General features: G+C 43.7%; 48 protein-coding genes, 1 tRNA gene and 2 pseudogenes. 32 read left to right on the forward strand and 19 right to left on the reverse strand.

Annotated features, from left to right (window positions below):
* Positions 1-84: 84 nt before the first annotated feature.
* The 5 genes from F6K63_RS21500 to F6K63_RS21520 all read right to left on the reverse strand — a co-directional run bounded on the left by F6K63_RS21500 (position 85) and on the right by F6K63_RS21520 (position 6,057).
* Positions 85-333, reverse strand: a complete 249-nt coding sequence (locus F6K63_RS21500) for a hypothetical protein (RefSeq protein ID WP_287313082.1) — start codon at positions 331-333, stop codon at positions 85-87.
* A 75-nt stretch (positions 334-408) separates the two neighbouring features.
* Positions 409-2,913: an Hsp70 family protein gene (locus F6K63_RS21505; protein ID WP_287313083.1), complete on the reverse strand. Its 2,505-nt coding sequence runs from the start codon at positions 2,911-2,913 to the stop codon at positions 409-411.
* A 77-nt stretch (positions 2,914-2,990) separates the two neighbouring features.
* Complete coding sequence (locus tag F6K63_RS21510) at positions 2,991-3,473, reverse strand: hypothetical protein (RefSeq protein WP_287313084.1); 483 nt, start codon at positions 3,471-3,473, stop codon at positions 2,991-2,993.
* Between the two features lie 56 nt (positions 3,474-3,529).
* Positions 3,530-5,554 carry a hypothetical protein gene (locus F6K63_RS21515; protein ID WP_287313085.1) on the reverse strand — a complete coding sequence of 675 codons (2,025 nt, stop codon included), beginning with the start codon at positions 5,552-5,554 and terminating at the stop codon, positions 3,530-3,532.
* Positions 5,555-5,910: 356 nt separating this feature from the next.
* On the reverse strand, positions 5,911-6,057 hold the full coding sequence (locus F6K63_RS21520) for a hypothetical protein (RefSeq protein ID WP_154659877.1): 147 nt from the start codon (positions 6,055-6,057) through the stop codon (positions 5,911-5,913).
* Between the two features lie 533 nt (positions 6,058-6,590).
* Here F6K63_RS21520 and F6K63_RS37945 point away from each other — a divergent pair.
* Together F6K63_RS37945 and F6K63_RS21530 are read left to right on the forward strand one after the other, a co-directional pair.
* Positions 6,591-6,674: pseudogene (locus F6K63_RS37945) on the forward strand (IS607 family transposase); the annotation flags it as partial.
* Positions 6,664-8,274 (forward strand): RNA-guided endonuclease InsQ/TnpB family protein, encoded by a 1,611-nt coding sequence (locus tag F6K63_RS21530; RefSeq protein WP_502708335.1) that lies wholly within the window; start codon positions 6,664-6,666, stop codon positions 8,272-8,274. The pseudogene F6K63_RS37945 and the gene F6K63_RS21530, both read left to right, overlap by 11 nt.
* Before the next feature lie 21 nt (positions 8,275-8,295).
* Here F6K63_RS21530 and F6K63_RS21535 read toward each other — a convergent pair whose 3' ends face one another.
* The gene (locus tag F6K63_RS21535) at positions 8,296-9,024 is read right to left on the reverse strand and encodes a tetratricopeptide repeat protein (RefSeq protein ID WP_009148809.1); all 729 of its coding nucleotides are present in this window, start codon (positions 9,022-9,024) and stop codon (positions 8,296-8,298) included.
* 268 nt (positions 9,025-9,292) lie between these two features.
* Here F6K63_RS21535 and F6K63_RS21540 point away from each other — a divergent pair, with 268 nt between their 5' ends.
* From F6K63_RS21540 to F6K63_RS21555, 4 genes are all read left to right on the forward strand, one after another.
* Positions 9,293-10,423, forward strand: coding sequence for an amidohydrolase family protein (locus tag F6K63_RS21540; RefSeq protein ID WP_009148806.1), 1,131 nt, complete (start codon positions 9,293-9,295; stop codon positions 10,421-10,423).
* 496 nt (positions 10,424-10,919) lie between these two features.
* Complete coding sequence (locus tag F6K63_RS21545) at positions 10,920-12,404, forward strand: anhydro-N-acetylmuramic acid kinase (protein ID WP_009148802.1); 1,485 nt, start codon at positions 10,920-10,922, stop codon at positions 12,402-12,404.
* Positions 12,405-12,714: 310 nt separating this feature from the next.
* Positions 12,715-13,161: a hypothetical protein gene (locus F6K63_RS21550; RefSeq protein ID WP_287313087.1), complete on the forward strand. Its 447-nt coding sequence runs from the start codon at positions 12,715-12,717 to the stop codon at positions 13,159-13,161.
* A 236-nt stretch (positions 13,162-13,397) separates the two neighbouring features.
* Complete coding sequence (locus F6K63_RS21555; protein WP_287313088.1) at positions 13,398-14,930, forward strand: serine/threonine-protein kinase; 1,533 nt, start codon at positions 13,398-13,400, stop codon at positions 14,928-14,930.
* A gap of 84 nt (positions 14,931-15,014) precedes the next feature.
* Here the strand turns inward: F6K63_RS21555 and F6K63_RS21560 are convergent, their stop codons facing one another.
* The 3 genes from F6K63_RS21560 to pntA all read right to left on the reverse strand — a co-directional run bounded on the left by F6K63_RS21560 (position 15,015) and on the right by pntA (position 19,623).
* Positions 15,015-15,833 (reverse strand): tetratricopeptide repeat protein, encoded by an 819-nt coding sequence (locus tag F6K63_RS21560; protein WP_287313089.1) that lies wholly within the window; start codon positions 15,831-15,833, stop codon positions 15,015-15,017.
* A 218-nt stretch (positions 15,834-16,051) separates the two neighbouring features.
* On the reverse strand, positions 16,052-17,515 hold the full coding sequence (pntB, locus tag F6K63_RS21565) for a Re/Si-specific NAD(P)(+) transhydrogenase subunit beta (protein WP_287313090.1): 1,464 nt from the start codon (positions 17,513-17,515) through the stop codon (positions 16,052-16,054).
* Between the two features lie 482 nt (positions 17,516-17,997).
* Complete coding sequence (gene pntA / locus F6K63_RS21570) at positions 17,998-19,623, reverse strand: Re/Si-specific NAD(P)(+) transhydrogenase subunit alpha (RefSeq protein ID WP_009148791.1); 1,626 nt, start codon at positions 19,621-19,623, stop codon at positions 17,998-18,000.
* Positions 19,624-20,752: 1,129 nt separating this feature from the next.
* Here pntA and F6K63_RS21575 point away from each other — a divergent pair.
* Positions 20,753-21,286 carry a DUF2808 domain-containing protein gene (locus tag F6K63_RS21575; protein ID WP_287313091.1) on the forward strand — a complete coding sequence of 178 codons (534 nt, stop codon included), beginning with the start codon at positions 20,753-20,755 and terminating at the stop codon, positions 21,284-21,286.
* 259 nt (positions 21,287-21,545) lie between these two features.
* Here F6K63_RS21575 and F6K63_RS21580 read toward each other — a convergent pair whose 3' ends face one another.
* Complete coding sequence (locus tag F6K63_RS21580) at positions 21,546-21,761, reverse strand: hypothetical protein (protein ID WP_287252073.1); 216 nt, start codon at positions 21,759-21,761, stop codon at positions 21,546-21,548.
* Positions 21,762-22,201: 440 nt separating this feature from the next.
* On the opposite strand from F6K63_RS21580, the gene F6K63_RS21585 reads away from it, so the two are divergent.
* The 11 genes from F6K63_RS21585 (at position 22,202) to F6K63_RS21635 (ending at position 30,757) form a co-directional block, all read left to right on the forward strand.
* Positions 22,202-22,873 (forward strand): sigma-70 family RNA polymerase sigma factor, encoded by a 672-nt coding sequence (locus tag F6K63_RS21585; protein ID WP_009148782.1) that lies wholly within the window; start codon positions 22,202-22,204, stop codon positions 22,871-22,873.
* Positions 22,874-23,064: 191 nt separating this feature from the next.
* Positions 23,065-23,328, forward strand: a complete 264-nt coding sequence (locus F6K63_RS21590) for a hypothetical protein (protein WP_009148780.1) — start codon at positions 23,065-23,067, stop codon at positions 23,326-23,328.
* Positions 23,329-23,674: 346 nt separating this feature from the next.
* Positions 23,675-23,812: a 50S ribosomal protein L34 gene (gene rpmH, locus F6K63_RS21595; protein WP_044494288.1), complete on the forward strand. Its 138-nt coding sequence runs from the start codon at positions 23,675-23,677 to the stop codon at positions 23,810-23,812.
* 127 nt (positions 23,813-23,939) lie between these two features.
* A complete protein-coding gene (gene rnpA / locus F6K63_RS21600; RefSeq protein ID WP_009148776.1) occupies positions 23,940-24,347 on the forward strand; it encodes a ribonuclease P protein component in 408 nt (135 codons plus the stop codon).
* Entirely contained in the window at positions 24,337-24,732 is a 396-nt protein-coding gene (locus F6K63_RS21605; RefSeq protein WP_009148774.1) for a PH domain-containing protein, read from the forward strand. The genes rnpA and F6K63_RS21605 overlap by 11 nt, the downstream gene beginning before the upstream one ends.
* 208 nt (positions 24,733-24,940) lie before the next feature.
* Positions 24,941-26,110 carry a membrane protein insertase YidC gene (yidC, locus tag F6K63_RS21610; protein WP_009148772.1) on the forward strand — a complete coding sequence of 390 codons (1,170 nt, stop codon included), beginning with the start codon at positions 24,941-24,943 and terminating at the stop codon, positions 26,108-26,110.
* Positions 26,111-26,122: 12 nt separating this feature from the next.
* Positions 26,123-26,617 carry a Jag family protein gene (locus tag F6K63_RS21615; protein ID WP_009148770.1) on the forward strand — a complete coding sequence of 165 codons (495 nt, stop codon included), beginning with the start codon at positions 26,123-26,125 and terminating at the stop codon, positions 26,615-26,617.
* 316 nt (positions 26,618-26,933) lie between these two features.
* Positions 26,934-27,449 (forward strand): YceD family protein, encoded by a 516-nt coding sequence (locus F6K63_RS21620; RefSeq protein ID WP_287313092.1) that lies wholly within the window; start codon positions 26,934-26,936, stop codon positions 27,447-27,449.
* Between the two features lie 447 nt (positions 27,450-27,896).
* Positions 27,897-29,411 (forward strand): Ycf46 family AAA ATPase, encoded by a 1,515-nt coding sequence (locus F6K63_RS21625; protein ID WP_287249883.1) that lies wholly within the window; start codon positions 27,897-27,899, stop codon positions 29,409-29,411.
* 501 nt (positions 29,412-29,912) lie between these two features.
* Complete coding sequence (locus F6K63_RS21630) at positions 29,913-30,380, forward strand: SH3 domain-containing protein (RefSeq protein WP_287313093.1); 468 nt, start codon at positions 29,913-29,915, stop codon at positions 30,378-30,380.
* A gap of 200 nt (positions 30,381-30,580) precedes the next feature.
* Positions 30,581-30,757, forward strand: a complete 177-nt coding sequence (locus F6K63_RS21635; RefSeq protein ID WP_009148761.1) for a hypothetical protein — start codon at positions 30,581-30,583, stop codon at positions 30,755-30,757.
* A 56-nt stretch (positions 30,758-30,813) separates the two neighbouring features.
* Here the strand turns inward: F6K63_RS21635 and F6K63_RS21640 are convergent, their stop codons facing one another.
* Entirely contained in the window at positions 30,814-31,695 is an 882-nt protein-coding gene (locus F6K63_RS21640) for an SH3 domain-containing protein (protein ID WP_071105383.1), read from the reverse strand.
* Between the two features lie 183 nt (positions 31,696-31,878).
* Between F6K63_RS21640 and F6K63_RS21645 the strand changes: the two genes are divergently transcribed.
* Positions 31,879-33,060: a peptidoglycan-binding domain-containing protein gene (locus tag F6K63_RS21645; RefSeq protein ID WP_287313094.1), complete on the forward strand. Its 1,182-nt coding sequence runs from the start codon at positions 31,879-31,881 to the stop codon at positions 33,058-33,060.
* Between the two features lie 213 nt (positions 33,061-33,273).
* Here the strand turns inward: F6K63_RS21645 and sigC are convergent, their stop codons facing one another.
* Positions 33,274-34,527, reverse strand: a complete 1,254-nt coding sequence (gene sigC, locus F6K63_RS21650) for an RNA polymerase sigma factor SigC (RefSeq protein WP_009148755.1) — start codon at positions 34,525-34,527, stop codon at positions 33,274-33,276.
* 729 nt (positions 34,528-35,256) lie between these two features.
* On the opposite strand from sigC, the gene F6K63_RS21655 reads away from it, so the two are divergent.
* Entirely contained in the window at positions 35,257-35,472 is a 216-nt protein-coding gene (locus F6K63_RS21655; RefSeq protein WP_287313095.1) for a hypothetical protein, read from the forward strand.
* Here F6K63_RS21655 and F6K63_RS21660 read toward each other — a convergent pair.
* Together F6K63_RS21660 and lipA are read right to left on the reverse strand one after the other, a co-directional pair.
* A complete protein-coding gene (locus F6K63_RS21660; protein WP_009148753.1) occupies positions 35,449-36,360 on the reverse strand; it encodes an NAD(P)H-dependent glycerol-3-phosphate dehydrogenase in 912 nt (303 codons plus the stop codon). The genes F6K63_RS21655 and F6K63_RS21660 overlap by 24 nt on opposite strands.
* Before the next feature lie 48 nt (positions 36,361-36,408).
* Entirely contained in the window at positions 36,409-37,278 is an 870-nt protein-coding gene (lipA, locus tag F6K63_RS21665; RefSeq protein WP_287313096.1) for a lipoyl synthase, read from the reverse strand.
* 131 nt (positions 37,279-37,409) lie between these two features.
* Between lipA and F6K63_RS21670 the strand changes: the two genes are divergently transcribed.
* Positions 37,410-37,483: transfer RNA gene (locus F6K63_RS21670), tRNA-Pro, on the forward strand.
* 182 nt (positions 37,484-37,665) lie between these two features.
* Here F6K63_RS21670 and tsaD read toward each other — a convergent pair.
* Positions 37,666-38,727 carry a tRNA (adenosine(37)-N6)-threonylcarbamoyltransferase complex transferase subunit TsaD gene (gene tsaD, locus F6K63_RS21675; protein WP_009148750.1) on the reverse strand — a complete coding sequence of 354 codons (1,062 nt, stop codon included), beginning with the start codon at positions 38,725-38,727 and terminating at the stop codon, positions 37,666-37,668.
* 151 nt (positions 38,728-38,878) lie between these two features.
* Between tsaD and F6K63_RS21680 the strand changes: the two genes are divergently transcribed.
* The 4 genes from F6K63_RS21680 (at position 38,879) to F6K63_RS21695 (ending at position 43,413) form a co-directional block, all read left to right on the forward strand.
* Positions 38,879-39,373: a photosystem I reaction centre subunit III gene (locus tag F6K63_RS21680; RefSeq protein WP_009148748.1), complete on the forward strand. Its 495-nt coding sequence runs from the start codon at positions 38,879-38,881 to the stop codon at positions 39,371-39,373.
* A gap of 162 nt (positions 39,374-39,535) precedes the next feature.
* On the forward strand, positions 39,536-39,661 hold the full coding sequence (psaJ, locus tag F6K63_RS21685; protein ID WP_009148746.1) for a photosystem I reaction center subunit IX: 126 nt from the start codon (positions 39,536-39,538) through the stop codon (positions 39,659-39,661).
* A gap of 1,184 nt (positions 39,662-40,845) precedes the next feature.
* Complete coding sequence (gene purH, locus F6K63_RS21690; protein ID WP_287313115.1) at positions 40,846-42,387, forward strand: bifunctional phosphoribosylaminoimidazolecarboxamide formyltransferase/IMP cyclohydrolase; 1,542 nt, start codon at positions 40,846-40,848, stop codon at positions 42,385-42,387.
* 207 nt (positions 42,388-42,594) lie between these two features.
* Entirely contained in the window at positions 42,595-43,413 is an 819-nt protein-coding gene (locus F6K63_RS21695; RefSeq protein ID WP_009148740.1) for a squalene/phytoene synthase family protein, read from the forward strand.
* A gap of 243 nt (positions 43,414-43,656) precedes the next feature.
* Here F6K63_RS21695 and F6K63_RS21700 read toward each other — a convergent pair whose 3' ends face one another.
* Entirely contained in the window at positions 43,657-43,803 is a 147-nt protein-coding gene (locus tag F6K63_RS21700) for a CAB/ELIP/HLIP family chlorophyll-binding protein (protein ID WP_287249872.1), read from the reverse strand.
* A 76-nt stretch (positions 43,804-43,879) separates the two neighbouring features.
* On the reverse strand, positions 43,880-44,116 hold the full coding sequence (locus F6K63_RS21705; RefSeq protein WP_287313097.1) for a hypothetical protein: 237 nt from the start codon (positions 44,114-44,116) through the stop codon (positions 43,880-43,882).
* Between the two features lie 156 nt (positions 44,117-44,272).
* Here F6K63_RS21705 and F6K63_RS21710 point away from each other — a divergent pair, with 156 nt between their 5' ends.
* Positions 44,273-45,649, forward strand: a complete 1,377-nt coding sequence (locus F6K63_RS21710; protein WP_287267791.1) for a PQQ-dependent sugar dehydrogenase — start codon at positions 44,273-44,275, stop codon at positions 45,647-45,649.
* Between the two features lie 276 nt (positions 45,650-45,925).
* Entirely contained in the window at positions 45,926-47,707 is a 1,782-nt protein-coding gene (gene pyk / locus F6K63_RS21715; RefSeq protein ID WP_008184687.1) for a pyruvate kinase, read from the forward strand.
* A gap of 420 nt (positions 47,708-48,127) precedes the next feature.
* Here the strand turns inward: pyk and F6K63_RS21720 are convergent, their stop codons facing one another.
* On the reverse strand, positions 48,128-48,793 hold the full coding sequence (locus F6K63_RS21720) for a hypothetical protein (RefSeq protein WP_008184689.1): 666 nt from the start codon (positions 48,791-48,793) through the stop codon (positions 48,128-48,130).
* A gap of 1,054 nt (positions 48,794-49,847) precedes the next feature.
* Between F6K63_RS21720 and F6K63_RS21725 the strand changes: the two are divergent.
* From F6K63_RS21725 to tkt, 4 genes and pseudogenes are all read left to right on the forward strand, one after another.
* Positions 49,848-50,670: pseudogene (locus F6K63_RS21725) on the forward strand (IS5 family transposase).
* A 362-nt stretch (positions 50,671-51,032) separates the two neighbouring features.
* On the forward strand, positions 51,033-51,290 hold the full coding sequence (gene acpP / locus F6K63_RS21730; protein ID WP_287313098.1) for an acyl carrier protein: 258 nt from the start codon (positions 51,033-51,035) through the stop codon (positions 51,288-51,290).
* 63 nt (positions 51,291-51,353) lie between these two features.
* Positions 51,354-52,604 carry a beta-ketoacyl-ACP synthase II gene (fabF, locus tag F6K63_RS21735; RefSeq protein WP_287313116.1) on the forward strand — a complete coding sequence of 417 codons (1,251 nt, stop codon included), beginning with the start codon at positions 51,354-51,356 and terminating at the stop codon, positions 52,602-52,604.
* 379 nt (positions 52,605-52,983) lie between these two features.
* Positions 52,984-54,990, forward strand: a complete 2,007-nt coding sequence (gene tkt / locus F6K63_RS21740; protein WP_287313099.1) for a transketolase — start codon at positions 52,984-52,986, stop codon at positions 54,988-54,990.
* A gap of 464 nt (positions 54,991-55,454) precedes the next feature.
* On the opposite strand, the gene F6K63_RS21745 is transcribed toward tkt, so the two are convergent.
* Entirely contained in the window at positions 55,455-55,682 is a 228-nt protein-coding gene (locus F6K63_RS21745; RefSeq protein ID WP_131827124.1) for a hypothetical protein, read from the reverse strand.
* 601 nt (positions 55,683-56,283) lie between these two features.
* On the opposite strand from F6K63_RS21745, the gene sds reads away from it, so the two are divergent.
* Complete coding sequence (gene sds / locus F6K63_RS21750) at positions 56,284-57,255, forward strand: solanesyl diphosphate synthase (protein WP_008184698.1); 972 nt, start codon at positions 56,284-56,286, stop codon at positions 57,253-57,255.
* Positions 57,256-57,671: the final 416 nt, after the last annotated feature.

Below are 57,671 nucleotides of genomic sequence, written 5' to 3' on the forward strand. Positions count from 1 at the left end.
TTGATATAATTCTTGTATCATTCTCGATTGGTAGGTCGTATTGACAATTTATGACCTATCTTTTTTTACCATAATTCGCTCAATTTAATATATATCAAGGGTTACAGGCCGCTTGTCGCCCCCCCAGTTTGCAAAGGCCTTAGTGCTATCCCACCTTTGGTGTGCTTTTTCAGGGTTAAAATACCATCCACCAGTTAAATACCATGAAGTACCTAATAAATCCGTCGTCAAATCATATGTTCCAATCACCCCTTCAATCGCACCATTTCCTGCTCCCTTAACAAAGCCCCAAAGCTGATCGACAAAGCTGAACTCTTCTTTATTTTCACTCATGTTTTAATTCTACCTAGCTTGATAACATTGTTAATTAATAATTTAGAATTGTCATTTTAATACTCAAACAATTATCTATTGTGACTTCCGAATATTTGTACCTCCACTCATTCCAGTTACTTTACTCTTCTTATCAGGAGGCAGAAGATTGAGCAATGCCAAGTTAACCTGCTCCAACTTCTCAACATTACGACTCTCAAAATACTTAGCTCCCAAATTCAACAGTTTTATAGCCTCAGCAGGATCAACAAAATCTTCTGTCTGATCTACTAAGTGTGCAAACAGACTAAGATGGAATGTCGGGCTTTTCATCTGTGCCGTCACACCCAGTTGATTCAATTGCTCAGTCGTAGCATTAATCCTAGATACACTCCCAGACTTCAGCACCCCTTCCTCTTGTTGCAGCAGTTGATTCAAGGTTCGTTTATCAGCCTCAGAGCCACTGTCCTCAATAGTACGGCAGCAAAATCTCTTTGCCTCCTGATACTTCTGAATTGCAGCAGAAATATACTTATCACGAGTCAAGCTATCCACCTCTTGGGCTACCTTTCGCTTGTCATCTTCTAACTGATAGCGTATATCCGTCACATCGTCCGCCTTGACGGTTAGCAGCTTAGCGCTAATTTCATCAACCTGCTCCCGTTTTTCCTTGAGTTCTTGCACCACAACCTGTTCATTCCTTTGTTGAGCCTCCACAATTTCACTGGAAATTTTAGAGGACAAATTCTGCACCTCGGACTTCAGTTGGTTTAAGGACACACTACGCTGCTTCGGCTCAAACACTTCCTTAAATTCCTGATCAACCAAGGGAATATAAACAGATAGCTTTAAGGTCCGAGACTCAGACATTTCAATTGTGATCTCAATCGTAGTTCCTGCTGGAATATCCCTGGTAAACCGAGTGCCCTTTAAGACTAAATAGCCAATGGTCTGATTGGCTTGAGGTAATGCATCTTCTGGTCCCTCTAGGATATTGATTCGGATTTCATCATCTGTGCCATGGCGCACCAACCTGGACACTTGCACCTCATAGTCCTGTTTTTGGGGAAGAGTGCTATTTTCCCTGAGAATAGCTTGACAGCGTGTCTGTTTAGAATTCTCATCCTCAATCTCAATACAAATGTCATGGGGTAGGGTTTGTCCCCTAACAGTGGTTATCCCTTGATAAATTTGAATTGTGTTGTTATCAATGGGAACTGCATTACCATGACTATCAAAAATCTTGAATTCAAAGATATTCTGCTCTTGCTCAACCAGAGGTAAATCTTCTTCAATCTCTCGTTGTAGGGGTTTCAGCCCGGAATCAAAACCTCCATCGGCTCTCAAAATCCGGTAGTAAAGACCCTCTAAAGCCCCTTCTACTCTTGCTTCAAGAAACTCCTCCAAATCACGAGACACATGGGGGTATTCCATCCTTAGTGTTAATCCACTGGGAGAAGGCTTTGATGAATTTTCCTCTATCTTTCTCGGTTTAGTTGCAGCAAACAATGCAGCTCCCTCTGCTACAACCGTTGTAGGATCAACATCCAAATTTACCGGTATCTGTAATGATTCTTCTAGGCGTTGACGCACATAGGGTATGTAAGTAGATCCCCCCACCATCAATACAAACTTGAGATCCGATGAACTGAGAGATTTGCTCTGTAGCAATGATTTAATTAAAGCAATGGTCTCATCAATATAAGGCTGGATTAACTCTTCAAACTGAGAGCGTGTAATCGTTACTTCCAGATCATGCTCTTCACCATCATCGTCTTCAATTTCCTCAATCTCTAGGTCGTAAGATTCCATGGAAGAGAGGGCAATCTTAGCTTCTTCCGCTTTGAGCAAAAGTTTGAAGTAAAGAGAATTATACTTACTGCTTTTGCTCTTTACTTCACCTAATAAACCACTGATACCCAACTGCTTTTCTATAGAAGGAATTAAAATGTAATCAACAATAATGTTGTCAAAATCAGCTCCCCCTAAAAAGTTATTACCTTTGTTACCAAGAACTATCATTTCTTCATCACCAACCTCCAGAAGGGCAACATCAAAGGTTCCACCCCCCAAGTCATAAACTAGCCATTTTTGCTCATCAAACTCTACTCCTTTCTCCTGATTGGCATAGGCTATGCTGGCAGCAATAGGTTCCTGAAGCAAAAACACTTGCTGAATTCCAGCCTGATGAGCAGCATTCTCTGTAGCCTGAGACTGATTGGTATCAAAAGAAGCCGGTACAGTAATCACTGCTGCATCAACCACTTCTCCAGTTCTGACAAACGTCTTTAATTCCTTTAGAACTTCAGCAGATAGATCGACGGGTGTTTTAGACCCTTGGAGAGCCTCAATTAGAAACTCTTCATCAGTTCCCATCTTACGTTTGAAGAAAGCAACTACATTCTCAGGATATTTTTTCCAATACTCTTTTGCCTTATCTCCAACAAATATTTTATTTTTCTTGAATCCCACAACGGATGGTAGTGTTCTCTTTCCGTGAACTGTGGGATTATAAAATACATCTACTTTTCCTTTAGAGAACTTAGCAATTGCAGAATTTGTCGTTCCCAGGTCAATCCCAATATTGATTGTTTGTGCCATCCGGTTATCTCCTTGAATTTGTGAATAATACCTAACTATGAAATAGTGATTTGCATTGATATACAAATCCTCTAAAATTATTTAGAGCTGACATTATTGCCTGTAAATCTTAACTTAAGACGAGAAAACTGTTCTTTAATAAATTTACAAATATTCATATTTGAGGGAATCATGCTAGGTTTTTCGCTAATTTTTTCGCTAGCTTCTTCTTGGATCCCTTTAGATTCCACAATAACAGTTGCTCGACGAACAATACGTGATGGAGAGGATTCATTCTCCCGGTATCGAATCGTTGGCTTGATCACCTCAGAAATTACCAATTCTTCAGGGGAATCACTAGAGATATGAGCATCACAATCAGTCCGGGTTTCATTATAGGTTCCTTTGGGAATTTCATAAAACCATCCCAAGGATTGAAAGTAGTCTTTGAGCTTGTCTACATTTCTATGAATTGTATGTTCTGTAGTCAGTTTTTTCAGCTTTTTCTCGATTTCAAATACTTGATACAAGGCTGAAGAAAAATCGGGCTGTAGTTGTTCGGTAATTAATTTATTTTCCATGGTAGACTGCAGTAGACTGCAATAGTTTATTGAATCATTTTAATTTTTAGTAAAACTTATCTTGACATCTTTCCAGTAATCATCAATTCCTGAAACCTCAACACATCCCTAATCAGTACACCATTCCATTCCTTCTCAGTATCGATTAATGCTCCTCTATCTCTAAGACTAATTACTCCCGATTTGATTCTAGATAAAATATAAGGATCTATTCTTTTTTTATACTGTTCTATACTTAGTTCTTTATCCCTAAACTTGTTATCATACTTGATATAATTTTCAAAATTTTCCTTGTTTTCTAAAAATATATTTATATACTTTTTGTTTGTTGTGACAAGTACTAAATTAGGATAATCATCTGAACTAATTAGCTTGAAATCGTTGTAACTACAGGAAAAGGTGGAGTCTTTAGAAGAGATTTTTTGACTAGACAAACAACAATTACCAATTTCTACAACTGTTCCTGTATAAATTTTTATCCGAATTTTTGCTTTAAGATTAGCCATAATCGTTCTTAACGAAAGATCTAGTTCTTTTCTTAATTCATCTTCATAGTTTAGATCATCCATCATCGGTGTAAAGGAAATCTGTTGTCCCTGATTATTCAAAAAAGAACAAGTACGAAGTTGCGAGTTGTATCCAAAAGGAACTAACTTAATAGCTTCAATACTTTCTAGAACCCAGACTGTTATTCCATATCTAATGTAATCATCTGTAATTTCAAGTGGATGAGAAGCATTTAAATAAAGATTTAAATTTAGCTTACGGTCTTTACTTTTGCCTTTATCCTCAATAATCTTATCTTTAATCTCTTTTACCCTCTTGCTGGTATTTTCCGAGACCTTTAATTGAGATGCTAAGTCAATAACTTTCAGAGAAGAGTCCACCAAAAATTCATATTCAATATGCTCATATGTTGGCAAGTGAAATAGTTCGACTCCTATTTTAATAAGACATTGAGATATCCGATCTTTAGCTATCAAAAAGAAGGGATGATTAATTGAATTCACTAACTCAATATCCAGAACTTCTTGGATCTTCGCCAAAAGCTCTTTTTCATCAAAGTGTTTAGCATCTATACCAAAATCAGCAATCTCCTTCAGAGCATTACAGCAGCTTTCTAAAAATTCATAGGATCGACCAAAACAGATTTGATAATGCTCTGGAAGAACTAAGAGTTCTATTGAGAACAAACTCTTAATGGAACCTAAATCCTTAAAGCGTATCGCTTCATCAAGTTTATTCCCATACTGTCGAGCAAAGTATTTTCCAATGAATCCCCGGAATTCTTCATCCTGGTAATCAGGTTTAGGAACATATTGCTCAAAAAATTGAAAATCTCCGAAAGTTATAAAGTCATGTAGCTTTTTGTCCTTAAATATAATAAAGTGGAATTTTTTATTCTGCTCATCTCGAAGATCTTCCAAATATGCTTCTGCCTGCTTGATCTTAAAGCCTTCTTTCAATTCAAACTGATTGTCGTTAATTTTTAGCTTTGCTAAAAACCTTTTCTTCTTTGAGCGAATTGTATTAGTAGCAGATATATCTTCTACAGTATTGTATTTTTCAGGATCTAAGCCAAGTAGTGTAAAGGGATTAACATATACAACAACTGTGTCTCGCCTTGATGCGGTTAAAATTTTTTCGCCAAACTCCTTAGATATCCTTCCAAGCTGCCAATCCCCAATCTCACCAAAGCTAATCATGCGCTGAGCAACTTCAATGTTTCCTTGAGGTGCTTTCATAAGGCGACGACAAAACTTGCGTAGCCACGACTGAAATGTAGACTGATCAATACTTACTGGCTGTTTAGCAAAAAAATCTTCAATCTCAGCTTTCTGCCATCCAGTGGATACACCTTCTAAGAGGCTTAGAAAGATTGACTCATATTCAGCATCTTCCAGAATCTGTTCCGGTTCCGGTAACTTTCCCAAGTCACTTTTCACAAATTCTATTAAGGAAGGTAGCTTTCCTTTTTTAATGTATGACCATTTCTCCTGGCGAGAAAGTCCTTTCCACCATTGCTCATATTTTCTCTGGAAGAATATCTTGCTACCCAGGGCTATGGTGACAAGCAGCATTAGTAAAAGTGGTAGAGTTATCAGCATCCTTTAAGCACTTGAACCTAGTACTTTACCATAGACGTTTTGACAAGTAATTTATATCTAAACTGACTCGTATTATCTAAGGGTTATAGAAATAATTAACCTGTCATACTTGTTGTAGTAAACTACTAGGCTGAATTACAAATAAACGATATAGCTGGAGTTGAATTAAATTCAACTCCTATCCAACAAACAAGGGAGGATGTCAAATTCGCAGAACAAATGTACTAAAATAACTCATCACTGCTACTGAAGCCCCGAAAACACTGTACTTCAAGTGTTCTTACAAAATTGACCTGCTCCCACAAACAATGCCATTTAGTCAAAAAAATTCAGGGCAAACCCATCTTTTTAGAAGCCTTACTCAGAAGCAATGCAGTGGTGTCATGGGGGTTTTCCCCATGAGCAACTGCATCAAGAGGTGCTACCCGTGGCGAATTAAATTCGCCAACAGAAAGCGCACCTAACAGATATTTCAAAACTAATAAGTATAAAAACTTATCGCTTGAATATCATATCCAGTAGGCATTTGAAAATAAGATGCGTTTACCCTGAAAAAGATTTTAGCTTATATTTTTTCAAGCTCATTGGCAATATAGCATACAATATAATTTCTAGTCAATATCATTTCTACTTAATTCATTTACCCCATCCTTGGAGTAGAACTAGACACAGGATATTAAGTAATGTTACAAACTCCTCCTTGTGTCACATTCACTAGTTCCAACCCTTGGAGGGTTAGGCTACCCGATGTCGGATAACCCAAGCGTGATTAATTAATTGATTAATTAGGCAATTGTCTGCTCATCTAGCTCTGTTTAAACAAATGCCTCAACACAGCATAATATACTACAAAATGTAAATTTTGTAATAGAGAAAGCTTGTTATTCGGGTAGAACAGTCCTGGCCCAATCTATGAAATAATGACTTTCTAGAAGGAGGCTCGTGACAGTTAACCAAAATGCACACATAATATCTTACAATATCTACCAAAATATGCCAAGATAAAAACATGGCACTAATACCACTCCGTAAGGCGGTCGAACTTACGGGACTCTCCAAGAACACATTGAGGAAATACGCGGATGATGGAACGATCAGGTGCGAAAAAACTCCAGGAGGAACAAGACTCTTTGATCCCGAAAGCTTGCTCACTTTCGGACGTAGATCTACAGATGATAGAACTGTTCGGGTTGCAAGCACAATTTGCTACTGCCGAGTCAGCTCCAGCAAGCAAAAAGACGACCTTGTCCGACAAATCGCCTATATGCATTCCCTTTTCCCACAAGCCGAAATCATCAAAGACATCGGCTCAGGTCTCAACTACAAAAGGAAGGGACTTAAGACCATACTGGAGCGGCTTATGCGAGGAGATCAGCTCACGATTGTTGTTGCCTGTAGAGACAGACTTACCCGATTCGGGTTTGAACTCTTTGAGCACCTGGTCAGTATCAACGGTGGAAAAATCTTGGTTCTCGACCAACCTAAAAGTTGTCTTTGATCAGAACTTACAGCAGATCTTCTCTCCATCATTCACCTCTTCTATTGTCGCGTCCACGGGCTCAGAAAATACGGGGCAAAAATCAAAAAAGATTCGGATATTCCTCAATGCTGAACAGCGGTCTATTGTTCGTCAATGGTTCGGAGTGTCCCGCTATGTTTTCAATAAGACCGTCAAAATACTCCAGAATGGAGAAGTTAAAGCCAACTGGAAGGCTATTAAAACAGGGATATTAAATGACCTTCCAGAGTGGTGCAAGGCAGTACCTTATCAAATTAAATCGATAGCGATTAAGGATGCCTGCACCGCTGTCAGGGAAGCTAAAAAAAAGTACAAAAAGACTAAGCAAATTAACCGAGTTCGATTTAGATCTCGAAAGAATCCTGTCCAGTCTTGCTATATTCCTAAATCAGCAGTTTCAGACAAGGGGATCTATCATACAAAACTAGGGGAATTAACCTTTGCCGAGAGCCTGCCTGATAATATCTGTGACTGTCGATTGACCAGTACTAATGGGGACTACTACCTTGTAGTCCCCCACAAAGTGACTAACGTTAAAGCCGAAAACCAAGGTAGAGTAGTTGCTTTGGATCCTGGAGTTAGGACTTTCTTGACATTCTTTAGTGAAACTTCTGTCGGAAAAATTGGCAATGGTGATTTTTCTCAAATTCAACGCTTATGTCAACACCTGGATAATCTGATTTCAAAAATAAGCAAAGCCAAAGGTGGCCAGAAGCGTCGAATGAGAAAAGCTTCCAGGCGGATGGTGATCAGGATTCAAAACTTAGTGAACGAGATCCATCACAAAGCTGCCAGATTTATAGTTGACAATTTTGATGTAATTTTGCTTCCCACCTTTGAGACTTCTCAGATGTCGAGAAAAAGTGATCGCAAACTTAGATCAAAAACAGTTCGCAATATGCTCTCTTTCGCTCATTACCGTTTCAAAGAATTTCTCAAGCACAAAGCCCAAGAGTCAGGAAAGATGGTGATAGACGTCTGCGAAGCCTATACGAGTAAAACTGTCAGCTGGACTGGGGAGTTGGTCAACATCGGCGGAAGTAAAATTATTAAATCAAAAATTGATGGTCGATCTATGGATCGAGACATCAATGGCGCTCGTGGTATATTTCTGCGAGCCTTGGGAGATACCCCCTGGCTGAGAAATCAGCTTGCATTAGTGAGCCAGGATTGACTTTTTGGAAGATTTTGGCAGCTAAAAAGTATCGGCAAATCCTCGCTGTTTCCAAGCCAAAGAGTTTTGAGCATCAAGTTGAATCGCCTTGTCAAAATCGGTGATTGCTTTTTGATATCGACCGAGTTGATAAAAAGCTGTGCCTCGGTCAATCCAAATTGAAGCAGCTTTGGCATCCACTTCCAGTACTTGGTTGTAGAATGCGATCGCCTCAGAATACCGTTTCAAATCATAAAGCAGCACACTGGCAATTTTTTTGGGAATAATTGTCTGTACCAACTGCTGTTCAAATTCTGATGTGGCTTGAATTGAAACTGCTTGCTTCCAGGCCGTAATCACCGCATCGTATCGTTTTAGTTTATGGTTTGCCTTGCCTTTCTCAAACCACGCTAAAAGGTAATTGGGCTTAATTTTAATCGCTTGATCATAGGAAGCGATCGCGGCTTCGTACTGGCCCAAGCTACTCAACGTATCCCCTCGCCAATACCAAGCTAAGAAAGAGTCTGGCTGAAGTTTTACAATCTGCGACCGTATCGTTATCTCTTCACTATACTTACCAATTCCTCGTAACTGACTGGCTTGTTGCCACAACTCATTGATCATTCTCCCTTGTGCAGCAACTTTCTCTGTCGAGGCGTTACGGTGGTCAAAATCCATCTGAGCAACGACAGTTTGAGCATTAGCACTAGCCATACTTGTCGTGATCAAAGTAGCTAGGGATACTACTACTTGAAACGGTAAATTTTTCATGTTTGGTGGTTAAGCAGTATTCTAGTTGACTTAAAATCAGGGATTACAGTCATAATATTACCAGCAATCTTAGCAAAGACACAGTTACCAAATACACAGTTAGAGGTATCACCATCCAAATGGTTTACCCCACCAACAACTAAAGCGATCGCTACCAATCCTCCAAACAGACCCTAGGCGTCTTCGGGTACTTCCTGCCTTCGTAGTTCAATAAACTTTTTTTTACGTTAACTACCAGACAATTATCTCTAGCATCTAATCATCTGAAATGATTAACCTGTGGACTATCAACGCTATTGACCAACACGCTCACAACCTGCTAACTCCTGAAGCTGCTGCTAATTATCCCTATCCTGCCTTCTTCAGTGAAGCCTATGACCCTGAGATGATTAATCATCATGCCCGTCACAGCCTTTTCTACAAACGAAGCCTTCGGGATATTTCCCAACTCTTAGAGTGTGAACCAGAGGAAGAGGCAATTCTTGAACGTCGCCAGCAATTGGGATTAAAAAAACTAACCCAGCAGTGTTTTAAATCATCTCAACTAGAAGCAATTTTCTTAGATGATGGTTTTCTGCCAAATAAGATTCTTCCTAGAGAATGGCATGAACAATTTCTGCCAGTAAAGCACATCCTTCGTTTGGAATATCTAGCAGAAAATCTCATCCGTGAGATAGATGACTTTGCTACCTTCCTAGACCATTTCCGCTACAACATTGACCCACCACCACCAGGAGTGGTAGGCTTCAAGAGTATTGCTGCCTATCGTACAGGTTTGGATATCCAACAGATACCACAGGAGGTAGCTAAGGAATGTTTTGATTCCTTCAAGCAAGAGGTCTTGAGGGGAAAACCCCTGCGGCTGGTAGATAAGCCTTTAATTGATTTTTTGATTACCCAAGCGCTAGAGATGGCGGCTAAACATGGACTACCTGTGCAGTTTCATACAGGGTTTGGTGACCCAGATTTAGACTTGCCGCTGGCTAATCCAGTTTATATGCGTTCGCTTTTGGAAGACCAACGCTTCCGTAACGCTCCGATTGTCCTGCTGCATGGGTCTTATCCCTATACCCAAGAAGCTGGTTATCTAGCAGCGGTCTATCCTCAGGTGTATTTAGATTTCGGGTTAGCGGTGCCTTTTTTAAGTGTAGCTGGGATGCGTAACGTAGTGCAGCAGTTATTGGAATTTGTGCCAACCAGTAAACTGATGTATTCTTCTGATGCTCACAATATCCCGGAATTATATTACTTGGGAGCCAAGTGGGCACGGATAGTATTGGCACAGGTTTTGGAGGGAGCGATTCACGATGGGGATTTGACTGCTAAGGAGGCGGAGTCGGTTGCTATGGGGATTTTGTGTGATAATGCTCGTGTGCTTTATGGGGCTAATGGTTCTTGATGAAACCGCAAAAGCCCATAGACGCGCTAGCGCTTCGGTGCAGGGTAAGACGGGAAGAGGAAAAGGAGGATTCGAGTTTCTGTTTTCCGGAGACAGTGGCAGGAATGGTGGAGTTAAAAGAAGTAGATGAAATTTAATTACCACCCTGAGCCGTTCCTTCGGGCTTAGGGTTTTTTTGCTGCACTTTCTGCCAACATTCAACAATTACCCAAATCTTAAGATAGCTCAGCTAAAGTTATTAGCAAGTTATTTTGATTCCTGCGCTTAAAGTCTTAGGGGTTTTGTTATTGTTAGGTGGTAATATTAGAAATAAACAATAAATAGTTAACGATAGACTAACTAAACATTAATTACTAGTCAGTAGCTAACATAAGGCGAAAAATAAACCTGTTTTTATGTTCCCTCTCCTCCTATCCGTTACATCCATTACCCATAAGTTGCAGTATCTCTCCTATATTGGTATTTTTAGCTTACCTTAACCCAACACAATTTTAAGATGACCCGTGTAATTGGCTTAATGAGCGGTACATCTGTAGATGGCATCGATGCTGCACTAGTAGAAATTTCTGGCTCAGACTTAGATTTAAAGATTGAGCTACTGGCTGGTGCTACCTATGGCTACCCCACTGAACTCAGGGAAAAAATTCTAGCTGTCTGTGCTGGAAGTCCCCTATCCATGGCAGCATTGGCAGCATTGGATGATGCGATCGCATTTCAATTTGCCCAAGCAGCATTGGCAATTGGGAGTGGTCATCCCCCCGCTGAGTTAATTGGCTCCCATGGTCAAACAGTATACCATCGACCATTAGGGGTTAATGTTGTTCGGGTAGCGTGGCCTATTGGCCAAGGTTCATCCGAGTTGAAAGTTGACAGGTTGAAAGTTGAAAGTTTTCCAGACAACCTGCAACCTGCTAACCTACCCTACTCGAACGCCAAAGGCGAACAACCTGATAACCTTCAACCTGCTAACCTTCAACCTGCTAACCTTCAACCTGCTAACCTTCAACCTACTAACCTTCAACCTGCTAACCTTCAACCTGCTAACCTTCAACCTACTAACCTTCAACCTGCTAACCTTCAACCTGCTAACCTTCAACCTGCTAACCTTGGCCAAAAGGCCACGCTACCCGAACAACCTGTAACGACTCTGGGATATAGCCTTCAACTAGGACGGGGAGAGGTGATTGCTGAGATTACCGGTATCAAGACCATCAGCAATTTCCGTGTGGCTGACATTGCTGCTGGGGGAGAAGGTGCGCCTCTGGTTCCTAAGATAGATGCTTGTTTGCTCCGCTCATCCACCCATAACCGATGTATCCAAAATATTGGTGGTATTAGTAATGTTACTTACTTGCCAGTTAGTGAAGGGAACTGGTTGGAACAGGTATATGGCTGGGATACTGGTCCGGGGAATGCCCTGTTAGATCTGGCTGTCGAGTATTTTACCAACGGTAGAAAAACCTATGATTACAATGGAGAGTGGGCAGCGAGTGGCACTCCCTGTGAGGCTCTGGTCGAACAGTGGCTTGCTCAAGAGTTCTTCAAGATACCGCCACCAAAATCTACCGGACGGGAGTTGTTTAGTCGAGATTATCTCAAGCAGTGTTTGGTAGAAAGTGAAGCCTATAACCTTGCTCCTGCTGATTTCCTGGCAACACTCACAGAACTAACTGTTGCCTCTATTGTTGAGAGCTATCGCAACTTCTTGCCTCAAATGCCAGACCAAGTACTATTGTGTGGTGGAGGGGCAAGCAATTTATACTTGAAGCAACGGCTGCAAATTAGACTAGATTCGGTGCCAGTATTAACCACTGACCAGGTTGGGTTAAGTCGGGATTTTAAAGAAGCGATCGCATTTGCTGTTTTGGCTCATTGGCGTAACCTGGGTATTCCCGGCAATCTACCTCAAGTAACCGGTGCTTCAGAGGCTGTATGTTTAGGAAACCTCTATTCTCCGAGATCGCAACACCAGTCATCCTAAAACTCAGTATTTTAGCGATGCAGCGCGGTCTTGGGGGTCCCCCCCATGAGCGACTGCATCAAGACAGGGATCGTAAGCGTTGTGAAATGCAGTTAATCAGCTGCTCTTGCCATATCAGCTTAGAATCCCCCGTGGGTGAGTCTGGGGGAGAGTTTAACTAGTTTGTCTGTTGATCCGTAGGAGTTGGGCTACTCCCGGAAGTTTGCCAATGGGATAACCTGAGGGGGTAAACCCCACAACCTTAGGTATAGCAGCTAGAATGAGTGGGGAATGAGAGGGTAATATTCAGTAACAGATAAAGAGTAACACTGTGGCTCACACCTTTTTATTGGAGGAAGGACGCTGGACACTTCGGGGCAATTGGCTGGAAAGCAATGGAAAATTAATTGTAGTCAGAGGTGGGACTATGGTTACCTGGAGTCGGGAAAACTGGTTTACTATGGTCACAAGACTGGTTTTTCCCAATAGTGAATGGGAGGATATCTATTGCCAGTATCTGGGGCGTCTCGATACTGGCGAGCCCAAGTATACCTTTGTCTTACAGCACAGCCTCCTAGGTCGTGTCGAGGGAGAAGGATGGGTGGCTCCAGAATCCATTGTGCAACGGTATTGGGTATTAGGGGATCGCCAACGACGCAGTGGTTTTGAAACCCGGTATCAACGTAATGAAAATATATACTACCTCTCCAGTAGCATTATGGCAGGTCATTATCTCAATAGCACAATGGAAGCAACTTTGGAACGTCAGCCACAATAGAAGTATTCTGGAATTAAGGAAGTTTTAAAAGCAGTACGCCTGTGACCGTTGCTATTGAGTTCATCTTCCTTAGTCCTTAGTCAGTTTTGTCCTTAGTCAGTTTTGTCCTTAGTCCTTTGTGATCCACATTAAGTCTCCTGGTATTAACAAAAGACCAATGACCAATGACCAATTAGCGATGACTAGAGACTAATGATTCATGAACAGGTTAGTTTCCAGACCTCACCAAAGAACTTATGATCACAGACCCTAACAAAGGTCGTCTACTCGCCAATCGCTATCAACTGGTCAAGTTGATCGGCAAAGGTGCTATGGGTCAAGTGTATCAAGCCAAAGATATGCTCCTCGGAGGTGTAACGGTTGCCGTCAAGTTTCTCTCCCATACATTATTGAACCAAAAAATGCGCGATCGCTTTGAGCGGGAAGCAACGATTTGCGCTTTGCTTGGTGAGAAAAGCAATCACATCGTGCGAGTTAGGGACTATGGCATAGATGAAAACGATATTTCCTTCTACGTCATGGAATACTTGGCAGGGGGAAATTTAAGCGAAATAATTCACACTAAAACCCTATCCTTACCCCGATTTTTGCATATTACCCGCCAAATTTGTCTGGGATTACAATGTGCTCACCAAGGCATTGTATTTAAAGGCACACTCACTCCAATTGTGCATCGTGATATTAAACCCAGTAACATTCTCGTTGTCGAAGATTCCTCCTTCGGTGAACTGATCAAAATCCTTGACTTTGGCATTGCTAAGCTTCTTCAGTTTGATGGTTCTCAAACCCATTCTTTTATGGGTACTCTAGCCTATTGTTCACCGGAACAAATGGAGGGAAAGGAACTAGATAAACGCTCTGATATCTATAGTCTCGGGGTGATGATGTTTGAGATGTTAACTGGTCACATGCCCATTCTTCCAGAAGATCATTCCTTTGGTAGTTGGTACAAAGCTCATCACTTCAGCCCACCTAAATCCTTTGGATCGATTAACCCCAAGCTAAAGCTGCCGAAGTCCCTAGAGAACCTAATCATGACCTGTATAGCGAAAGAGGTATCTGATCGTCCTCAAAATGTCGGGATGATCCTACGAGCATTGGATTCATTAAACGAAGGTCATGATCGCGGTCGCTATCTGGGTAATCGGATTCAAACAATACTATCCGAGAAGCCTCTGAGTAAGGCAACAGAAATACTTCCCGTATCAGGGAATGATGTTTCTCGGCGAACCTCCTGGCCCGATGACAAGCCTAAAGCATCTATTGTCTTTCCTAAGATAATTCGTACCACTAGCACAACCTTTCCTACCCTCTGGGTGATGCTTACTAAAGAAGAGATTGAGAACCGTCAGGTTAGTACACGCTACAACCAATTCTTGTATGTGATGGTACCTCATCCAATGGTGCTATGGATTACCGCAGTGCATAATCGCTACCACGGTGCTTGTTGGTTTCCTTGCTACTTAGACCTCAAAACAAATCAGGGTCAAAACATAATCAGACTTTTGGGAGATACTGGATATTACCGTATTTTGTTTTTTGCCAAATCAGAACCAGAACACTGTGCTAATGTAATGACCTCAACCATTGCTCCTGCCCAACGCCAGCTATTCATCGATTGGGCGAATAAGTCTAAGACAATAAACTTAACTAATCAACCAGTGTTGAGCAAACGCATACTTAAGCAAGAGTTTGAAAAGCTGAAGCCGAAGATTTTGATGAAGTTAGAAGCTGCTCATACAGATTACCCTACTGATATTTCAGGATAAAACTTGTTACTAGCAACTTGTTACTTGAAAAGATATTTATTTTTTTTCTATTTTCGATTTTACCTATTAAACCGTCAGCCAAAACTAATATAGGGATAGCATCAACTCCCGCTGATACTTTTTCGTCAGGGGATGGTCATTACCGAGCACATCAAACACCACAATCATGGATTTTCTTGCACCATCATCTCTATAGTTACGATGTTTACTGACAATTTCTAAAAATATTTTCAGAGCTGGTTCATAATCTCCCTCTACGACTAACCGAGATGCCTGAGCAAATAACTGATCTAATTCACTTTCCCCAATAGGATTCGCCTGCTGCTTAAATTGAATCAATGCTCTAACTGCCTGAGCTCTGGGGAAGTATTCTCGATCATTGTATTCAATGGTTTCTAACAGTGTGGTTGCCTCTTCTTCCTGATTAATATGAACCAAAAAATTGGCAGCTTCAATGACTAAACGTTGATTCTCTGGATACTTGGCAATTAGCTGCTCAAACAGCTGTTTGGCTCGGGATATATCCTCAGTTGCCATGGCAACCCGAGCTTCTTCTAGTCCAATGTCTAGCTCAGACTTCAGATTTAACCTAGCCAACATTTCCCGCAACTGAATCTCTGGTAAAACCCCCACAAAACCAGGAATCATATCACCATTGGTGACAATTCTGACATCGGGTACTCCCTCAATTTTAAAGTTGTTCGCTAAGTCTTGGTTGCGGTCAATATCAACTTTTGCTAAAACAAAGTCATATTCTTTAGCTAGTTTCTCTAAAGTTGGTTTGAGCAGTTGACAGGGGCCACACCATGTAGCAAAGAAGTCTACTAATACAGGCTTATCAAAAGACTTTTCTAAAACTTCAGTGGCGTAGTTGCTGCTAGTAACGTCTACAGAAAAACCCATATCAATTATTTCCGTTATCCTGTGAAATGAAAGATAAAATGTAAGTATTTAGCTCATGCTTACAAAGATAGGCAAGAGTAAGAAGAAGGAGGGGAGAATAGCAGGGAATTTTTACCAGAAAATATCCCCTCTCTTCCCACACTCCTACCTTCCGCCACACTCGACATCAAGTCAAGGTTTGAGCCTTAACGAGGGTGTCATTCCCCTCTAACCCTTACTCAGCCCGCAGAGGATGTAGCTAAGACTTTTCCTGAGCTGGATGCTGCACTGTCCCGGCTAGATTCTACGAGCTTGCCTAGGATAGCGCTAACGTTAGTCTTGGCATCACCGAAGAGCATATTGGTGTTTTCTTTGAAGAACAGGGGATTGCCAACGCCAGCATAGCCACTGGACATTCCCCGTTTCATCACCACCACGGTACCAGCTTTCCAAACCTCTAAGACTGGCATGCCAGCAATTGGGCTACTGGGGTCTTCCATGGCACTAGGGTTAACGGTATCATTAGCGCCAATCACTAGTACTACATCGGTTTCTGGGAAGTCCTCGTTAATCTCATCCATTTCTAGAACGATATCATAAGGCACATTTGCTTCAGCCAGCAGCACGTTCATGTGTCCTGGTAATCGTCCAGCGACTGGATGAATGCCAAAGCGAACATTGATACCGGCATTCCTCAAAATCTTGGTAATATCGGACACGGGATGCTGAGCCTGAGCTACTGCCATACCGTAACCGGGAACAATGATAACACTCTTGGCCCCTTGTAGCAGCTCTACGGTATCTTCTACTGTGGTCTCGGTGACTTGACCTTCGGGCTGATCACCACCTTTAGCTTTAGCTGTAGTTCCTGCACCTTCGCCGAAGCCTCCTAAAATCACGCTGAAGAAGGAACGGTTCATGGCTCGGCACATGATGTAGCTGAGGATAGCACCACTACTACCTACTAGGGCACCAGTGATAATTAACAGGTCATTGGACAGCATAAAGCCTGCTGCTGCAGCGGCCCATCCGGAATAACTATTGAGCATGGAGATGACCACTGGCATATCAGCACCCCCAATAGCAGCTACTAAGTGGATGCCTAAAACTGATGCGATCGCAGACATAATCAACAGGGGTTGCAGACCAGCCGTCCCCTCAGCTGTCATGAACTGGTAACCCAGCCCGATCACAGCCCCAAGCATAGCCAGATTGAGTAGGTGGCGTGCTGGTAACATTAGGGGTTTGCTGCTGATGATAGCTCGTAGTTTCCCAAAGGCTATCACTGAACCGGTGAAGGTAATTGCCGCAATGAACACACCAATATAAATTTCTAACTGGTGAATAGTTACTTCTGCACCCGTTAGGGATTCCTCCCCTTGCAGGTAATTGGCAATACCCACCAGTACAGCTGCAAGACCGACAAAACTATGGAGAATTGCTACCAGTTCTGGCATGGAGGTCATGGCTACCCGAGATGCCACGATCGCACCAATTATCACTCCTGGTAGAATCATCCCTCCCAGAGTGAGGTATGCCGTTACATCGCTACTTAGGGCAGTGGCAACAAAGGCAATCAGCATCCCAAGAATGCCGTAAATATTGCCTTTACGGGCGCTTTCCTGGTTAGACAATCCCCCCAGGCTGAGAATGAACAAAGCGCTAGCTGCAATATAGGCAACTGTCAACAGATTATTTGACATAGTCTCCTTAGTTTTATGGTGTTCAACTTGAATGTTGTTCGCCCTTGGCGTTCCCGAAGGTTAGTTGGTTGAAGGTTGAAGGTTAGTTGGTTGAAGGTTGAAGGTTAGTTGGTTGAAGGTTAGTTGGTTGAAGGTTAGTTGGTTGAAGGTTAGTTGGTTGAAGGTTAGTTGGTTGAAGGTTGAAGGTTAGTTGGTTGAATGTTGTTCACCTTTGGCGTTCGGTGTAGGGTAGGTGGTTTGGTTGTTGGCCTTTGGCCTTCCGGAAGGGTAGGTTCAGAAGATAACCTGTAACCTTCAACCTGTAACCTGTAACCTGTAACCTGTAACCTGTAACCTGTAACCTTCAAACCTTCAAACCTTCAACCTTCAACCTTCAAACCTTCAAACCTTCAACCTTCAACCTTCAAACCTTCAACCTTCAAACCTTCAACCTTCAAACCTTCAACCTGTAACCTTTAACCTGTAACCTTTAACCGGCTAACCTATTTCTGAAACATCTTGAGCATGCGTTGGGTTACTAGGAAGCCACCGGAGATGTTGATGGTTCCAACTAAAATTGCGATCGCACCCAGAATAGTAGTAGGTGAGGTGGCTGCGCCAGAAATTTGCAGCATTCCACCAATGATGATGATGCCGCTAATGGCATTAGTAACACTCATCAAGGGGGTGTGCAGGGCTGGTTTTACGTTCCAGATCACTTGCCAGCCTACGAAGCAGGCCAGGATAAATACCGTGAAGTGAGAGAGGAAAGAAGGTGGTGCTCCGATTCCCAAGCCAACTAAGGCGAGTCCCACTAACACTGGCCAGAGCAAGCCCATGATACCCTTTGATTTCTTCGTCTCTGGCACAGACTGCTCTTTAGTTACCGCAGTCTGGGGTTCTGGTGCGGGTTTGGGAGGTGCTGGAGGTGTAGGCCGCTTGGGTGGGGGCCAGGTTACATCCCCAGCGTTTAGGACTAAGGCTCCCCGAACCACTTCATCCTCCATATCGACACGGTAATTTTCACTACCACCCATGTCCTTGAGGAGATGACAAAGGTTGGTGCCATAGAGTTGGCTAGATTGAGTAGCCATACGGCTGGGTAGGTCAGTTAATCCAATGATGGTCACACCTTTGTATTTGTAGACCTCATTGGCTTTGCTCACCTCACAGTTGCCCCCTTGCTCAGCTGCCATATCGACAACCACTGAGCCTTCTTTCATACTCGCTACCATTTCCTCGGTGATCAGCAGCGGTGCTTTTTTACCGGGGATCAGGGCAGTGGTGATGATGATGTCCACTTCTTTAGCCTGTGCAGCGAACAATGCCATCTCCGCCTCGATGAACTCTTTACTCATCACCTTGGCATAGCCCCCAGATCCGGTACCGTCTTCTTTGAAGTCCAGTTCCAGAAACTCTCCCCCCATGCTTTCCACTTGTTCCTTAACCACAGGGCGGGTATCGAAGGCGCGCACAACAGCACCCAGACCTTTAGCGGTACCAATAGCAGCTAGTCCAGCTACGCCAGCACCAATCACCAACACTTTAGCTGGGGGAACTTTTCCTGCTGCAGTAATTTGCCCAGTAAAAAAGCGACCAAAGTTATTCGCTGCCTCAATCACAGCCCGGTAACCAGCAATATTGGCCATAGAACTGAGGGCATCCATCTTTTGGGCCCTCGTGATGCGGGGTACCGCATCCATAGCCAACACTGTAGCCTTGCGGCTTGAGAGTTGTTCGAGCAGTTCTTGGTTTTGGCCTGGCCAGATAAAGCTGATTAAAGTGCCATTTTCCGATAGCAACTCAGACTCATGCTTGTTTAGAGTTGGATGCATCTGAGGAGGACGCACTTTTAGAACAATATCTGCCTCTGACCAAAGGCTATTGGCATCAGGGATGATTTGGCATTCTGCTTGTTCGTAAGCATTGTCAGGAAAATTCGCTGTCTCTCCTGCTCCCGATTCAATCAGCACATCAAAGCCAAGTTTCTGGAGCACCTTCGCTGTATCCGGTGTAGCAGCTACCCGGCATTCACCTGGGTAAATTTCTTTGGGGATACCAACCTTCATACGAGTTTTGGTTGGCTGTAAATCTAACGTTTCAGCCTCTTTGGGAATGGCTAGGGTCATTGACTCTCCTTCAGTTGTCTAAATGGAATAACGACGGAAAATTCGTTGATGACTACAGTGGGTCTAGAGGCATCAGGCAAAGGATGTCCAGACCAGCCACTTTCAGGGGCTAAGGCCACCGTATTTCCTAACATAGCTTTTGGTCATGGGTGAAAAATACTCCTTAGGTGAGGACAACAAGAATCAGGAAAACTGGCGATAATAACTGTTTTCCCTAACTATTTTCGGTAAATAGAATCAAGTAACAACTTCTTTTAAAAATGTTGTCCCTTGATGACAATCTATCCTTCTATTTCTTTTGATTTCGAGTGGTTTTTAGCAACTTGTAGCTTCTTCCTGCTGGGGATGTTCACCCTGTTTAGAGGATTCCCAAGTTCAACTAGAACGGGATCAGTTTGCCCCCTGACACCGCCAATGCCCTTAAGGGTTGGTGATTGACTCGCTCTTGAGAGGAAAACCTCCCAGCCTTAATTGTCTGATCAGCTGACTGGCTTCCCATCTGTGCTACTTGTCCTTGTATGCTACTTGTCGTGGTATCCAACACCAGGCATGGCCTCTTGCTGAATTTGAACTGCTGGCATCAATTTCTCTATATAAATTTCCCTGACTGTTCAAATACATGTGTCCCCATAACCGGATCTCTTTTTGGATCCTATGGTGATCTGCCAAAAGAGAGGATTATTTTTAACTTGTTTTAGGAATTGTGCTGTTGCACTCAGTTGTCGTAGGTAATCTTTACTAGTCAGATCGATTCCGTCACTGACTATAGATGATGATGGTAATGGTGTAATAAAGTGTTATAGGTGATTAAAGTGTAGCGATAGTGTTTTGAAATTGGTATGAGGGTAAGCATTCAGCTATCAGCTATCAGCCATCAGCTATCAGCTATCAGCCATTGGCTGTAGGCCAAGCTACTTTGAATCAAATAAGCTGACGGCTGACCACTGACGGCTGACCACTGACCACTGACCGCTGACCGCTGACCGCTGACCGCTGACCGCTGAATGCTTACGTATTAGGGATATATTGCGTATATATATTGCGTATATTTTTGCGTATATATATATAAGTAGTACAGTTAAAAACAAATAACTGTGAACTGTCAGCTCAAGTAAGCAGCATGAGATTTATGCTATCCACACAATCTTCCATCAAACGTCTGATTTCCGCGATCGCATTAGCTGGTTGTGTCTTGACCGGGCTATCGGTTCGGAGCTTAGCCCAGAGTAATCCCGGATTGGTACTCTGGAGTGGTGTTAAGCGGGAAAATATCCTAAGATATCACCTAGATTTTAACGGTGCCCCCAATTACTGGGATCGTTACCGCTTGAGGATTCCCAAGAAGAAACTGGAATTGGGAGTCGCTCAGTTTTCTATTTCTTATCCAGATTACTACGATGGTAAGTTCGACGTGGACAAAATTGAGGTGCGCGTTGACGGTAAATCCCTCCCGGTCTCTGAGGTAGTCTGGGACAAAGAGAATTATAGCATTCAGATTTATATGGAAGAGGCAGTTCCAGCCAATGAAAATGTGGAATTAGTATTTTCCAATGTCAAAAACCCTGATGGGGGTACCTATTACTTCGTTTGTTATGTCTTAGCCCCTGGTGATATTCCACTACCCAGTTATGTCGGTACCTGGATTATGAGTATTGGTCGATAATATAGCAATTCTCAATTCGGTGAAGCGGAGCATGTTAGTTTTGTTAATCCCTGATTCAGATCCCCCGTTGCTCCCCCTTAGTAAGGGGGACTTTTGAATCTAATTCCCCCCTTTTTTAAGGGGGGTTAGGGGGGATCTATATACATAATTACAAGGGTGACATGCTCCCCAGTGAGGTAACTGCCAGACCCCCAAAACTAGTTTCCCCCTTTTGAATAGACCTCGCTGCCAAAGTAGCGAGGTCTATTGATGTCTTGTGCTAATTTAATGTCTCTTTAATTTCCCTTTTGTCTACATCAGTCATTATTTCGAGTCCCTTGGGAGTAGCCTTTAGGTGAAAAAGATAGCGACCGTTGATCATATAGATTGTGGTGATAGCTCCTATAGCAAAGATCAGGACTCCACAGAGCGGTAAGGTAATTTGCCAAACTGGGAAGTTGTACCTAATTAGTTTTTTCTGTTGATTGTGTGACATAGTGATTGAACACTTAGAGACGACTGTTGGAATAGCCACGATTTCCTCTTGAGTGCCTGCCTAGACGCTACAAACTATCGAGCAGGCTTTGAATCAGAGTAGAATTCCTACCCCAAAGAATTTTGGCGCAAAATTAGTACGCATGTTCTTTCAATCGCTACTAGCAGCTTTAGAGTCTGATCACCAGGCTATATATTAATGTGCCTGTTCAAGGATTCTGTGACATTGACTGGCTCATTGCTCTAGAGGTGCTGCTCTTCAAAATTAAAGCACCCTGTTTTTTTGGAAATTTTCCCGAGAGGGTGTCACACTTTCTGACAGTTCTGCACATATATATAGAGGAACATTGATACGGATATCGATTATGCGAATTTACACTCCTATTGCAAAAAATGATCAAAACACTAAACCAGACATAATTATTCGAGGATATATAATAAATGAAGGAAAATTTTGACCAAGCGTTTCAACCTTTATCCAAAAAAAAATCTTTATCAATTTATTATAGGCTGATTGTAAAAAATTCTCAAATTTGCTCTGGGCAAAAACTTTTTGTTTTTTTGATTATAGCCTGCGTAAAGCAAACTTGGGATAATACTTCATTTATCAACGGAATAAAGTCCAAACTACGCCAATTTAATTTACCGGATTACCAAATATACGAGGTGATTACTGAAACCTATTTACGGGGAATAAAACTGCTAGAATCTGGCGAAGAGATTGAAAAACCTAGAGCCTGGATCAGGAGGACTTCATTCAATGTCATCCGTGAAATGAGCAGGAAACAAAAAAATAAACAAAAAAAAGAAAAGTCATGGGATGCTAATTTTAAAGAACATCAAATAGCACTAGAAGACAGCAATAGTCTCGACTCAGAAAACTCTGAGGAGGAAAACTTCAAGCTGTTGGAGCTAGCTCTTCAAAAGTTAGAGCCAAAGGACAACAAGCTAATCGTGTTACGGCACATAAAAGGCTTATCTTGGAAACAAGTAGTAAACCATCTAGCTTCTAAGGGAGAAGATATTACTGAGGCGTCTGCCAGACAGCGAGGTAATCGTGCCCTAAAGCGTTTGCGCAAAATATTTTTTGAGCTTAAGAAGCATAATCAGTAAACAAAATATTATGATTAACTATAGCTAATTATGGTGCGGAAACCGCTTGGGGTAATTCCTTCATTGATTGCCCCAATCTTCCTTTATTAATTAAATAATTAATATATATTTTTTAAAATATTTTTATTTATTAAATAATAAATTACTAATAAATATTTATTTACAAATGGAAAAAAGTTAAGTTGAAAATAATGAGTATAATTAACCAAAAAAATAGTAAGTTATCAGAAGAATATCGCCAGCTAATAGCTCTTCCGTTTTTGTCTGAATTAGATGCAAATCGGATGGCAGAAATCCTAGAGCTAGCTAATCTTGATGAATCCCTTAACTCCTTAATTGAGGAAATTGAAATGACCGACTATTTAAAACTAGAAAAGTGGAATCAAGGTCTTCGGAATTTACTCAACGTGGTTTCCACAGAGGAGCCATCCCCTAATACAGCATTCCAGGACTAAACCATCTGAAGGGGTGTAAGCATTCAGCGGTCAGCTATCAGTTATCAGCCATCAGCCATCAGCCGTCAGCCATCAGTGGTCAGTGGCACAGGCTTCGACGCTGTGATGCTTCGACGCTGTGACGCTTCGACGCTGTGACCTAACTCATAAACTGATAACTGATAGCTGATAGCTGATAGCTGATAGCTGATAGCTGATAGCTGATAGCTGATAGCTGATAGCTGATAACTGATAGCTGATAGCTTGCCTTGATAGATCACCCCTTGACATGGTATGATCAACAATCAGCTATAGTTGGCAATCAATCCTTTATAGTATTCGTACATAGTATTCCTCCAGCAAACCCATGACTCAACGCACTCTAGGCGGGACCAACCGTAAGCAAAAAAGAAAATCCGGTTTTCGTGCCCGGATGCGCACCAAAGATGGTCGCAATGTGATTAGAGCTCGCAGAAGCAAGGGACGGCGTCGTCTCTCGGTCTAGTCATCTAAGCATTGATGCCGACCTGCTGCAAGTGAAAGGTAAAAGGTTAAGAAACAGCCATTTCCCGTGGCTCTTCTGCCTTTATCCTGCTCAAGGAATTGACAAAATCAAGGATTAAAGTTAAGTATTGGGATTGCCTCAAGCCAATCGACTTAAGCACTGGCGAGATTTTAAGACAGTTTATCGCTGGGGTATTCGTCGTTCAGGGCGTTACCTAACATTACGGGGTTTACAACAGAGTACTATTGCCCCGATTGCCAAAGAAACCATTGCGCCAGAAAAATCCCTACCAGACAATCCCCCTCCCTCTCGTCTTGGCATCTCCATCAGCCAAAAAGTCAGTAAGAAAGCAGTTGTTAGAAATCGGATTAAGCGGCAAATTCGATCCGCCCTCAGGCAATTATTACCACGCCTATCCCCCGGTTGGAAACTAGTATTTATAGTAAAACCAGAAGCCAGAGAGTGCGAATATGCACAACTTTTGAGAGAATTAGAAAAGTTGTTGGTAAAAGCAGAGGTGTTGGATGGGCATTAGAGAAGATGTATTTTATGAGGGTGGTCCTCACCGGGGAGATCTGATCATTAGCATATTGTTGGCATTTACGATTATATTCATACCTCTAACCGTAGCTGCTATTGTCCGGGCTCTATGGCTACGGTATCGGATTACCAGCCGCCGGATATCAATAACTGGGGGTTGGCGGGGACGCGATCGCTCAGATGTGATCTATTCTGAAGTTTCAAAGATTGCCACAGTTCCCCGTGGTATAGGAACTTGGGGAGATATTGTCGTTACCCTAAAAGATGGTAGCCGTTTGGAAATGCGGGCAATACCCCGCTTTAGAGAAATTTACGACTACATTGCCGAACGAGCAGCAGACAAAACAGGCAAAGCGGTTAGTGCCATCAAAATGATGTAGACAGAACATTGAAAAGAAAACCTTGACATCGGTCACTTGCCCTGATCTAGTCTTCCCTTTCCTACATCTGGCCACCTAAATCGGCTAAACTGCTTGATGTAATTAGATCTACCTGATAAATGTCGGAAACCCGAACCGCATAGGGACGGAGATTAGTTACATTAGACACAGAAAACTTTACAATAGCGCCTAGGTTAACGTCAAACGAATGGACTTTGGTATCGGATTTATCTCCAACAACATCATGCTGCCAATCCTGGATTTCTTTTACGGGATTGTGCCTAGCTATGGTTTAGCCATAATAGCCTTGACCCTGGTAATTCGCTTTGCCCTCTTCCCTCTTAATGCTGGCTCCATTCGCAACATGAGGCGCATGAAAGTCACCCAACCCCTGATGAAGAAGGAGCAAGAAGCAATAAAAGAGCGCTACAAGGATGACCCGGCTAAACAGCAGGAAGAAATGAGTAAGCTGTTCCAAAAGTTTGGCAACCCCCTAGCCGGTTGTTTGCCACTGTTGGTACAAATGCCGGTTCTGTTTGCCCTATTTGCGACCTTGCGGGGATCACCTTTTGCAAACATTAACTACGACGTCAACTTACAAATTTTTCCCCAAGAACAGCTGGAATATATCCAGCCTAAAGTCTTTACCACCAAACCCCAAAATATTTACATTACCGATGGCTTACATGAACCAGTCATCGCCCTACTTCCGGCAGGAAATAAGCTGGTAGTTGGGGAAAAAACCAGAGTAGAGTTTCAAACTGTTGAAGGTCAACCCTTAAACCAACTAATTGCTCAGCATCCAGAAACCGATATCAGTCCCACTTGGCAAATAGTCAACGGAGAGGACCGCTTACGTATTCTTGAGGACGGTACACTAGAAGCCCTGATGCCTGGAGAGGTAAAGCTTCAGGGAACCTTACCGGGAATAGCTGCAAACAAAGGCTTTCTATTTATTGATGCTTTAGGAAGAGTGGGTGCTTTTGATGACGATGGCACTATCCACTGGGATATCGTAGGGATGATTCTCTTCTTTGGGATCAGTTTGTACGTCAACCAGCTGTTGTCTGGTTCAGGTGCAGGTTCCGGGCAAGCCGGTGACCAGCAAAAGGCAGTGAATCAGATTACTCCAGTATTGTTTTCTGGCATGTTCTTATTCTTTCCCCTGCCAGCTGGGGTATTGATGTATATTGTTGTAGCTAATATATTTCAAACTATCCAGACTTTCATTCTATCGAGAGAACCTCTGCCAGAGAATTTGCAAGAAATAGTTGAGCAGCAGGAAAAAGAGGCAAAAAGACAAGCAGCTAAGTCTGGAGAGGGTCGAGAGGCATTACCTTTTGAGCCCAAGCGTTCAAAGAAAAAGGCATCAAGTTAGCATCAAGTTAGTATGATAAATCAACATCAGGAGCGTGGTAAAGAGTGGTTAGAAGAACTCCTGCGATTATCTCGATTGCCCGCCAGTATAGAGGTAGCTGATGGTGAAGCTCCTCTAGGAGAGCGACCCAGCTACTGGTTGACAATCGATAATAGTCAACTGACCTCGAAAGACACTCAAACTTTAATTGGTCGGGAAGGGGAAGTTATCGATTCTATCCAGTACTTAGCAAATTCCCTCCTTAACTTGGGTCATGATGAGCAGGAACAAGCCGTTTACGTCATCGATATAGATAGCTATCGAGCCAGACGGCAAGTGGAACTTCAAGCGATCGCTGAACACGCTGCGATGAAAGTCCGTCAGACCGGGAAAGAATTTGAATTGAAATCCCTATCGGCAGCAGAGCGGCGTCAAGTCCATACCCTATTCAAGGCTTTTGAGGATCTAGAAACTCTGAGTCGAGGGCAAGAGCCAGACCGACGACTGGTGGTGCGTCGCAGGTATTGACAGATTCAGGATTTTCACCCTCTCACGGCTGATTGTACTTGGGATTATTCCCACCACCTGGCTAACATAATGCATTAACTCTATATAACAATTTAAGTCTATAAATGGTCGCTTTTTGCTGAGTCAGGACTTACGCGCTTAAGTGGATTTAGCCCCCCTAGCCCCCCAATATTGGGGGGTAATGATGTCAAAGTCCCCCGAGCGAGGGATTGCTCGCTCGGGGGATTTAGGGGGCAAATGGGTAAGTCCTATGAGTGTTTGAGAAGCTCAAGGTTAACCATCAACGCTTAACAGTCAACTGCAAAGGATAAGCATTATGGAGGCTATATATATTCCTGAGTTGCTCAAATTACCAGAGCAAAGAGAAGTAACTCCGGTCAATCAATTATTGGTGGATTTACCGACACTGACCCCAGTTCGAGGTCAAGTGCAAGTGGCTCATCAAGGCAATTACCTGGAGGTCTGTGCTCAAGCAGAAACGATCATTACCTTGACTTGTCACCGCTGCTTAAAACAGTACAACCACCGCCTAAGCATCGATACATCCGAATTAGTTTGGTTAGCTTCCTCAGCTGACCAACTCTCGGATGAATCCCTAGAGGAGGAGATAACGTGGGATGATTTACAAGAAACCCTTCCAGCTCAGGGGTATTTTTATCCAGACACTTGGTTATACGAACAACTATGTCTGGCAATTCCGCCACGGCAGCTGTGTGACCAAGAATGTATAGGTATCCAGATTAACGATAACAGTGAAGCACAGTTACGGGATCAACTACGGGATCAACGTTGGGGCGCTCTAGAATCCCTGAAGAGAAAACTTCCTGGATAGTGAGTTGCCTGGTAGTATAATGCTGAAGGGGAAATCGGTCAGAGAGTTACTAGCAGCAGAACCGTTATCCAAGTTTCTTGGAAATAAAAATGCTATGTTCAAAGTTTAATTATTTTTTTATAGTATTTATTGTTTGAGTAATTGGCTCTTATATAAAAATCCGTGTAGGAATTGTCATAATTTTTGACGCTATATTCCCGTCTTGATGCAGTCGCTCATGGGGGGAACCACGGCAGTCGCTCATGGTTTGAAGTTACCGTAAGACAGTTGAGCCTTAATCAATAAGTTTTAACCCTTTTTTGCATAACCTACCAACCATAAAGGCTCAACTGTCTAAGGTTTCGTCTCCGGGGGACCCCCAAGACCGCGCTGCCTCCCCAAGACCGCGCTGCATCGCTACTCCCTGCTCCCTGTTCCCTATTCCCTGTTCCCTGTTCCCTTTGCTATATGAATTTCAATGACGAGTTTGAGCTTCTGCTACGTGCTCGCTATCCTTTGTTATATATTCCCACTCTAGAAGAAGAGCGAGTAGAAACAGCGATCAAGCAATCAGCTAAACGTTTGGGTAATCGTGGTGTCTATATCTGGGATTTTGTAGATGGTTACCAGGGAAACCCTAATGATATCGGCTTTGGACGCCGCAACCCCTTACAAGCCTTAGAATTTGTAGATAGAATTGGCGAAAGTGCTGCTGCCATCTTTGTATTAAGAGATTTTCACCGATTCTTAGAAGATGTATCAGTTGCTCGTAAACTCAGAAATCTGGCACGTACCCTCAAATCCCAGCCTAAGAATATAGTTATCGTTACCCCCCAAGTGTCGGTTCCCTCGGATTTAACCGAAGTCCTGACAGTGCTCGAATTCCCCTTACCAACCGCATCGGAAATTAAAGCTGAGGTGAAACGTTTGTTGGGGGCAACCGGACAAACCCTAACTGAAAAAATCATTGATGAGCTGGTGCGGTCGGCTCTTGGTCTTTCCTTAGAAAGGATTCGTCGGGTCCTAGCTCGTGGGATTGCCTCTAATAATGCCATCCAACCTTCAGATGTGGAACTAATTTTAGAAGAAAAGCGTCAATCCATTAGGCAAACCCAGATCCTAGAGTTCTACCCAACCCAAGAAAAAATTTCCGACATCGGTGGCTTAGACAACCTTAAAGACTGGCTACTGCGACGGGGTGGAGCATTTACAGAACAGGCGCGACAATACGGGTTACCTCATCCTCGAGGATTACTATTAGCGGGGATTCAAGGAACTGGGAAATCCTTAACTGCAAAAGCGATCGCAAACCACTGGCACCTACCCCTGCTACGTTTAGATGTCGGTCGTCTATTTGGTGGCTTAGTAGGGGAATCAGAATCCCGTACTAGGCAGATGATTCAGCTAGCCGAAGCTCTCGCGCCCTGCATCCTCTGGATTGATGAAATTGACAAAGCCTTCTCTGGTTTATCCTCTAAAGGGGATGCTGGCACAACCAGTCGTGTCTTTGGTACCTTTATTAGCTGGTTAGCTGAGAAAAAATCCCCAGTGTTTGTGGTCGCTACTGCCAACAATATCCAAGCCTTACCCCCAGAAATGCTTCGCAAGGGTCGATTTGACGAAATCTTTTTTGTTGGTTTGCCCAACCAGGAAGAACGTCGTGCTATTTTTGACCTACACCTATCCCGGCTGCGACCTCATAATCTAAAGAGTTACGCTTTAGACCGATTAGCCTACGAAACCCCTGATTTTTCTGGGGCAGAAATTGAGCAGACCCTGATCGAAGCCATGCACATCGGCTTTAGCCAAAACCGAGACTTCACCACAGATGATATTCTCGAAGCCGCTAGCCAAATTATCCCCTTAGCACGCACAGCCCAAGAGCAAATCCAATTCTTACAGGATTGGGCAGCTGCCGGAAAAGCTCGCATGGCTTCTCGCAATAGCCCCTTAAATGATCGCATTCAGCGCCAACTCCAGTAAGTAATCATATATAGTAGTAGTTCTCAATTGGGTGAGCTACTTCATCCTGGGTTAATGGGAGTAGGGAGTAGGGAGTAGGGAGTAGGGAGTAGGGAGTAGGGAGTAGGGAGTAGGGAGTAGGGAGTAGCGCTAATAAAATTGACTTGACCTAATAAGTATCAGAAACCCTATAGATTATTTAGATTAATTGAAACTAGATTAATTGTAAATTATATCATGAACTTTTGCTAGAACACCCTAACAACCTGTTAACCTTGGCCAATAGGCACGCGCGTCGCGTTCAACCTTTAACCTGTTAACCTTGACCTTTCGGTCACGCGATCGCGTTCAACCTGTTAACCTTGGCCAATAGGCACGCGCGTCGCGTTCAACCTGTTAACCTTCAACCTTTCAACCTAACAACCTCCAACCTTCAGCGTTCAACCTGTTAACCTTCAACCTTTCAACCTTGACCTTTCGGTCACGCGATCGCGAACAACCTTTATCTTTGAATACTTTCCCATGAATCTTTCCAAGATAGCTCAGTTTATCATTGGTTTTATTCTCGGCATTGGCATCTTAGCAGGTGCTGCTGTTGGTACAGTTTATTACTTCTTTACTAAACTAGCAGTTGAGCCTGAAAAACCAGTTTTTACTGAGGAGCGACCCAAGAAGTCACCATCACCAAAAGCTCAACCGACCAGTTCATCTGGGCAGTCTAAACCAGCAACTACTCCCAAACCCATTCCTAGTCCTAGTCCTTTACCAAAACTGGAACCGGGTGCTTATCGAGCCAGTGTTACCTGGCCACAGGGGTTGATTCTTCGGGACTCCCCTAGCCTGAACGCTCAACGCATAGGTGGTATTGGCTACAATCAGACCCTGATCATCCTCGGATACAGTGATGATAAGCGATGGCAGAGAGTACGCTTGCCTGGTAGTGACCAAAAAGGTTGGGTTAAAGCAGGTAATGTCAAAAAAATAAACTAATAGTTTCGAGCAACACTCAACACTCAATACTTAACAAGTATTGTTTTTGTTAAGAAAAATAGCTAAATATTAATCTTGATTGCAATATTGCCGATCTAGCTTTAATGCCAGAATCCAGAATGATAGGGTGATGAAACTAACTTTTAACACCATCAAAAAAGTTAAATTTCTGGTTAACTGACTTTCTGGCTAACACGTTTATGTACAACAAAAATACAAATAAAGATCTTCTGGGTGCTGCTGTTACTGCTGCTTTGGGTGCCGGGATTGTCACCTCTTTTGCCGTCAGCCAAGGTCAACACCCAATGATTGCTATAGGAATTACTGCTATGGCTGGCTTAGTTGGTGCCTTGTTACATCAGGCTGACTTGGTATAAATAAAAGTCCTATGATAAGTAATTAACAACTTGCTAGTTATGTGTTTTCTGGTGGGCTAATTGGAACAAACCACAAGATTCTGATCACCCGTAGCAGGAAACCCGTTAGACATCCATCCATTAACAGGATAAGTTATTCTTGCCCACTCGCGCCCTTGGGAGTCCTTGCGAAATTGGTCTTGACGGGAACCGTTGATCAGTTGTACTTCCACTCCATAGGAGACAAGACCTAGTCGAGAAGAGTTAATATTCGGTTCTCTACGGACAGCTATACCATCATTACCTTTATATATAACTTCGCGACAGAGAGATGGTGTTGGATTAGAGCGTACTATTACTCTGTCCTGACAGAACTTTAGATCTTTGGCTCGGACAAATCCAGGAACGGGGGAGTTGATCGCGATCCAACCATTTTTCCTAACCTTGTTTTCGGCCAGAATAACTTCTTCATTAGGCTCTAAGGTTCTGATTGGTTCGATTGATGGCTGTTTGTAGATAAACATTGACTTAGCAGCTTGGCGGCAGAGAGATAGTGTTTGAGTAGGGGTTACTCCTCCTATCCCCGGCGGACAGAACTTGAGATTTTGGGCTTGGACAAATCCACTAATGGGGAAGTTGATCGCAATCCAACCATCTTGGCTAACCTTGTTTTCGGCCAGAATAACTTGTTCATCAGCCTCTAAGGCTCTCATTAGGTTAGAGGTTGATCGCTGTTTGTAGATAAACGTTGACTCAGCAGCGGCGCGACATTTACCCATCAATCCCTGAGCCAGTTGAAATTTCCCTTGAGTCTGAGCTTGGGTTGGTTTGGCCGAGGGGATGCTGTTGGCGGAATTGGTGCTCGGAATTACGGTAGCCCTAGCCCCTACTCCCCCTAAATTGCTCAAGACTAAAGCTAGGAGGGGGACAAATGTACTCCAGTGACGAATAGTGCTCATGATTTAAAACTATTGCGTTATGGTTAGAGAGGAGAATTGCTCTGTTTTGATAAGAGTCTTGCTCTATAACTACATGCTTTAATATCCGATTACGTAAAATTTCTGAGATTATGTTGTCCGAAACATTACCAATGCTCTACTGTCATTTGTTAAACTAACGGTAACAGTTTCCTTGGAAAAATCATGGAGACCCTTGCCTATCTTCATCTTGCCTTAAGCGAAGAAGAACTAGCTTATACTCCTGCAGTTTTGAAGGAGTCAATTCAAAAATTGTTTCAGTGGCTCAAGGAGTATAAGCTAGTTGCTTACCATCGGATTTATTTACTGTTGCTAATTGCCATACTTAGCATTGTGGGGATGGCAGAAGAAGCCCTAGCCCAAAGGGTGCTGCGGGAAGGTCGTAGGGGAGCTGATGTAACAGAGGTTCAGCGTCGTTTGCGAGAACTCGGGTATTTCAATCGGCAACCAACTGGCTATTTTGGTTCAATTACTAAAAATGCTGTGATTCGGTTCCAACGAAAAAAGGGGCTTCCTGCTGATGGGGAAGTCGGACCACGAACCAGAGCAAAACTCTTTCCATCACAAACCAGAGCAGCACCATCCCGTAGGAATGTTACTCAATCTGGACTCAGACGAGGGTCTCGTGGATCAGCGGTTACGGAAGTGCAGCGACAGTTGAGACAACTGGGGTATTTCAATGCCGACCCAACCGGTTACTTTGGTCCAGTTACAGAACAAGCAGTGATTGAATTCCAAACAGACTATGGTCTCAGGGCGGATGGGATTGTGGGATCACAAACTAGAGCAGAACTATCTAATGCTTTAGTTACTCAATCACAACCGTTTGGATTACCGCCTGATCAGATCCCTCTTCCTCCTGCTGACTTTAACAGTCAACAACCCATAGCATTTGGTACTCCTATTCGTCGCAGTGAACTACGACCAGGCGATCGCGGCCCAGAGGTTAGACGGCTTCAGGAAGAGTTGAGATCTCGAGGGTTTAATCCTGGTGCTATTGATGGGAGATATGGCGAAGAAACTGAGGATGCAGTGTTTAAATTTCAGATACGTAATAATAATCTACTTCCAACCGGGATAGCTGATTTACAAACCCTGCAAGCATTGGGACTTATTAATATAAATCCTGAAGCTGAGAAGAATCGCTATGTGGTGGTGATCCCCATTCCTAATGATAATGTGCTAAGTGAAGTGCGAAATCAGATGAAGCTGACTGGTGGTATTATATCTGACGATGATCGAGGCCGTTATTTTAATGCTGGAGCTTTTTCTAGCCGTAGTGAAGCGGAAAGTCGTTCCCATGAATTGCGATCGCAAGGATTTGATGCCCGGGTAGCCTATTTTTAAGTAAGCTCAAGTCTACTAACAAATAAAAAGTCTACTAACAAATAAATAAATCGGGGTGCTCCCTCAGGTATTGATAAATTCAATAAATTTTGAACAACTAGAACCCTAGGACAAGGGATAGCTAGGGTGATAGCTAGGATAGGATTGGCAAGAAGCCCACACTTCCCTAATCGGTAAGTTAATCGGGAAGTGTGGGAATATGTCACCAAGGGATTAGCTCAAAGCTTCCAGGTAATCCCGAACTCGGTTACGGCGCTTGGGTTGCCGCAACTTTTGTAAAGCTTTAGCTTCGATTTGGCGTACCCGCTCGCGAGATAAATCCAAAGCGCGACCAATCTCAGCTAGAGAGTAAGGCTGGTTATCTCCCAAGCCAAACCGCATCCGAATCACATCCCGTTCACGGTTGGTTAGATCGGCTAGGAGTTGCTGTAAATCCCGTTGTAAGGCTTCTCGCATCAACACTTCTTCTGGAGAAGTTTCCTCAGTTTCGAGTAAATCTCCTAGTTCGGTGTCTCGTTCCTTACCAACTTTAATTTCCAAAGAAACAGAGCGGGGTACTCGTAGTAATACTTCTCGTACCTGAGCCGCAGTCATTTCTAATTCCACAGCAATATCGTCAATGGTTGCTGTGCGCCCACGTTCTTGGGAAATCTTCCGTTGGGCTTTTTTGATTTTATTGAGCTTCTCAGTAATGTGAACTGGCAGGCGAATGGTACGGCTTTGGGTAGCGATCGCCCGGGTGATTCCTTGACGGATCCACCAGTAAGCATAGGTGCTAAATCGGTAGCCTTTGGTCGGGTCAAATTTCTCAACCGCTCGCTCTAATCCCAGAGTTCCTTCCTGGATTAAGTCTAGGAGTTCCAAGCCACGGTTTTGATACTTCTTCGCTACTGACACTACCAGACGTAGGTTAGCTTTGATCATGTGTTCCTTAGCTTGGAGCCCTTCAGCTTGTACCTGCTCTAGCTCTTTGGATGTTAGTTCGGCTAACTCTGCCCAACGCAGTTTTCCAGCTGACATACTCGGCTTCAGTTGAGAAACGTCAATTCCTGCAGCCGTTGCCCACCGTTCCAAGGAAGGACGGTGACCTAACTGGGACGCTAGACGATCATGGATTTCAATCAGGTGGACAAAGCGCTCCATGACTTTATCCTCAGATATAGCCGACTTATTATTGCGCAGCCGTAGTAGTTTCATGTAGCGCTGAACTTTTTGAGCTTCCGAGACTTCCTCATCTCGCCTCAGTAGACGAACCCGACCAATTTCCTGGAGATATAACCGAACTAGGTCGGTGGTGCGACGGGTGCTATTTTTAGTTAAGCTAGCCGCGTCTGCACCCTCAATCTCCACATCAACTAAGTCATCCACTGATCCTTCCCCATCGTCCCTTGGGCCATTAAGCTCAAAGCTATAGGCAGAAGTCTCGTGATCTAATTCTGTGTCGGCATAGAAAGGAGTGGCTGGCATAATGATCTCTCGATTACAACCAGTGACAACACGGAATTGTGTTTGTCACACTTAGTACTAGAATTCCCACCCATGATGATCGGAGAAACAGCTACTTAATTTTTTCTCCCGGCAAGACTTACCGGTTATCCCTGGTAGCCTTTATTAATATTGGTAGCTAACGGTTCACCCGATCTATCCACCCTACCTTGCCGCATTCAGCTAAAGGTCTATAGATGGCAAAAGGAACAGGATCTCCTGATTTCAGCTATTGTATAAGTAACTCTATAGTAAAATAGAGACCTTGGTCAAAAGCTGTATTAATCTACAGTGCGCATCATGGGGATTCCAGAAAGATTCTCGCTAATTCAAGAAAAAATTTTATTTATGGGTATCAGGGACTAATATCAAGGACTAAGCAGTAGGGAAGCTACTTGCGGATATCCTGTGCTCGAATGGGTTTGAAGAAACAACGAACTTATGAATAAGTGCATACACATAGTTTAAAATTGCCAAATTATTGCCGAATTACCAGAGTAATCAAATATCAGTGCCACCTAGCTATGTTGCTAGATTGGCACTGATATTACGAAACTTGATAAAACATTACCAAAGTTTGCAATGTCTTGATGTAGTCGCTTTATCTCAAGCAGTGGCATGTCCCTAAAGATTTTATATTTTCAGGATGCCTGATAGACAACAGCAAAATGTCTCAATTTTTGTCTCAGTTTTTTGTCTCAGTTTTTTTGTATGAGTTTGAAAGCAGGGGAGCTTCCGGAGCAGGAGAGCTTTCGCAGTCAGGCAGCAAGGGATACTAGCTGGTTTGGTAAATTTTTCATGATCATTGCGATACTCTTAAGGCCAAAGGCCACGCTACGCGAACAGAGCCGCTACGCGATTGACCGTAGGTCACGCTACGCGATCGCACTCGAGATCAGACCATCATTCTGGCTTAGTATCTCGTAGCATTAGAGCTTCAACAGCCGCTTGGGGGGTTATCTCCCCTTGGAGCAATCGATGGACTTGATAAGTAATGGGTACTGAAATTCTTTTGAGCTTAGCTCGTTCCATCACAACCTTTGTAGTGTTGACCCCTTCTGCTGTTCCCTCCAAGTTGGCCAGAATATCTGCAAGTTTCTGACCAACAGCCAGCTGATAACCAACTTGATAATTGCGACTGAGGCGACTACTACAGGTTGCGAGTAAATCTCCTAGTCCCGACAAACCGTAAAATGTTTCTACCTTAGCACCCCAATCTTTACCAATACGGATCATTTCTGTAAGCCCACGGGTTAGCAAAGCTGCTTTGGCATTTGTTCCTAGTTGTAAACCATCACAGGTTCCAGATGCGATCGCCATCACATTTTTCAGGGTACCCCCTAGTTCTACACCGAGGGGGTCTCGATTGGTGTAAACCCGGAAATTTGGCGAAGAAAACACCTGTTGTAGTATCTCAGTTGCTTTTACATCTGTGCTAGCTACTACTGTAGCGGCTGGGAGTTCTTGTTTAATTTCTTTGGAAAGATTGGGACCCGATAGCACCACTACAGGATTGTTGGGAAATTCAGCTTGCCAGATTTGAGAGGGAGTACGGGTGGTTTGCAAATCTAACCCCTTAGTCGCTGTGACCAAGATCACGTCAGAAGATACTGATAAACACTTTAGCTGTTGCGCTACAGCATTTACCCCCGACATGGAAACAGCAGACAAGATAATACTGCTAGATTTTATAGCATCTGCTAATTTTGTCTGACTCCGACGGGACCACAAACAAACCTGATCACCGTTTTTAGAGGCTAGGCTATTGAGGGCTGTACCCCAAACACCTGCTCCGATTATAGTGATGTTGGTCATTATGATTGTTAGTTGTTACTTTCCATTTTCTTGCAACCATGCAACCGTTCATCGGGGATAGCGCTGCATTAATTCTCGAACTTGCTCGGCATGATAGGAACTGCGGGTAAGGGGAGATGAAACAACTTGTAGGAAACCGAGGGATTCACCATACTCTTTCCAGCTATCAAATTGTTTAGGGGTTATGAATTCAGAAATTTTTAGGTGTTTTTGAGTGGGTTGAAGATACTGACCAATAGTTAAGATGTCGCAGTCTACTTGCCTTAAATCCGTCATGACTTGCCGGACTTCTGCATCAGTTTCTCCTAAACCTACCATTATACCAGATTTGCTGTAAACCGATGGAGCCAAGTTTCGCGTCCGCATCAGTAATTCGAGGGAGCGCTGATAATCCCCTTGAGGCCGTACTTTCCGATAGATTCGGGGTACTGTTTCTGTATTGTGATTGAGGACTTCGGGTTTAGCTTGAAGAATCGTTTCGAGGGCATCCCAGTTCCCGCACAAGTCTGGGATTAAAACCTCAATAGTGGTATCAGGTGAGACCAGGCGAATGGCTTCAATGCACTGTACAAACTGGGAAGCTCCACCATCGGGTAAATCATCCCGGTTGACAGAGGTAATAACTACATGATTTAGACCCATGCGCTGCACGGCTTCCGCTAGCCGTGTGGGTTCAGTGGAGTCAAGAGCTTTGGGTTTTTTCTCAAAGTCAATATCGCAGTAGGGACAAGCACGGGTGCAGGCTGGTCCCATAATTAAAAAGGTGGCAGTACCAGCATTGAAGCACTCTCCGATATTGGGACAAGAGGCTTCTTCACAGACAGTATTGAGTGCTAAATCTCTTAAGGTTTCTTTAATATTGCCGACACGCTGCCATTGGGGCGCTTTGACTCGCAACCATTCTGGTTTAACTACCACTCTTGGTTATACTCCAACTATATATATATATAAATTTAAGTTACGTAACTTTAATCTTGATCCTAGCAAGCTAGGGGCCGATTGCCCCTAAGGCATGATAAAATAGATGAAATCTTAAATTATGGCTTTATCGGGATGTAGCGCAGTTTGGTAGCGCACTTCGTTCGGGACGAAGGGGTCGCAGGTTCAAATCCTGTCATCCCGATTGTACTTTTGGACTAACTTGAAAAGTTAGCAGGTTACAGGTTAGCAGGTTACAGGTTAGCAGGTTAGCAGGTTACAGGTTAGCAGGTTACAGGTTAGCAGGTTACAGGTTAGAGGTTCTTAAACCTTCAACCTCTGAAACTTTCAACCTTCAACCTCTGAAACCTTCAACCTCTGAAACCTTCAACCTCTGAAACCTTCAACCTCTGAGTAAAGTTCCATCACCTTAGTGATAGGCATTCGCGATCGCACTCCCAAAGTCAAAGGGGAAGTATGTCCTTGATTTAAATGGTCAGTTGCGGCACAGCCAATCATTGCGGCATTATCGGTACAAAACTTCAGGGGAGGGAAAATAACTCGCAAATTATGCTCAGTTGCTGCAGCTTGTAACTGTTGTCTCAAGCCACTATTGGCAGCCACCCCACCCCCAACCACAATCGTGTCCAGACCATAGTCGAGAGCACAAGCAATGGTACGCTTGGTAAGCGATCGCACTACAGTTTCCTGAAAGCTGGCAGCAATGTCGGTCACTGGAATTTCTGAGTGTTCCTGTTCCAGTTTTTGCACCAGCCTTAGCACCGCTGTCTTCAAGCCACTAAAACTGGAGTCATAGGGATGATAACCGCCACTAGCAAGGGAAATCTTACCTTCTGGCAATGGAAAGGCTTTGGGGTTACCCTCTCGTGCTAACTTATCTATAACTGGTCCTCCGGGATAGCCTAACTTTAATAATCGTGCTACCTTATCAAAGGCTTCACCAGCAGCATCGTCACGGGTTGCGCCCAGTATCTCATAGCTACCACAGGTTTTGACATAAATTAAGCTAGTGTGACCGCCAGACACCAACAGACTCAAAAATGGTGGTTCTAGTTCTGGCTCACTGAGATAGGTGGCGTAAATATGACCTTCTAGATGATGGACACCTACAAAGGGCTTGTTGTGGACAATGGCCAGGGTTTTGGCAGCTGTGACCCCCACTAGTAGAGAGCCCACTAAGCCGGGAGCGCAGGTAGCAGCAATGCCGTCAATTGCTCCCCAGTCCAGTTGAGCTGCTTCTAGGGCTTGCGCGATCGCATTATTGATGGTTTCCAGATGGCTACGGGATGCTACCTCTGGCACCACACCCCCATACTGCCGATGCATAGGAATTTGGGAGGCAACAATATTGCTACAACATTTACGATTGTTAACAATCGCCACAGCTGTTTCATCACAACTGGTTTCTATTGCTAAAACACAAGCCATTCACCAATGACCTTTATTGAAACACTACTTTTAGTTAATTAAACTTTACTAGATACACGCCTCAGAGTAAGATTGCCTGAGTGTACAAATAATTTGATCTCTTGGTTTGTACAAAAAACTTTTTGTTTCTTAACAAAAGGAGACACTTTCTATGCGACGATTGTTAGCTTTAATTTTTGCCGTCTCTGTGTGGCTTTGCGCCATCAGCCCAGCCTCTGCTTCTTTGGATCATCTCACCCCTTGTAGTGAGTCTGCTGCATTTCAAGCCCGGAAGGCTCAGTTCCTAAATACTACAGGTGACCCCAATTCCGGTGCGAACCGATTTGAGCGGTATTCTCAAGCACTTTGTGGTGATGAGGGATATCCTCACTTGATTGTGGATGGTCGTTTCTCCCATATGGGTGACTTCCTCATTCCTAGCTTACTCTTCCTCTATATCACTGGCTGGATTGGCTGGGCAGGTCGCAGCTATCTACAAGCGATTCAAAAGGGTAAGAACCCAGAAGAAAAAGAAGTCATCATTGATGTCCCCGTGGCATTTAGTAAGATGCTAATGGCTGCCTCATGGCCTTTGTTAGCATTCAAAGAAATCACTACTGGTGAAATGTTTGCTAAAGATGATGAGATTCCTGTCTCACCACGCTAGCAATCATACTTAGACTCGCTGGCGGGAACGCTTTTAGCACTGAAAAGTTAGCTAAAAACTAGTGCCGTTCTCGCTAATCAAGTTTTCACGCTTTATAGACAGGGCATTATATTGATGTGCCAAGATGTCTTGAAATAGTTATCGATTTTAGGAGAATGTTCCATGCAGGATTTACTCAAGTATTTGTCCCTAGCACCAGTGTTGTTGGCTGTTTGGATGACCATTACGGCTGGAATTTTGATTGAATTTAACCGCTTTTTCCCTGATCTACTTTTCCATCCGTTGTAATTAGGAAAAATGGGGAAAAGATTTAAATAATTCATTCCGGATTGGTAGGTAAGCTAATTAATATACAGCTGCTACCTTAGTTCGCTGAATTATTTAAATTTACCCTAAAAAACCTATTGACAATTTAAAAAAATAATTCAGAGTGCAGAATCGATAATCCAGAAGTAAAGTTGAATATTTCTGAATTAATTATTTCTGAATTATTAAGTTGCTGAATCCTGAATTTAGCAACTACTAATTCTGCATTCTGAATTGATAATTGTAAGCATTCAGCTATCAGCTATCAGCTATTAGCCTATGGGCTACAGATGGTGCTACTTGAGGTGCTATCAGCGATCAGCTTTGGGCTTGTGGGCACGCTACTGTTCGCGCAGCGTGCGTGTAGCGCAATCGGTGCTTATGGGGAAACTCACAGGGTCGAAGCCTGTGCGACGCTACTGTTCGCGCAGCACCTCAAGTAGCGCAATCGGTGCTTTTGAATAAAATAAGCTGACGGCTGACGGCTGACGGCACCTCAAGTAGCACCATCTGTAGCGCATATGCTTACGATAATTCAGAATTCGGTTGACCAAAAGTCTGGGTTTCAAGCCTGGCCTTTGGCCACGCTACTTGAGGTTCCCTTCTAGGGCGACTTTTTCCGAAATAAGGTATATTATATTTAAATGTGTAGCCTAGCACAGGCAGGATTCGTCGGTACTGCCCTATTTAACAACGAGCGTTTTGCGATGCTAGTACACGAGGCGCGAAAAACCTCACGGTGTGCTTACAGTCGTCGAATTAAATTCGCCACGGGTCGCACCGCTAAAACGCATGGGTCTTAACAGATACCGAAAACCAGTAAAATAACAACTTCAAAATATATAACGTACCGTGGGGTTAGAAGTTACCGTAAGAAGAGTGGAGCCTTAATCAACAAGTTTTAACCCTTTTACGCATAGCCGACTAACCATAAAGGCGACCCTCTGATAAGGTTTCGTCTCCGGCACACGGGAACAAGGAAATTCCCAACGCTTAGGAAGACAAGCCCACTGGGGTTAGTTAAATTAGGCTCGATATTTGGTTTTTAAACGGGTATTTGGCTTAAGTATTGCCTTTCAGGATAGCTAATTTTAAGGCATGTCCTAGAACTAAGAATCCCCGCTCTTTTAGGGCGGGGAGTGTCAACTTTTGTAAAATTGTTTGAAATGGCAAATCTGGCACTGCTGAGTGTATCTGACAAAACTGGGCTAATCGACTTTGCCCGTCAGCTAGTAGAAGAATTTGAATTTGATTTAATCAGCAGTGGTGGAACGGCTAAAGCCTTGCAATCAGAGGGTTTGCCGGTAACGAAAGTGTCTGATTACACTGGCTTTCCAGAAATTTTAGGTGGCAGGGTGAAAACCCTACATCCACGAATTCATGGTGGAATTTTGGGAAGGCGAGATTTCCCCGAAGATGTGGCAGAAATGGAGACAAACCAGATTCGTCCCATTGATTTGGTGGTGGTGAATCTCTATCCATTTGAACAGACTGTTGCTAAACCGGACGTGAGTTTAGCAGAAGCAATTGAAACTATCGATATCGGTGGTCCAACACTGCTGAGGGCAGCTGCGAAAAACTATGCTCACCTGACAGTGCTGTGTAATCCTAGTCAGTATCAGGATTATTTAGAGGAGTTGCGCCAGAATGGAAATCAACCATCAACTGAATTCCGTCAGGCTTGCGCTATAGAGGTTTTTGGTCATACCGCTGCCTATGACCATGCGATCGCATCCTACCTGATCGGGTACAAAGATCCAGTTTCCCTACCAAAACGATTTACCTTGTCTGGACAACAGCGCCAATCTCTACGCTATGGCGAGAATCCCCATCAACCAGCATCGTGGTATCAATCCGGAACAGTTCCCACAGGTTGGGCTGCAGCCACTAAACTTCAGGGTAAGGAACTCAGTTACAACAACCTGGTGGATTTAGAAGCTGCACGGCGGATCATTAATGAATTTACTGACACTCCAGCCGCAGCAATTCTCAAGCACACCAATCCTTGTGGGGTAGCCTTGGCAGAAACCCTCTCCGAAGCCTATCAGAAGGCATTCAATGCTGACTCTATTTCTGCCTTCGGTGGAATTGTGGCATTAAATCAACCCATTGATGCTGCTACAGCTGTTGCGTTAAAGAAAACTTTCTTAGAATGTGTAGTCGCACCAGGATGTGAACCAGAAGCTCAAGAAATTCTCAGTGCTAAGTCGAAGCTAAGGGTGTTGCTATTACCAGACTTACAGACCGGATCAAAGCAAACCGTGAAAGCTATTGCAGGGGGGTTTCTGGTACAAGCTGCGGATGATGCCATGGATAATCCTGAGAATTGGCAAGTGGTGACCCAAAAGCAACCTACTCCTGACCAAATGGCAGAATTATTATTTGCTTGGAAGGTGTGTAAGCATGTTAAGTCTAATGCCATCGTCGTGACGCGCGATCGCACAACCTTAGGAGTGGGTGCCGGTCAAATGAATCGGGTAGGAGCGGTAAATATAGCATTAGAACAGGCTGGGGAAAATAGCAAAAATGCTATCCTTGCTAGTGATGGATTCTTCCCCTTCGATGACTCAGTGCGGACAGCTGCTAAAGCAGGGATTGAGGCAATTGTGCAACCGGGTGGTAGTTTACGAGATCAAGACTCGATTCAGGCAGCAGATGAACTGGGATTAGTAATGGTGCTCACCGGTATGCGCCACTTTTTACATTAGTTATTTAAATTATCCAGAATAAAATGAAAGTAAGTACTTGCCCCTATGTTTAAAAAACTACCCTTGTTAGAGGGGGTTAGGGGAGCCAAACCAACTAAACTTTGTAAGTCCTCTTGACAAAAAATACAGATAAATTCAATATTTATGAGTATTTATCGTTTAAAATTTATTAATATCATATAAAGCGACGATGAGAATGGTAAAGTCATGCAACTGTGTAAAGATGCCTTAGGAATTCTCAAAGAAACTAGTCGAACTTTCTATATTCCAATTAGTTGTTTACCAGGAGGGTTACAAGAATCTGTTGCTTCTGCATACTTATGTATGCGTGCAATTGACGAAATTGAAGATGATTTTGAGCTTGATAACCCTACCAAGGCTTCACTGTTGCGAAAAATTAGTTTCGGTCTACAAGGTATAGGTAATGGATTCAGTGCCTCGGAATTATCTTTAGCCTTGAGTAAGCACGAACAGCCACTTCCAGAAGTAACCATTCGGATTGGTGAATGGGCAATGCTAGCACCGGAAACCATTGCACCTCGCATTTGGGAAGCTAGCGCAGCTATGGCAGATAGAATGGCAGCTTGGGCTGAATGCGGTTGGGAAATTAATACAGAAATGGATTTGGATGCTTATACTTATAGCGTTGCCGGCTCTGTAGGATTGTTACTTTCTGATTTATGGGCTTGGTATGATGGTACCCAAACTAACCGTAGTTATGCAGTTGGTTTTGGTCGGGGTTTACAAGCAGTCAACATTCTACGTAACCGGTCTGAAGATTTGACAAGGCAAGTGGATTTTTTTCCCAACGGCTGGGGCGAAGAAGAGCTACATAAATATGCTCGGAGAAATCTCTCTTTAGCTGATGCTTACACCAATGCTCTACTGAAGAATAGTCCAGCCAGAAATTTTTGCCAAATTCCCCTGGCTTTAGCTCATGCCACCCTTGATGTTTTAGCTCTCGGACAATCTAAACTAACCCGCAGTGCAGTGATGGGTATTGTTGAGGAATTAACAACTAAGTAGATCGGTATAAAAGTGTTCTATTTTATTAGGAATAGTTAAGCGATCGCTTAAGAACAACACACTGTCGTTTTTTTGCTGAGCTTCAATCGGGGTCAACCCTAGATTGCGTAAGGCTTTCAGCGACTGCGATCGCCATCTCTGTCAGAAATGCAGGTATAGCAATTCCAATATTGCTTCCAATATTGAGTAGAACACAAATCAACTGTAGGGGCGCACACCGTGCGCCCAATTGCTTATGGTAGATTAAATCAGACCTAGTTGTTCCAGAATTCCGTTACCAGTAAGCAACTCGGTAGCCAAGCCAATGGCGAAACCAAGCATTGCCAAACGGCCATTCCAGGTTTCAGCAAAGTTGGTGAAACCGAACTTAGATTCTTGCTCTTGAGTCATTGTTATAGATCTCCTAGGGTTTTGTTAGCTTCTGTAATATAAGTTAACCTATTTTGGGGATATTTGCAACATTTATTTATATTTTTATAACCAAAATATGGGAATAAATGATACGCTTTGCCTGAAGTAGGGATAACTGGAGGCTATGGGAAGATGGGGTTGAACGCGATCGCGTGGCGGAAAGGCCAAGGTTAACAGGTTGAAGGTTAACAGGTTGTTCGCCTGTGGCGTTCGGTGTAGGGTAGGTTGTTCGCGTAGCATGGCCTTTTGGCCAAGGTTTTAAGCAGCAACCGGCAACACCTTCAACCTGCAACCTACTAACCTTCAACCTGCAACCTACTAACCTTCAACCTACTAACCTTCAACCTGCAACCTACTAACCTTCAACCTGCAACCGCAATCAACTAATACCTTTGATTGCTACTTGGTCAGTTAAGATCAATCCCAATATCACCCTGTGCTCCTGACCATGAATTCCCCACGTTTCCTGATCCTGCAACTGCTGATGACTACGGTAGTAGCCTGTGGTTCAACCAGCACTTCAACTCAAGCACCTGCGGCACCGATTGTACAAAAGTCCTCCTCTGAAGAATCTCCCCAAATTGCTCAGGCACCTACACAAACAAATGCTTTATCCACAAAAACCCTAATCGATACCAAAACCCTGACACCCCAACCGATTCAAATTACCCTGAATGATTTACCCCAACCTTTTGCTACTACTAGCGCCTCTCGACCTCCAAAAGTGGTAGCAATACCATCCAACCCAAGCCTAAAAGTACCAGCGGGTTTCCAAGTGAACGTATTTGCTGATGGGTTAGACCGTCCCCGCTGGCTAGCACTTACTCCCACTGGCGATATCTTGGTCACAGAAACTCGGGCAAATCGTATTCGTTTATTGCGCGACAGCAATGGTGATGGAGTTGCTGATGTCAAAAAAACTTTTGCTAGTGCCAGTAATGGGTTAAATATTCCCTTTGGCATGGCCTTTGCTGATCAATACTTCTTCTTGGGCAACACTAATGCTGTACTCCGGTTTCCCTACACAAAAGGTCAAGACCAACTCACTGGCAAAGGTCAAAAAATTGCTGACCTTCCTGGCGGCGGCTACAACCAGCATTGGACACGCAATGTGGTAGTATCTCCCAAGCTAAACAAAATCTACGTCTCTATTGGTTCACGGTCTAATGTCGATCGCGAACCCCTACCCCGAGCATCGGTACAGGTGATGAACTTGGACGGCTCAAACCAACAGACTTTTGCCTATGGGTTACGTAATCCTGTCGGTCTCGACTTTCACCCAATTACTGGTGAACTGTACACTACCGTCAATGAACGAGATCTGATCGGAGATGACCTAGTTCCTGATTACTTCACCCGTATTCGCCAAGGGGAATTCTATGGTTGGCCCTATGCCTATTTAGCCCCCCATCTCATCGATCCCCGTCAAACCCGCAATGGTCAAAGCATCAAACCTGAACTGGTTGCCCAAACCCGAACTCCCGATGTCTTGTTCCAATCGCACTCAGCAGCACTAGGATTACAATTTTATGATGGACGGACCTTTCCAGAAAAGTATCGTAACGGTGCCTTTGTAGCGTTTCGTGGCTCTTGGAATCGTAACCGAGGCACCGGTTACAAACTTGTCTTTGTTCCCTTTAAAACTGATAGACGACCATTAGGCTATTATGAAGATTTTCTGACTGGTTTTCTGATCGATTCCTCAGGACCAACCACCTGGGGACGTCCAGTTGGGTTGCTGGTGCTAAAAGATGGCAGTCTGCTCGTCACAGAAGAAGCCAACAACCGAATTTACCGGATCCAATACCGCAATAGTAACCCGTGAAGTACCCTCGACTAAGCCGGAATATCTTATTGATTACAACTTAATTAGGAGAAAAATTTTTTGACTGGCAATTCATCCCCCACTAACCGCACTTAGTGTAGATTAGGGAATGTTTACCGAATCTTGTTAAACCTGGCTTGGTACTAATGACTAATGACTAATGACTAATTAGAAGTCTTGGTAAAGATATTGAGGAAAACTTAATATCAAACAAATAACAATAATGTGCCATGCTAAGGTGTTGTTCGGGAAACCCACCTAATCCCTTTGACGTTTATGCAATCGCCAAATTCCCTACGTCGGACAAAGATTGTTGCCACAATTGGCCCTGCGAGCAATAGCCCAGATGTTCTCAAGGCACTAATTCAAGCTGGTGCCACCACTTTACGACTCAACTTTTCCCATGGCACCCATGAAGACCATCAGCGCAATATTCGCCTGATTCGCCAGACGGCCTTTGAACTCAATCAGCCTGTAGCGATCCTCCAAGACTTGCAAGGACCGAAAATTCGCTTGGGGCGGTTTGAAAACGGTTCCATTGTTGTCAACAATGGCGATCGCTTCACCTTAACCAGCAAATCGATGGTTGGTAAACAGGAAATCAGTTCAGTTACCTACGAACCCCTAGCGGACGAAGTGCCTGTGGGAGCCACCATCCTATTAGATGATGGCAAAGTTGAGATGCGGGTAGATAAGGTAGACCGAGAGGAACGAGCCTTGCACTGTACCGTTACCGTCGGTGGACCCCTCTCAAATAACAAAGGAGTTAACTTCCCTGGTGTCTACCTATCTATCAAAGCTCTGACCGATAAAGACCGACGAGATTTAATGTTTGGTTTGGATCAAGGTGTGGATTGGGTAGCACTCTCCTTTGTTCGTAATCCTCAGGACATCTTGGAAATCAAAGAACTGATTAACAGTGCTGGGAAGCAGGTACCCGTGGTTGCCAAAATTGAAAAGCATGAAGCCATTGAGCAAATGGAGGCAATTATCTCCCTGTGCGATGGGGTGATGGTTGCTAGGGGTGACTTAGGGGTAGAACTGCCAGCAGAGGATGTACCAATCTTACAAAAGCGACTGATTGCCTCAGCCAATCGACGGGGAATCCCAGTCATCACTGCCACTCAAATGTTGGACAGTATGGTTCACTCGCCCCGACCAACTCGTGCAGAAGTTTCTGATGTAGCTAATGCTATCCTTGATGGCACTGATGCAGTCATGCTCTCTAACGAAACAGCTGTTGGTAAATACCCAGTAGAAGCCGTAAAGACCATGGGCACGGTTGCGGTGCGCATTGAGCAAGAACAGATTATCGGTCATGCTCGTGACACCAGCCGCTCCATTCCCAATGCTATATCCCAAGCAGTTGGTCACATTGCCGAGCAGTTAGAGGCAGCAGCCATCATGACTCTGACTAAAACCGGTGCTACAGCGCGGAATGTTTCTAAATTCCGACCCCAAACTCCCATATTAGCAGTAACACCTCATGTAGATGTGGCTCGACAACTCCAGCTAGTTTGGGGGGTCAGACCTTTGTTAGTCCTGGATTTACCCTCAACTGGTCAGACCTTCCAAGCCGCAATGAGTGTGGCTCAGGAAAAACAGCTTCTAACAGAAAGAGATTTGGTCGTCATGACGGCTGGGACAATCCAAGGTGTGGCTGGGTCAACAGACTTAATTAAAGTAGAAGTAGTCAAAGCAGTTTTGGGTCAGGGAGTTGGTATTGGTCAGGGATCAGTAAGTGGTGTTGCTCGGGTGGCTGACACTGATGGTGATTTACCTAACTTCAACCACGGAGAAATCCTAGTGGCTCCTTCAACCAATGCCAAATTTGTGGAAGTCATTCGCAAGGCAGCAGGAATTATCACTGAGGAAGATAGTATAACTAGCCATGCAGCAGTGATTGGGTTACGCTTGGGTGTGCCAGTAATTGTGGGGGTGAATAATGCGACCCAATTGATTCGGGATGGGGCAATCTTGACTCTGGACACACAGCGGGGGTTAGTTTATTCTGGTACCCTTGGGGCTAGCCCCACTGACGGGTTACTAATGACTTGAATAAAATATACTATACCCATAACTATTGTCTATTTTGCTTTGGCTATTGCCTGGTTTGTATGTTCATGCTCAAGGGTCACTTAACTATCAAATAGTTTGTGGTAGTATTCGGCTACTAACTTAACCTGGTAGAGTCAATATTTGGAAATTAGTAAGTGGTAAGATCAAGTCCGGTTAATCACTTATAAAATGGTTAATACTATACTCATGAATTGTTAATTGTTAATTGTTAATTGTTAATTGTTAATTGTTAATTGTTAATTGTTAATTGTTAATTGTTGATTTGCCATTTTCAATTTTCAATTAACGAAAAACCCAGAATTATAAGTAGTCAACCGGACAGGATATTACTCATGACCGTAACTGTCCTGCTTTAAGCTTGTAGACTGATCAAAATTTATCATCAACACATCTTGGTTTTTACATCTTTAGTGCTTCGATTTCAGTGAGTAGGGATTGAGTTTCAATATGCTTCTGTCTCAGTTTCCCTGCCAAGATATTTTTTTGCTGATTTAGTTGTTGTTTTTCCATAGTCAGGCATTGATTTTCAGCCCTCTCCAACTCAAGTTGCCTTTCTAAGCATGCTTTATCCCATGCCAATTGTTTGTTTTGTCTTAGGAGTGATTTAACTTCCGTCTTGACTTGGTTTAGCTCCACAATTATTCCTTTGGTTTTCTGTACCATAAACTCCCAGGCTTGATAATCCCAATTTGAAGTTTCTGCTCCGCCATCAAGCTCTTCAAGAAAAGCCTGCTTTTCCAACTCCAGCCGTTCAACCCTCTCTTGCAGTGAGACATTTTTTTTATGCAACCTCCTTAAGGAGTTATTAACTACAATAAACTTATTGATTATCCCGATGATTTGCTGATGACTTTCTTTAAGTTCATAGTCCAGCCACTTGATTTTCTCATTAGCCAAATTTAGATCTTGTTCAATGGCTTCATAGTTATTGAAAATAAAAAAAAACCAATAAATTAATAAATTTTGGATTTGATTGCTATCTTTGATAGTATTGTTTTTGGGTTTATAATCATAAATTGCCAATAAAAACCAGCTGAATAACCAAAAAATGATACTTGAATTCATGAGACCTTCCTTGTCAAGTGATTACATCACTTTTAGCATCAACGTGACCTAGTACGACAACCGTGTAAATACATAATTGAGCTAACTGAGCTAACTCATTCCAAAACTGATATTACGAGGAATTTAACCGAATTAGTGTATTTTGAAAAGCTCCTCTTGATAAAACAAAAATTTTTGACTGCTAGGCTTTTAGTCGGGATTGGTTAGTTAGCCCATCAACTAATACCAATTCTTCAAAGTAGAAGTTATAGATGCAGATGGTCAGATGGTCAGATGGTCAGAGGCTCAGATGCTCAGAGGCTTAGATGCTCAGATCAAACGAATGTGTAGCCATGTGAGCACTAAGAATTGGTATAACTTAAGAATTGGTATAACTTAAAAATTGGTAGAAGTACTGTATTAAAATCGGTAGAAGTACTGTATTAAGTATTCATACTGATACTAAGCTCGACTTAATGGATTGACGCACGATCCCTGGGATCGCAACTCCGTTAAACTCATAAGCCTTAGGCTTTTTGACTCTTGCAAGGTTACTAAGACACCCGATATGGCAAGAGTCTAGTGCTCTGTTTAAGGAAGGCTTAAGAAGTCAGCTTCCCGTTACTCGGTTTTTTTTATAAAGTTTTGTTTAATTAGCTTGACAAAAATAAAAAACAGCTGAAACTTTCCAAGACCGACCATCGTGAATTAACAGGGTGAACTCAAGGAACGATGTTGAAATTCTGCCCATGAAACTCTAACGTTTGGCTGGCTAAAGCTTGGAAGGCAACCGTCATCTGCGCGGAAAAGGAGCGGTTTGGCGAGGTTTGGTGTACAATTCCCGAGGATGTCTCTTAGGTTACCATCAAAACGTTGTGCAAACTAAGCAGTGTTAGGGTCTTGAGGACACTAATATAGATAGATAACACTGGTAACAAAGGCACCAAAGCCTTTAAGGATTAACGAAAGTGGGTTCAGGGTCTCAGAGCTGATTTCTAAAGGTAGTCTAAAGAAATGGACTACAACTGTGGTAGTCCTTGTAGATTATTACCTGGACTTCCTCTGGCATTTCTCCATGAGCCGCTTACCTAAGATTGCTAACCCCCATCGCCCAAACTATCCTAGTGACCTCAGTGATGCGGAATGGAGCATCATTGAACCCTACTTACCGAGTCCTAAAGGGTTCGGTCATCCCAGAACGGTTAATCTTCGTGAGATTCTTAACGGGATATTTTACGTACAACGCACGGGCTGTCAATGGGAAATGTTGCCTCATGATTTACCGCCCTATTCTACTGTCTATAAATACTTTCGCAAGTGGCAACCGCTTTGGCATATGGCAAGGGATTCATGACAAGTTACGAGGCCAGTTACGCACCGAATCAGGACGTGACGAACAATCAACGGTGGCGATAGCCGATTCTCAATCGGTGAAGACCACAGAAAAAAGGGGGATGTCTACGGCTATGACGGTGGCAAGAAGGTTAAAGGCCGTAAACGCCATATCGTCGTAGATTCGCCAGGTTTGCTGATTGGTATGTTAGTGACCGAAGCAAACATGTCAGAGCGATTGGGAGCTGTTGTTGTTTTTAATGAGTCGAAAGAAGCTCTCTCCAAGTTGAAAGTGGTTTGGGTGGATCAAGGGTATTCGGGAAAGAATTTTGCCCATGCGGTCAAACAAGTGTGTGGTGAGTCAGTGCAAGTAGAAGTCATAGAACGCAAGTCAAAGGAGTTTGAGATATTGCTTGCCAAAGCGTTGGATCGTGGAACGCACGTTTGGGTGGTTGAATCGATTTCGCCGTTTGAGTAAGGACTATGAACAGTATACACAGATGAGTGAGGCGATGATTTCTGGTTCTCTCATTCGCCTGATGACAAAACGACTAGCAACAGTTTAAGGTTCTGTTTAGAAATCAGCTCTCAAACATTGGCTTTCAGATGCTGTCTTAAGATCGACAAGATATCCATAGTCTATTCAAAGGTAGGTTGCCAGGTAACGTGGGAAGGAGATTTATGTGGGGCTCGGCTGTGGTAAGTTTGACCAAAGTACTGCTTGATCTCATTGACGTAGTCTTGAATATCCTCAGGTGGCAAGAAGGCAGCGGCGTTTTGAATTATCCAAGGAATTGCTCAGGGTAATGGTCGTATATCTTCTTATCTACCTACAAGATGAGACCTCTTTCGGATAAGATCATAAAACCCCTAAAATCAGTAAGTACTGCTTGAGAGGTTCTAGCTAAAAAGGCTGAGGAATATTTATATGAGCGAAATTTTCACTAAAGTTCAAGGCATCGTTTCAGAACAGTTGGACGTTGAGGCGGACCAGGTTAAGCCAGAATCCAGCTTTGCCAATGATCTGAACGCTGACTCCCTAGACACAGTTGAACTGGTAATGGCGTTAGAAGAAGCTTTCGATATCGAAATCCCTGATGAAGCGGCGGAAAAGATCGACACTGTTCAAAAGGCTGTGGATTACATTGAGGAAAAAGTAGGAGCAGGAGCAGAAACTCCAGCTTGATCAGCCTGATTCATTACCGCAAGTTCTGCGTTCACGGTCGATAAGCCTAGTTTTAATGGCATGATGACAAACTTTGAGAAAAAACGGGTCGTTGTTACAGGTCTCGGTGCAATTACGCCGATAGGCAACACTGTGGCTGAGTACTGGGAAGGGTTGTTAAACGGACGCAATGGTATTGGTTTAATTTCCTTATTTGATGCCTCCAAGCACGCTTGTCGTATTGCTGGCGAGGTTAAGGGCTTTGATCCCCATGACTACATGAAGGGTAAGGAAGCAAAGCGTATGGACCGCTTTGCTCAATTTGCGGTTTCTGCCAGTAAGCAAGCATTAGCTGATGCCCAGTTTGAGATCAATGACCTGAACGCAGAACAGGTCGGTGTAATGATTGGCACTGGCATCGGTGGTCTGAAGGTACTGGAAGACCAGCAAACAGTTCTTATTAAACGTGGACCTGACCGCTGTAGTCCGTTTATGATCCCGATGATGATTGCTAACATGGCAGCTGGTCAGACAGGAATTCATACGGGAGCCAAGGGACCCAATAGTTGCCCAGTTACTGCTTGTGCCGCAGGGTCTAATGCCGTAGGTGATGCGTTTCGCTTAATCCAGCGAGGCTATGCCCAAGCAATGATTTGTGGCGGTGCTGAAGCGGCGGTGACTCCCCTAGCAATGGCTGGTTTTGCATCAGCACGAGCTTTATCTACTCGTAACGATACTCCTGAGTCAGCTTGCTGTCCTTTTGATATCGCTCGCAATGGCTTCGTGATGGGAGAAGGTTCTGGGATTGTGATCCTAGAGGAACTAGAACACGCCCTCAGTCGTGGGGCAAAAATTTATGCCGAAATCGTCGGCTATGGCATGACCTGTGATGCCCATCACATGACATCCCCTGTACCAGGTGGCGAAGGAGCAGCCAGGGCTATAGCACTGACGATGAAGGATGCTGGTTTGACGGCCGAACAGGTTAGCTACATCAATGCCCACGGGACTAGTACAGTTGCCAATGATAAAACTGAAACAGCAGCGATTAAAAAAGCTTTAGGAGACCATGCCTATAAAGTAGCAATTAGCTCCACCAAATCCATGACAGGTCATTTGTTGGGAGGGTCTGGTGGCATTGAAGCAGTGGCTTCAGTGATCGCAATTGCCCATGACCAGATTCCACCAACGATAAATTTGAACAACCCAGACCCTGAATGCGATTTGGATTACGTACCCAATTATAGTCGCCAGCAGATGGTAGAAGTAGTGCTATCCAATTCCTTTGGGTTCGGCGGTCATAATGTAACCCTAGCCTTCAAAAAATACCGGTAAAGTGGGAATAAAGTTTGAATGGTTAACGGCTTACTCCGTAGGAGAACCAAAAGGGTAGCCTTTATATTATGGTAGGCATTGGGTGAAGGTAGCTCAAGGAAAAAACTAGTAGTTACAACTACTAGTTAATGATACTTACTGAGTAACCCATATTCCCACGCTTTATGGATTGTTTTCATCCTTGATGCTTCATCTTACACTACCAGAGACGCTATCAGGCGAACATCCTTCATGCTTAGCCAATCCCTATCTCTTGCTGATTGATCCCGGTAATGGGATTATGAGAAAGTACCTTTGGGTCAACCGAGAGCCACCCTTGTTTGAACTCAGACAAATTATTGTTAGACCATAGTACACACATATCCATTAAACAGAAATTATGGCCGTTGCAACCCAGTCTCTCGAAGAACTTTGCATCAATTCCATCCGCTTCTTGGCGATTGATGCTGTAGAAAAGGCCAAGTCTGGTCATCCTGGGCTGCCCATGGGGGCGGCTCCTATGGCATTCGTGCTTTGGGACCGTTTTCTGCGGTATAACCCCAAAAATCCCAATTGGTTCAACCGCGATCGCTTCGTCTTGTCGGCTGGTCATGGCTGTATGTTGCAATACGCCTTACTTTACCTAACTGGCTATGATGGTGTAACCATAGACGATCTTCAGCAGTTCCGCCAGTGGGAATCGGTTACACCTGGACACCCAGAAAACTTTGAAACCGATGGGGTTGAAGTAACTACTGGTCCATTGGGACAGGGAATTGCCAATGGTGTGGGTTTGGCAATGGCAGAAGCTCACTTAGCTGCTAGGTTCAACAAACCGGATGCTACCATTGTCGATCATTACACCTACGTCATCCTTGGTGATGGTTGCAACATGGAAGGGGTGTCTGGTGAAGCCTGTTCTTTAGCGGGTCACCTAGGACTTGGTAAACTCATCGCTCTCTACGATGACAACCATATTTCCATCGACGGCTCTACGGACTTAGCCTTTACTGAAGATGTGGGTAAGCGCTTTGAAGCGTATGGCTGGCACGTCCAACATGTAGAAAGTGGTAACACTGATCTCGAAGCTATCAATGATGCCATAGCAGCAGCCAAAGCCGTAACAGATAAGCCGTCTTTGATTAAGGTAACCACCACCATTGGCTATGGTTCTCCTAACAAAGCCAATTCACATGCTGTCCATGGTGCAGCTTTAGGTGGGGATGAAGTGGAGGCCACTCGCCAACACCTGGGATGGGAATATGAACCCTTTGTAGTTCCAGATGATGCTCTCAACCATTTACGGAAAGCTGTGGAACGGGGTACGGAAGCGGAAGCTGCCTGGAATCAAACCCTAGCTGATTACAAAACAAAGTATCCTGAACAAGCAGCAGAATTTGAGCAAATTACCAGTGGCCAACTCCCGGAAGGATGGGAAAAAGCCCTGCCCACCTACACGCCGGAAGACAAGGGAGTAGCAACCCGTAAACATTCTCAAGCCACTCTCAATGCACTCGCTCCCGTACTGCCTCAATTGATTGGTGGTTCCGCTGACCTTGCTCCCTCCAATCTCACTTTATTGAACATATCTGGGGATTTCCAGAAAGGGCAATATGAAAACCGGAACCTGCGCTTTGGCGTCCGGGAACATGGGATGGGGGCGATTTGCAATGGCATTGCCCTTCACAACTCTGGTTTGATTCCCTATGGAGCCACCTTCCTCATTTTCACCGACTATATGCGGGCAGCAATTCGCCTGTCGGCTCTATCAGAAGCTGGTGTAATTTGGGTAATGACCCACGACTCGGTAGCCTTAGGTGAAGATGGTCCGACACACCAACCTGTGGAAACCATTGCTTCCCTAAGGACTATACCAAATCTGGTAGTCCTTCGACCTGCTGATGGCAACGAAACCTCTGGGGCTTATAAGGTAGCTATTGAGCGTCGTAATGCTCCAACTCTCATCGCCTTTACCCGACAAGGTCTACCTAACCTAGCTGGTAGTTCCATTGAAAGCGCGACCAAAGGAGCTTACGTCCTCTCTGACAGTGATGGTACTCCTGACATTATCCTGATTGGTACTGGTAGCGAAGTGTCACTGTGTGTCCAAGGGGCTGAGCAGTTGCGAGAGGAAGGGAAGAAAGTCCGTGTTGTCTCGATGCCAAGCTGGGAACTTTTTGAAGCGCAGGATGAAGCCTATCGGGAATCCGTCTTGCCCAAAGCAGTTACCAAGCGCCTCGGGGTTGAAGCTGGTGTCAGCTTTGGTTGGTGCCGTTACTTGGGTACCGAGGGTGATATGATTAGCATTGATCGCTTTGGTGTTTCTGCTCCCGGTGGCGTCGCTATGGCGAAGTTTGGTTACACGGTTGAAAATGTAGTCGCTAAAGCCAAAGCATTGTTGGGATAATTAACCCAATATAATCCCTAATTCTACCTAACTCAGCTAGGGGCAACATTTCCCTGGTCATGGCAAGGCAAGACTAATCCTTGTTCTAGTGCCAGAGGGAACAAGGGAGAGGAGAAACTCTCCCTTACCTCGACCACCACCAGGGCTGTTTGGTTTTCCGTTACCCCTTAGGCCATTAGCCAAAAGGGGTAAAGCCTGACTTCACCCTTTTGGCAACGTCAGTCCTGATCACGGCAACCTTGTATATTGGAGTATCGCTAAGATATACTTGGATATACTTGATCATGAGCCAGTAGACCATGACCTGTCAAAATCTCATAGCCAAACAGATCAACACAGACAGTGGTCAGAACTATTTGCGTCTATCTGTTTTTGGGAAAACTCAAAATCTATTTAGACAATCTGGTACTCATTGCGCCAGGTTTCAAGACTCTTCCTACCCAAGCAGATGAATAGGCCATGGGTTATGCTGGAGGAGATTCACTTTGAGACCTTTGAGACCATCCCTTAACCTGGTTGACCTGGGATGCCGACTCAGTTGGCACACGAGTAGCCAAGGCGTTTTTAATGGGATTAGCAAAGTACCTTGGAGAACGTTGAACACGCTGGGCTAGTGTTAACAGCACATAGATGGTGATTAAGTAGCCAGTAGCTAGCAGGGGGATCATTAACGACATATCAATGTATAACATAAGAGTGAACAAGAGACAGATAGATGCAACGTTCTATAGAAATCTGCGGCAAAGCCATCCTAAAACCATATAGTTCTAGGATCTGGTTGCGGATAATCAGGTATGGGATACAGGTGTTTACTGCAGTTGACCGTAACCACCCTCGCCTAGCTAAATCCTGATCTTAAGGTGAGAATCATCTCAACTCAGGCTCCCGATTAGGCAACTTTTGGTGGTTATGTCTGGTTTACAACAAGTTTACTCAGTAGAGATACTGAGAGATATCAGTAGAGATCCTGAGACATAGATGGGATAGAGAGGCTTGTCTTGCCTAAGCCTACTTCTTTGCTATGGTGGGATCACCGAATTTAACTCTCCCCTTACCACGTTTGTTTGGAATTCAGTATGTTAAATCTTTAAAACCCTCAATTATCAGGATAGCACAAAAATCCTGGGTAGCCATACCGAGATCGGTACAGACTTAACAAGTCTATACAATTCCTCAAATTTCCTTCCAGTTATGCCATAAACTCAACAAAATTTTCCTATCGGGGACGGTTAGCTTAGAATTAAGAAAGAAATATGTAAACTTTCGTAACTAACTTCTGAGTCGGCTGATCACATGACCTCAGTGACCTCCCTTTTTGCTTCGGTAGAAGCAGATCTGTATCTATTGAGTGAAAACTTAAAAAACCTGATTGGTGCCAGTCACCCAATCTTATACGCTGCAGCTGAACACTTATTCGGAGCTGGGGGAAAGCGGTTACGACCAGCCATTGTATTGTTGGTCTCACGGGCAACGATAACCAACTCCAAGATTACTCCACGTCATCGCCGTCTAGCAGAAATTACTGAGATGATTCACACGGCTTCTCTGGTGCATGATGACGTGATAGACGAGTCAGATGTACGCCGGACGGTGCCCACTGTTAATAGCTTGTTCAATAACCGAATCGCTGTGCTAGCTGGTGACTTTCTGTTTGGTCAATCGGCTTGGTATCTGGCTAATCTGGATAACTTAGAGGTAGTTAAGCTGCTCTCTGAAGTGATTAAAGATATGGCAGAGGGAGAAATCCAACAAGGACTGAGTCGATTTGACACCACGACAACTATAGAAGGCTACTTGGCAAAGACTTATAACAAGACAGCTTCACTGATGGCTAATAGTGCTAAAGCAGCGGGATGCCTAAGTGGTGTTTCAGATCAGGTAGCCGAAAATTTATATCACTATGGACGTAATTTGGGGTTGGCGTTTCAGATTGTAGATGATATTCTAGACTTTACAGCTTCCACAGATGTGTTAGGTAAGCCCGCAGGGTCAGATTTAGTAAGTGGAAACCTCACAGCACCAGTTTTATTTGCCCTCGAAGAAAAACCCTACCTAGAGGTGCTCATAGAGCGAGAGTTTGCCCAGCCGGAGGATAAAGAACAAGCCTTGGCACTGGTCAGGGATAGTAAAGGAATTCAGCGATCGCGGGAAATGGCTGCCAAATATGCTCAGGCAGCAGTTAAAAATATATCAGTGTTGAAACCCTCAGAATCCAAACAAGCTCTGATTGATCTGAGCGACTATGTCTTGAGTCGCTTATACTAGAACCTTGGGTATACTAGAACATTGGAGATTGTACTCTAAGCATGGTTTGGCATGGGTAATCGGTAATGGATAATCGGTAATGGCTCAGGAGTAATGACAATTACCAATTATCTTTTTCCTGATTACCAAAGCCTTAAAATACTAATGCTGAAAATACTGATGCTGTGTAGGTACGCAGTTTTAGTGCATTACTCCAGATCAACCTGATTTATCGAATTGGGGAGTTTGAGGGGAAAGTGCGATTCGTTGGCTATAAACCTTATCCCACAAGGATTTGGGGGAATAGTCGCTAGGTCAGGAAACTGAACCATGACAACTTGATAACCATGATGGTGAAAATCCATCCGGAGGCGAAACCTTAGAATAGTGGTTTGAAGTTACCGTAAGAATTTTGAAGCCTTATTCCATGAGTTTTA

Source organism: Moorena sp. SIO1G6 (assembly GCF_010672795.1).
Lineage (GTDB): Bacteria > Cyanobacteriota > Cyanobacteriia > Cyanobacteriales > Coleofasciculaceae > Moorena > Moorena producens.

Excerpts from the sequence above, each read along its gene's own strand:
- F6K63_RS21510 (WP_287313084.1), bottom strand. The coding sequence starts at position 3,473 with ATGGAAAATAAATTAATTACCGAACAACTACAGCCCGATTTTTCTTCA.
- pyk (WP_008184687.1), top strand. The coding sequence starts at position 45,926 with ATGCAATCGCCAAATTCCCTACGTCGGACAAAGATTGTTGCCACAATT.
- F6K63_RS21745 (WP_131827124.1), bottom strand. The coding sequence starts at position 55,682 with ATGTTATACATTGATATGTCGTTAATGATCCCCCTGCTAGCTACTGGC.
- yidC (WP_009148772.1), top strand. The coding sequence starts at position 24,941 with ATGGACTTTGGTATCGGATTTATCTCCAACAACATCATGCTGCCAATC.
- F6K63_RS21575 (WP_287313091.1), top strand. The coding sequence starts at position 20,753 with ATGCTATCCACACAATCTTCCATCAAACGTCTGATTTCCGCGATCGCA.
- F6K63_RS21545 (WP_009148802.1), top strand. The coding sequence starts at position 10,920 with ATGACCCGTGTAATTGGCTTAATGAGCGGTACATCTGTAGATGGCATC.
- F6K63_RS21625 (WP_287249883.1), top strand. The coding sequence starts at position 27,897 with ATGAATTTCAATGACGAGTTTGAGCTTCTGCTACGTGCTCGCTATCCT.
- F6K63_RS21660 (WP_009148753.1), bottom strand. The coding sequence starts at position 36,360 with ATGACCAACATCACTATAATCGGAGCAGGTGTTTGGGGTACAGCCCTC.
- F6K63_RS21630 (WP_287313093.1), top strand. The coding sequence starts at position 29,913 with ATGAATCTTTCCAAGATAGCTCAGTTTATCATTGGTTTTATTCTCGGC.
- F6K63_RS21645 (WP_287313094.1), top strand. The coding sequence starts at position 31,879 with ATGGAGACCCTTGCCTATCTTCATCTTGCCTTAAGCGAAGAAGAACTA.
- F6K63_RS21505 (WP_287313083.1), bottom strand. The coding sequence starts at position 2,913 with ATGGCACAAACAATCAATATTGGGATTGACCTGGGAACGACAAATTCT.
- F6K63_RS21560 (WP_287313089.1), bottom strand. The coding sequence starts at position 15,833 with ATGGGTTTTTCTGTAGACGTTACTAGCAGCAACTACGCCACTGAAGTT.
- F6K63_RS21700 (WP_287249872.1), bottom strand. The coding sequence starts at position 43,803 with ATGACTCAAGAGCAAGAATCTAAGTTCGGTTTCACCAACTTTGCTGAA.
- F6K63_RS21640 (WP_071105383.1), bottom strand. The coding sequence starts at position 31,695 with ATGAGCACTATTCGTCACTGGAGTACATTTGTCCCCCTCCTAGCTTTA.
- F6K63_RS21580 (WP_287252073.1), bottom strand. The coding sequence starts at position 21,761 with ATGTCACACAATCAACAGAAAAAACTAATTAGGTACAACTTCCCAGTT.
- F6K63_RS21605 (WP_009148774.1), top strand. The coding sequence starts at position 24,337 with ATGGGCATTAGAGAAGATGTATTTTATGAGGGTGGTCCTCACCGGGGA.
- pntB (WP_287313090.1), bottom strand. The coding sequence starts at position 17,515 with ATGTCAAATAATCTGTTGACAGTTGCCTATATTGCAGCTAGCGCTTTG.
- sds (WP_008184698.1), top strand. The coding sequence starts at position 56,284 with ATGACCTCAGTGACCTCCCTTTTTGCTTCGGTAGAAGCAGATCTGTAT.
- F6K63_RS21615 (WP_009148770.1), top strand. The coding sequence starts at position 26,123 with ATGATAAATCAACATCAGGAGCGTGGTAAAGAGTGGTTAGAAGAACTC.
- F6K63_RS21680 (WP_009148748.1), top strand. The coding sequence starts at position 38,879 with ATGCGACGATTGTTAGCTTTAATTTTTGCCGTCTCTGTGTGGCTTTGC.
- F6K63_RS21590 (WP_009148780.1), top strand. The coding sequence starts at position 23,065 with ATGAGTATAATTAACCAAAAAAATAGTAAGTTATCAGAAGAATATCGC.
- tkt (WP_287313099.1), top strand. The coding sequence starts at position 52,984 with ATGGCCGTTGCAACCCAGTCTCTCGAAGAACTTTGCATCAATTCCATC.
- F6K63_RS21515 (WP_287313085.1), bottom strand. The coding sequence starts at position 5,554 with ATGCTGCTTGTCACCATAGCCCTGGGTAGCAAGATATTCTTCCAGAGA.
- F6K63_RS21620 (WP_287313092.1), top strand. The coding sequence starts at position 26,934 with ATGGAGGCTATATATATTCCTGAGTTGCTCAAATTACCAGAGCAAAGA.
- acpP (WP_287313098.1), top strand. The coding sequence starts at position 51,033 with ATGAGCGAAATTTTCACTAAAGTTCAAGGCATCGTTTCAGAACAGTTG.
- F6K63_RS21695 (WP_009148740.1), top strand. The coding sequence starts at position 42,595 with ATGCAACTGTGTAAAGATGCCTTAGGAATTCTCAAAGAAACTAGTCGA.
- F6K63_RS21540 (WP_009148806.1), top strand. The coding sequence starts at position 9,293 with ATGATTAACCTGTGGACTATCAACGCTATTGACCAACACGCTCACAAC.
- tsaD (WP_009148750.1), bottom strand. The coding sequence starts at position 38,727 with ATGGCTTGTGTTTTAGCAATAGAAACCAGTTGTGATGAAACAGCTGTG.
- F6K63_RS21555 (WP_287313088.1), top strand. The coding sequence starts at position 13,398 with ATGATCACAGACCCTAACAAAGGTCGTCTACTCGCCAATCGCTATCAA.
- F6K63_RS21720 (WP_008184689.1), bottom strand. The coding sequence starts at position 48,793 with ATGAATTCAAGTATCATTTTTTGGTTATTCAGCTGGTTTTTATTGGCA.
- F6K63_RS21635 (WP_009148761.1), top strand. The coding sequence starts at position 30,581 with ATGTACAACAAAAATACAAATAAAGATCTTCTGGGTGCTGCTGTTACT.
- rpmH (WP_044494288.1), top strand. The coding sequence starts at position 23,675 with ATGACTCAACGCACTCTAGGCGGGACCAACCGTAAGCAAAAAAGAAAA.
- F6K63_RS21530 (WP_502708335.1), top strand. The coding sequence starts at position 6,664 with ATGATGGAACGATCAGGTGCGAAAAAACTCCAGGAGGAACAAGACTCT.
- fabF (WP_287313116.1), top strand. The coding sequence starts at position 51,354 with ATGACAAACTTTGAGAAAAAACGGGTCGTTGTTACAGGTCTCGGTGCA.
- F6K63_RS21655 (WP_287313095.1), top strand. The coding sequence starts at position 35,257 with ATGAGTTTGAAAGCAGGGGAGCTTCCGGAGCAGGAGAGCTTTCGCAGT.
- psaJ (WP_009148746.1), top strand. The coding sequence starts at position 39,536 with ATGCAGGATTTACTCAAGTATTTGTCCCTAGCACCAGTGTTGTTGGCT.
- F6K63_RS21710 (WP_287267791.1), top strand. The coding sequence starts at position 44,273 with ATGAATTCCCCACGTTTCCTGATCCTGCAACTGCTGATGACTACGGTA.
- F6K63_RS21535 (WP_009148809.1), bottom strand. The coding sequence starts at position 9,024 with ATGAAAAATTTACCGTTTCAAGTAGTAGTATCCCTAGCTACTTTGATC.
- sigC (WP_009148755.1), bottom strand. The coding sequence starts at position 34,527 with ATGCCAGCCACTCCTTTCTATGCCGACACAGAATTAGATCACGAGACT.
- F6K63_RS21500 (WP_287313082.1), bottom strand. The coding sequence starts at position 333 with ATGAGTGAAAATAAAGAAGAGTTCAGCTTTGTCGATCAGCTTTGGGGC.
- purH (WP_287313115.1), top strand. The coding sequence starts at position 40,846 with ATGGCAAATCTGGCACTGCTGAGTGTATCTGACAAAACTGGGCTAATC.
- pntA (WP_009148791.1), bottom strand. The coding sequence starts at position 19,623 with ATGACCCTAGCCATTCCCAAAGAGGCTGAAACGTTAGATTTACAGCCA.
- F6K63_RS21585 (WP_009148782.1), top strand. The coding sequence starts at position 22,202 with ATGAAGGAAAATTTTGACCAAGCGTTTCAACCTTTATCCAAAAAAAAA.